Genomic DNA, 57,671 nt, shown 5'->3' with positions numbered 1-57,671 from the left:
TCTAAGATGATCTGTTTAGCTTGTTCATGAGTAAAGGCTGGCTTGTAGACTCGCTTCGAGATGAGCGCATCATAAACATCAGCTAATGCCATTAAACGGCCAGATAACGGGATATCTTCACCAGACAACTGATTAGGATAACCACTGCCATTCCATTTCTCGTGGTGAGTCAGAGATATCTCCTTTGCGACTCTTAAGAAAGAGCTACTTCCCAACTGCTTTTCTGCAATAGATAACGCTTCAGCCCCAATCGCGGGGTGACCTTTCATTATCTCAAACTCTTCGTCCGTCAATTTGCCCGGCTTCAATAACACACTATCAGGAACACCTACTTTGCCCACGTCGTGCAAAGGCGCAGATTTGTAGAGCAACTCGATGTAGTTTGGAGTTAACAAGCTTGAGTGGGTTTCTGATTTGCTGAGCTCTTGTGCGAGCACCTTGACGTACTCTTGAGTTCTTAGGATATGTGCGCCCGTTTCATTGTCTCGAGATTCAGCCAATGCCGATAAGCTCACAATGGCCACGTCACGTGTGGTTTTGACTTCGTTTTGCGCGGTTTCAAGGCTATCAAGCATGGTATTGGTCATAGATGCCATTGATCCAAGCTCGTTGTAGCCGAAAATAGGTAAGCGAACGCCTTGCTCGCCATTGGTGACTTTGTTTAATGCGTGCTCTTGGCTTAGGAGAATACGCTTAATTAGCTTACTCCAAAGCGTCATGATGGTTATCGCGTAGCCACCCAGTACCACAGCCAAATAAATAAACTCTTTGATCACGCTGATCTTGCCGGTGCCATCCAATAAGCGGTCAGGGTTGTGTTCTAGCCAGAAGATGTCTTTGACAGCAATCATCGTCAACATAGTCGTCAGTGTTACCAGAAGCACGATAACCAAGCCTATCATCTGCTTGACCAGTGAACTTCTTTCACCAACCAGTTGGAAGTCGAATTGTCCAGTCGTCTCCATTTTATCCATTTGGCTGAGCTTGGCATTCAATTGAAGAATGGTTCCGGTAAAGAAGCCGAATAGACTCATGCCAAACAGCACCTTCAAATTACTATCTATGGTGAATTCATAGCTTAAGTTGTAGTAGAGCGCGAAAGGCACACTTGCAGCAAAAAATAGCAGGGTATCGAGTTGCGCGAATCGGCCTTGCTTGACCAAGGTATGTTGCGCCAATGGGTAACGACGTGCGAGCCATAATAAGATAAACACAATACTGACTTGTGTGAAAATCTCTAACGTCGTTAAGCTATCGAGCATAGGGCACACCCGACTGCCATAGGTGCCAAACAGCACGCCAGCAATGACGTATAACTTAGTCGTTAGCGATTGATTGTAATTTGAAGTATCCATCGGTAAGCCTTTGTTCTCATTCTTATTAGATTTACGCATTCATTGATTCACGACTTTAGAATTGCGAATGATTAGCATAACTGACGTGAATAAGACCGGAAATTCTATCGATAGCTTTCGTGGATTGATACAAGAAACTGGTTTGTGTTAGAGATTTGTTAGCTAGGTGGGGGTTATTGCAGCATTTTTATGAAGATACTTGAATAGCCCCGGTCGAGGGTCGAGGCTATTCAGTCTGTGTATTGGGTTAGAATCGCGCGTGATTGAGTTCGCTATCTACTTTAACCCGTTACTTTTTGAGATTGATTTCAGCTTCGATTGAGCCGGTTTCAATCTCAGGGTGAGACGCTAGTTTGTCTGCAGCCCATTGGTTGATGTGTTTCAGAATAGCAGACACCGCGTGTTTTTCCGTTGGTGCTTGGTCTTGTTCGACATCGATCTTTTGCTTTGGATGTGAGCCTGTCGCATCTTCAGCAATATGGAGCCAATCTGGGTGCCAGTAATATGGCTGACCGCTCGGTGTTGTCCAACTGTGAACACCGTTTGACTCTCCTTTATAACTTAATTGGTCTGCTTCTATTCTTTTCATTGTTATCTCGCATGTTTTTGGGTTACATCAAATTATTGAGGTAGAAAGCCAACTTAGCTCCTACCTTGGGTACAAACTTAGCAAAGCTTACAAAGTTATCTGTGAACCAATTCACACTATTGTGGAAATTAGGTGCGATCATATGGATAGCAGCAATAGTTGTTGGCGTAAGTGATAAAATCACCGGCTCACAGAATTTCTCTAGGTAGTACAATTAGATGGCGCGTTATGAAGAGCTTGCAAAGGATATTCGAACTCAGATAGCCAACAATACGTGGCGATCCGGAGAGAAGATCCCTTCGGTACGCATGAGTTGTCGAAATTACAACGTCAGCAATAGTACTGTCTTACAAGCCTACCAGTTGCTAGAAAGCGAAGGGTGGATCATCGCTAAACCTCAGTCGGGCTACTTTGTAGCGCCAAGGCTGGACGGCGTTGACTACGCACAGCCACTCGTTAGTGAAAAGAAAGCCATTAATGACCGCTTATTTGATTTCTTGAAGTCGAGTTCAGCCGAAGGTGTGATTCCTTTCGGCTCTGCATTCCCAGATCCTGACCTGTTCCCGTTACCTACCTTGACTCGAAACCTTGCCAGCGCGGGTAGGAAGATGACTGGCGCGAGTGTGATAAATAATTTGCCACCGGGCAGTGAGTCCTTGAGAAGGCAAATCGCACAGCGTTATCTGCAGCAAGGGATTACGGTTAATCATCAAGACATCGTGATTACGTCGGGTGCTATGGAGGCGCTCAACTTGAGCCTGCAAACGGTCACCAAGTCGGGTGATAACGTCGTGATTGAGTCTCCCGCATTCTATGGTGCTCTGCAGGCTGTCGAGAGGCTCGGGCTTAACCCGATCGAAGTGGACGTTTGCCCAATCAATGGGTTGAATATAGAGCAGTTTGAAAACGCGCTACAAAACCAAGATGTTAAAGCGTGTTGGCTGATGACGACTTTTCAAAACCCAACGGGAACCAGTTTGTCGGAACAGGCAAAGCGCCGTGTGGTAGAGATTGCAGAACAGCATGGAACCTACATTATTGAAGATGACGTGTATGGCGATCTTTATTACGAAGGGCATAAGCCGAAGCCACTAAAGGCCTTCGATAAGACCGATTCCGTCTTGCTTTGTGGGTCGTATTCAAAAAGTTTGTGTCCTGGTTATCGAGTAGGGTGGGTTGTGAACACGCGTTTTAACGACGCGATTCAAAAGTTACAGCTTCTTTCTACGTTATCGAGTAGCGCTCCTGTTCAACTTGGTGTCGCTCATTTCTTAACGCATGAAAGCTACGACAATCACCTTCGTAAACTGCGTAAAAACCTTGTCGTCAGGAAAGAGCGATTTATCGATGTCATTAAGCAGTACTTTCCGCATTCAATAGAGATTGAAGAGCCGGCTGGTGGTTACTTGATATGGATTCGCTTTTCTGAAAAATTCGACAGCCAACAGTTTCATCAACTGGCTATCGAGCAAGGCATTAGCGTTGCATCTGGCGATCTGTTTAGTGAGCATGGCAGAGTGGATAACGCGATACGATTGAACTTCTCTTATGAACTGACAGAAGAGAAAGAACAGGCGCTCATCTGGCTTGGCAAACTGGCACATCAACTTACGCACTCGTAAAACCTTAAGTCCCTCATAAAAAAGACAATCATTCCAACTGTACGGGTTGTTTGTGGGGTAACTGTACGCCTAATTGACCAAAGAGTTGTGATTCAATAACGGTAGACCAAATATTGGAGATACCGTTATGTTGAAAATGACTATGGGAAATGAAGTTAAGCTGATTATTGTCGCTATTGTGTGTGCGCTTCTGCTTATTCTCGGCCACGTACTGCTGGCAAAAGCATTCGCTGATATGGCGTGGGCGGAATACACCACTGCCGCGATCCCATTCGTTATGATGGCAATTTGCGGTCTTGCAATAAAATACGCTATCGACCAAGATGTGGATTAGCTTTTGAAATAATGAGTCTCAGATAGTGGCACGCAGAAGCATCTGGACTCGTTTTATTCCGAACATAAAAAAACCTCCGCAAGTGCGGAGGTTTTTGTTTGTTCTTAACTTTTAATATCGAATAGGTTTCGAATTAGAAGTTTGCAGAGCGTGGTGTACGTGGGAATGGAATCACGTCACGAACGTTACCCATACCTGTTACGTAAGATACTAGACGCTCGAAACCAAGACCGAAACCAGCGTGTGGCACTGTACCGTATTTACGTAGGTCGCGGTACCAGCTCATGTGCTCAGGGTCGATACCCATAGCAATCATACGCTCGTCTAGAATGTCTAGACGCTCTTCACGTTGTGCACCACCGATGATTTCACCGATGCCTGGTGCAAGTACGTCCATTGCTGCAACTGTTTTGCCGTCGTCGTTTAAGCGCATGTAGAAAGCTTTGATGTCTTTCGGGTAGTTCTTAACGATAACAGGTGCTTTGAAGTGCTCTTCAGCTAGGTAACGCTCATGCTCAGAAGACATGTCGATGCCCCACTCAACGTCAAACTCAAATTTCTTACCAGAGTCTAGTAGGATTTGGATTGCGTCAGTGTAGTCAACTTGTGCGAAGTCAGCGTCAACGAATTGCTCTAGACGAGTAATTGCTTGCTTGTCGATGCGAGAAGCGAAGAATTCAAGGTCGTCGCGGCGCTCTTCAAGAACAGCAGCGAAAACGTACTTAAGCATGTCTTCAGCCAGTTTCGCTACATCGTTAAGGTCTGCAAACGCAACTTCAGGCTCAACCATCCAGAACTCAGCTAGGTGGCGGCTTGTGTTTGAGTTTTCAGCACGGAACGTAGGACCGAACGTGTAAACCTTGCTTAGTGCACAAGCATAAGCTTCAGCATTAAGTTGGCCAGATACTGTTAGGAACGTCTCTTTACCGAAAAAATCTTCGTTGAAGTCTACGTCGCCTTTTTCAGTGCGTGGTAGGTTTTCCATGTCTAGCGTAGAAACACGGAACATTTCACCAGCGCCTTCTGCATCAGATGCAGTAATAAGCGGAGCAGAAGTCCAGAAGAAACCTTGCTCGTGGTAGAAACGGTGAATCGCTTGAGATAGACAGTTACGTACACGTGCTACTGCGCCAATCACGTTTGTACGTGGACGTAGGTGAGCAACTTCACGAAGGTACTCGATAGAGTGACGCGTCTTAGCCATTGGGTAAGTGTCAGCGTCTTCAACCCAGCCTACAACTTTAACGTCAGTTGCTGCTAGTTCGAAGTCTTGACCTTTCGCAGGAGACTCAACAATCTTACCCGTTACTTCAACAGAGCAGCCAGTTGTTAGCTTTAATACTTCGTTTTCGTAATTATTAAGATTATTAGGAACCACGGCCTGAATCGGGTCGAAACAAGAGCCGTCATAAATGGCAAGGAAAGAGATTCCAGCTTTGGAATCACGACGTGAACGGATCCAGCCGCGAACAGTTACTTCACTGTCTACCGCTAGCTTGCCGCCAAGTACGTCTGTTACAGGCGCGTAAGTCATGTTGATTTCATTCTCCATTGAGGGACAAATTCAACTCAAAGTCTCTGGCATTGCTGCAAATAAATATACATTTGCACAATAATTAGCCGAAACATTAAGTTGTATAAACTTTTTAAATCGATTGAACATATTACCTGTCATACCGACAGCTTCAACCTTTATTCTTGCTTGGTGAAAGAAATATTGTGTCTACTGACGATAAATAGGTTTGAGGGTGTGTTTTTTGTTCGATCTTAGCGTCAGCCTTACCTTTCACCCTATGTGAGCTGCTGAACGAGCATGGCGTAATCGAAACCTTTGTTTTCAATAATGGGAGTGTGATTGTGTTGAGACTCACTCTATATTGGCGCGGATTCAGTCACTTTGGACTTGATCACCTTCTTAATTTCCCACTAAAGTACAAGAGGAGTTTAATATCTACGTGTTAATTACGCCGCCTTAACCCCTGCATTCTCTCTACACCCGCACTTTTCGAGCGCTCGCTCATTCAAGAAAAACAGTCGATCAAATTATGTCTCAACAAGGCAGGACTGGCTGTACAAGTAAAAGAGAATTACATGCTTAATTATTTAAAAAAACACTGGTTATCAAACGTTAAAGGAGATTCATTATCTGGGATTGTGGTTGCACTCGCATTGATCCCTGAAGCCATCGCATTTTCAATTATTGCAGGCGTTGACCCTAAAGTAGGGCTCTATGCCTCGTTCTGTATTTGTGTCGTCACTGCTTTGGTTGGCAGTCGTCCGGGAATGATTTCCGGTGCAACAGGCGCTATGGCGCTACTAATGGTCACTTTAGTGAGAGAGCACGGACTAGAATATCTACTCGCCGCTTCATTTCTAGCTGGCGTCATTCAGATCGCAGCTGGTTATCTCAAGCTTGGTAACCTGATGAATTTCGTTTCCAAATCGGTGATTACTGGATTTGTTAACGCGCTCGCCATTCTAATTTTCATGGCCCAACTTCCTGAATTAATCAACGTCTCTTCAAGCGTTTACGTGTTAGTCGCTTTGGGTTTGGCGATCATTTATCTGCTTCCTTATTTCCCCAAGTTTGGTCGCGCAATACCTTCTCCACTGGTCGCGATTGTTACCCTGACAATCATTAGTTTGCTCTTCGGCTTAGATGTGAGAACAATTGGCGATATGGGCAAGCTTCCCGATTCACTGCCTGTGTTCTTGATTCCTAATATTCCATTCACGTTTGATACACTAGCAAACATCCTGCCATATTCGATTGCTCTATCTCTGGTTGGCTTGTTGGAATCCTTGATGACAGCGACCATAGTCGATGACCTGACTGATACTGAAAGCAATAAAAACAATGAGTGTAAAGGGCAGGGCGTTGCGAACATCGTTGCTTCATTATTTGGTGGAATGGCGGGCTGCGCAATGATCGGTCAGTCGATCATCAACATCAAATCAGGCGGCTTAACCCGATTATCCAGCATGATCGCAGGGGTTGTTTTGTTGCTAATGGTGGTGTTTGTTTCTGATTGGTTGAAGCTGATACCGATGGCGGCTTTAGTGTCTGTGATGATCATGGTTTCAATCGGTACGTTCTCGTGGCGCTCTATTGTTGAACTTAAAGACCATACACTTCCAACTAACGTAACCATGTTAGCGACCGTGGCGGTTGTGGTGTTTACTCATAACTTAGCGATTGGGGTTGCGGTTGGCGTGGTTTTATCGGCTCTGTTTTACGCACATGCCAGCAAATCCATGGTGTTTATATCTGATGAAGTCGTGACCAACGAAATGCACACTATTCACAGAGTAAAAGGCCATGTCTTTTTTGCTTCGTCAGATGCGTTTGTCGACTTATTTGATTATGACAACGCGACCTCTTTAGTGACCATCGACATATCTGATGCGTCATTCTTAGATAATACCTCGGTCGAGGCGCTTGATAAGGTTGTGTTCAAGTTCCGTAAAAAAGGGGCTTACGTTGAAGTGTCAGGAATGGATAGCGTGAGTGCGAATCTGATAGTCAAACACGCGATGTATCACAAGCATAAAGACTTAACCGCGGTTTCCATTACGCACTAATCTTGGTTTACGGTTCTTTTAAAGCCTGAATTAGACGTTGCTATGAAGATAAAGCGCTCATTGTTGAGCGCTTTTTTGTTGGCGATCTATGACTTCTTCTTTGTACTCGACAAAGTAAACTGATTAATCAGTGACTCAAGGTGATCAGACAGCTCTTCTAAGTCATTGCTGATGTTGCGAGTTTCAGCCGCGGATTGCGACGTGTTGTTGGCGTGAGAGGTGATGGTTTCAACCTTTTGTTGAACATCTTGAGTCGCTTGTGTGGTGGATTGTGTTTGCTGCTGAATATTCTGTGCGTGAGCCAGCACCTGTTTCATCTCTTCGACCACACCATTCATTTCAATTGAAAGTGCGTCGATATCGGTTGAGCTTTGATGGGCTTGTTCGCAAACGCGATCGGCAGAAGTTAGCGACTCTTCACTGCCTTGCTGGAATTGATGAATGATTGACTCAATGCTGCCTGTTGCTTCTGCGGTTCGCGATGCAAGGTGGCGAACTTCATCTGCCACTACCGCAAACCCACGACCTTGTTCTCCCGCACGAGCTGCTTCAATCGCTGCATTCAAGGCCAGAAGATTGGTTTGGTCAGCAATGCCACGAATCACACTCAATATTGAAGAGACCTCTCCGGTTTGCTCATTGAGTGTCAGTATTTTGTGTTTCACTTCTTCTATGCTGCTAACGAGGTTTTTTATCTCACTGCTTGCGTCGTGTGCTTGGTTGGCACTCTTACATGCCACATCGGCGGTGTGATTAATAAGCTCTGAAGCTGTTAAAGTCGCTTGTTCTACATTGACTTGCTGTGCCTGTATTCCTTCGACATTGTGTTGCACTTCTGCGGTTTCGCTTTGCTGGTCGCTGGCGGCTTGCTCGGTAATTTGCGCGACACTAGTCAGTTGGTTGGCAGACGCATTTAACTTGTGCGAGGTGCTTTGTACCTTTTCTAAGCTGTCAGATACGGTTCCCATGAACGAGTTGATGGAGTTAGCCAGCGTGCCAATCTCATCCTTGCTTTGTTCCGGCAGGCGAGTGGATAGGTTTTTATCGTTGCTGACTTGGGTCATAAAGCGAGAAGTCTGTTGCAGCGGGCGCACGATAATCTTACGAATTAATCCCATCGTAAGGACAAATCCGGCAAACGAGATCACTGCCATAATGCCAATAGCAGCCATGGTTTGAGTGTTAATCAGCGAGTTAACATGGTTAAGGTTATATTCGAGACGAATCGCACCCAAGACTTCACCTTCTGGTGCCATATGACAGGCGACACAATTGGTTCCTCGGTAATCTTCACTCGACTTCATTGGCAGAGCAATAACCAAGCCTTTGCCCCAATCAGCAGAAAAAGGTTCGATAACGGTTTCGCCCGCTAGCGCTCGTTTATCAATATCGTCAACCGGTGTTTGGTTGTCATTACCTGGGCCATATAACTTGCTGACAGCGTCGGCGCGTAAAACACGAACGTCTTCAATGCCTTCTTGAGCCAGTGCTTTCTGACGAAGGGTCTCTTTTTGTGCCATGGTGCCGGTGAGCATCATCATATTGAGGCTATCGAAGTAGTTACTTGCTTTGTCGTGAAGCTGCTCACTTAACACTGAGTTTACAAGTTGCTTTTGTTGCGAATATTGGAAATAGGTCGATATTGCCAGCAAAAAGGTGAACACGATGGCGAGGGCCACTAGGATTTTAAAGGTGATTGTTGAGCGCATAAGGTGTTTGTTTTTATTAATTATAATGACGCAAATACTGTACTAGTAAGAATTCCTACCACCTATGGGGTATAACGAATTGTGTGACCACACTCCGGTTATGTTTCTGTGATGTAGCGAGTTTGTGTCGTGTCTGATGTTGAAATGGAACGCGCGTCAAGCTCCTCGCTGTTCTTAAAACAGACTGTTGTTTTGGGAAAGTTGAAGTGCAGCATCGAGTTTTGATTGTGCTGATAATTAGAAAAGCCTAGGTTGTTAATTAGCTCGATGTATTTGTCCGCTTGTCTTTTATCAATAAAGACTATTGTTTTAGACGACTTAGTGGTCAATTTATATCCAAATGGTTGTTTTGTTCAATTTAATAGCAAAAATTGTGGTCATAGCGTTGTGTTTCGAGGCTCATTCGATAAGATGAAAATACCTCTATGATAGAGGTAGGGCAGCAACGGATACGCTGCTTCAAATACTATGGAATGTGACTTATTGGACACATACATGAAATTCAAGATTACATCACCGATTATTGAACCTACGGAAGGTTCACCACATCAGTTAATGCTTACTCACGCTTCTCGTTTTACCTCTTTTAAGACAAGCTCCCCTTTGAACGCCCTGTTCGACAACGTCTCTGCACGCTTCTTTACCGCTTATCGCTCCTATTGTTATTCGTTTTATAACTTTATTTCTATCTGAACTCCTTTGTCATCCGCTCGATGAACGAAGACTCACATCTATAAAAACTAAACAAATAAGTTAAAAACAATGAATATTAAAATGATGGGTAGCTCCCTAATTATCGCTGGTACCGCTCTCGGTGCTGGTATGCTTGCGATCCCAATGGTATTAGCTCAATTCGGATTGCTTTACGGCACACTGCTTATGGTACTGATCTGCTTCGGTACGACTTACGCAGCATTACTACTTCTAGAAGCGACCATCAAAGCGGGTGGCGGTCTAGGATTAAACTCTATTGCCCGAAAAACCTTGGGTAAACAAGGTCAGTTGCTTACCAACGGCTTGCTATACGCGTTGTTGATTTGCCTATTAATGGCTTACATTCTGGGCGCAGGTGACTTGCTGAGTAAGTTACTGTCTAACTTTGGCGTCGAAATTACCGCGACTACCAGCCAAACCGTGTTTACCTTGCTTGCTGGCGCAGTAGTCGCAAGTGGTACTGGTGTGATTGATAAGCTCAATCGAGCATTGTTCTTCGTGATGCTTGCTAGTTTGTTTGCAACCATGGCCTTCTTAGCGCCGAGCATGACTCAAGAAAACTTGATGCAGGTAACCAGCCATGACCACGTTGACCTAATCAAAACCAGTGCCATCCTGTTTACGAGCTTTGGCTTTATGGTGGTGATTCCAACCTTGGTTTCTTACAACCACGAAGCGACAGACAAACAGCTGCGTAACATGGTGATCATCGGTTCTCTGATCCCATTAGTGTGTTACTTGTGTTGGTTGTTTGCGGTAGTGGGTAACTTGAGTGAAGAGCAATTCCGTAGCTTTGAGAACGTATCAGATTTGATGGCGGCGTTTGAGGCTCAGTCTCCTTGGGTGGGTAACGTCTTGTCTACCTTCACTGGCTTGGCGTTGTTGACTTCTTTCTTTGGCGTAGCAATGGCGTTGTTCAACCAGAACAAAGACATGTTCAACCAAAATACAGCGGTAACGTACTGCATTAGCTTTATCTTGCCGTTGGCGGGCTCATTGCTTGCTGCAGACAAGTTCCTACAAGTGCTGAATTACGCAGGCATCATCTTGGTGTTCCTAGCGGTGTTTGTTCCTCTGGTTATGGTCCACAAACAGCGTTTCATGAAAGTTGCTGATGACCGATACCGAGCAGAAGGTGGCAGCGCAATGATGTTGTTCTCACTGCTGTTTGGTTGCTTCCTGCTTATCTCACAAGTGATCTAGTTCTTTGGTCCATTATCTAAGATGCGAATCGAGCATCTTAGATATAAGTGGCCGGAATTCAGATACAAAAAAGGAACGCATCGGCGTTCCTTTTTATTATCTGCTGATTAAAAACAGATTGATTCAAAGGCTATCAACAAACAACCTTAACAGCCAAACCACCTTGAGAAGTCTCACGGTATTTAGCGTTCATGTCTTTACCTGTTTCTAGCATTGTTTCGATAACTTTATCTAGAGAAACAGTAGGAGCAGAAGAACGACGAAGTGCCATACGAGTCGAGTTGATTGCTTTAACTGCAGCAATACCGTTACGCTCGATACATGGTACTTGTACTTGGCCAGCAACTGGGTCACATGTTAGACCTAGGTTGTGCTCCATGCCGATTTCTGCAGCCATACATACTTGCTCAGGGCTACCACCCATAAGCTCAGCAAGACCAGCAGCAGCCATAGAGCATGCCACACCAACTTCACCCTGACAGCCAACTTCAGCACCAGAGATTGAAGCGTTACGCTTGTAAAGACCACCGATCGCGCCAGAAGCTGCGAAGTAACGGATGTAATCTTTCTCTGTCACTGTTTGGATGAATTTATCGTAGTAAGCCAATACAGCAGGGATGATGCCACATGCGCCGTTTGTTGGTGCCGTTACTACACGACCGCCAGCTGCATTTTCTTCGTTTACTGCGAAAGCAAACATGTTTACCCAGTCAACAACCGACATTGGATCATTGGTTGTTTTTTCTGAAGTCATTAGCTGTTGGCGAAGTGCTGCTGCACGACGAGGTACACGTAGTGGACCAGGCAGGATACCTTCAGTATTCATACCGCGATCCATACACTCACGCATAGTTTTCCAGATGTTAGCGAAGTAAGTGCGAGACTCTTCGTCTGAGTGGAACGCTGCTTGGTTTTTCATAACCAGTGTACTGATAGAAAGACCGCTTTCTTTGCACTGATTAACCAGCTCTTCAGCTGTTGTGAATTCGTAAGGTGCTTTGATTGGGTTTTCTTCTTCTTTGCCGAAGTTCTCTTCGTCAACGATGAAACCGCCACCAATTGAGTAGTACGTTTTTGAGTACGCAACTTCGTCACCAACCCATGCATGAATGCTCATGCCGTTCTCGTGTAGAGAAAGGTTGCTAGTGTGGAAGTTCATACCGCCATCGCGTGGGAACGATACTGTATGACAGTGCATGCCAACAGGAAGGCGCTCAGTTTCTTCTACGCGAGCAATGAAGCCAGCAATAGAATCGATATCAACACGCTCAGGAGTATTGCCAGCAAGTCCCATGATGATTGCGATATCTGTGTGGTGACCTTTCCCTGTCAGTGATAGTGATCCATATACGTCCACGGTGATTTTAGTGATGTCGCGCAATTTTCCCATTGAACGTAGGTCATCAATAAATTCTTTACCCGCTTTCATTGGTCCAACTGTGTGTGAGCTCGATGGACCAACACCGATTTTATAGATATCAAATACACTAATCATAGCGATTACCTCAAAAAGAGAGCCTCCCAAGGGGAGTAGGGAGGCTCATTTATTATCATTATATTTTTTGTCTAATCTCGCGATATAAGATGGATGCCATCTTATAAAAAGGGCTTGAGATTAAAGAGCGCCGTAGATTACAGAACTAATAGCCGCTAGACCACATAAAGCTGTAAAGATTTGCACAGGTGCTGAAGTTTTGTACTTAGCCATAGCTGGTACTTTCTGCATCGCGAACACAGGCATTAGGAACAGGATAGCTGCAATCATTGGAGCACCCATTGTTTCAATCATACCTAGGATACTTGGGTTAACTACCGCAACAATCCAAGTTGTAACAACGATGAACGCTAGAGATGCTTTTTCAATCTTAGAGATTGAAGAACCAGAGCGAGACTTGATTAGACCAACAAGACCTTCGTGAGCACCTAGGAAGTGACCGAAGTAGCTAGAAGTAATCGCTGCGAACGCTACTAGAGGACCCATGTAAGAGATAAGTGGAGACTCATGTACGTTTGCTAGGTAAGAAAGAACAGAGATGTTCTGTGCTTGTGCTGTTGCTAGTTGCTCTGGAGATAGAGAAAGAACTACAGAGAATACGAAGAACATTACAAAACCCATCAGCATCATTGCTGCGCCGCCAGTGATCGCGTCAGTTTTCTTAACTGCGTTTTCACCGTATACACGACGTTGCTCTTTAGAGAACTGTGAAATGATTGGGCTGTGGTTGAAAGAGAACACGATGATTGGAATTGCAAGCCAGATAACAGAAGGCATTGTTGACCATTCAGGTGTTACTTCCATCATTGAAGTGTTCCAATCCGGAACTAGGTAGAAAGACAGTGCTAGTAGGATGAATACTAGTGGGTAAACCATTGCTGAAGTCGCTTTCAGCATCAGATCTTTACCGAATACAACACCTGTAGTCATAGCAAGGATAAGTGCACCAGAAAGAAGAGGACGAGGAATAGATTCCATACCCATTTGGTTTACTAGGAAAGAATCAACAGTGTTTGTGATACCAACACCGTAAATCAGAACGATTGGGTAGATAGCGAAAAAGTAAGCGAAAGTAATAAGGTTTGCGCCAGTCTTACCGAAGTGTTCTTCTACTGTATCTGTAATGTCAGCTTCAGGGTTTTTAGCAGACAGTACGAAACGAGCTAGAGATTTGTGTGCGAACCAAGTCATTGGTGCCGCAATTAGAGCTAGGATAACTAATGGCCAAAAACCACCCGCACCAGCTTTGATTGGAAGGAATAGTACGCCAGCACCAACTGCTGTACCGAATAGTGATAAACACCAGGTAAAATCTTTATAGTTAAACTTGCTTGAATCTTTAACGGCATTTGCCGAAGAAGTTGTTGTGTTCATGTTAAATTACTCATTTTTTGGGAACAGGAAATAAGTCGGGGCTAATTCTGCAGAATTTTCTTCTGCAAAAAATAGATCTAAATCATGTAATGAAACGGCGTGTCACATGATATGCGAAAAACGAATTTTTGATCACGAAAATAGCGTGCCACAGGTGATTTATGTTTATGCTTGGTATTACTTTTATTTATGCGAAAGGCGGGGTTGTATAGATTTATACCAGGGAAACGTTTGCGTAAAATTGCATTAATAAATCTGTTCCATAGAAAGTCTGGATTTTGTTAACAGAGATTAAACAAAACGTAGTTGCTATGTGATTCGTTGCAGTACGTGTTGCTGCAGCGATTGGATAATTTGCGCCGTAACGCCCCAAATTAGGTGCTCTTGGAAAGGCATCGCAAAAACCCGATGCTTGATTTGTTTAAAGTTAACAGTGTGGCTGTGTAACTTGGTTTGGTCTAAAACATAGGTAGCGGGTACCTCAAAAATTGAGGCAACTTCGTTCTCATCAATGATGGCTTCATAGTCAGGATCGACCATGGCAATAATCGGCGTCACAGAAAATTTACTAATAGTACTCAATGCTGGTAATTGCCCAATAATTTTAACTTGATCCGATCGAATTCCCACCTCCTCATGGAGCTCTCTGAGTGCAGTGAATTGCATAGAAGGGTCAGAAAGTTCGTGTTTACCACCAGGAAAGCTGACTTGGCCGGGGTGATGCTTTAAATGAGCCGCTCTTTTAGTAAAAATGACATGTAAACCATCTTCTCTTTCAACTAAACCTACCACCACTGCCGCTTTACGTAATTGCTCGCCACTGATGTGCGAAACACGCTCTACTGACTCAGGATGATAGCCAACGGTAGGGTTAAGTTGGAATTGCTGAAGGAAGTTTTCTTTATTCATATCAAGCCAATATATTGATTATTATGATTTTAAGTATAGACATAACCGTGGGTTGATTACCAATATCGAGTTTTTCTTCATTCACTTTCCCTCTTTTAGTTATCAATTGGGCGTCATGAGAGGCTGTTTACCGATGAATCTCCTCAAAATGACGATTTTTGCTATATTCAATATGTGCATACAGGCGAGTAAGCGTTACCCATGTCATAAAATTGGGTGACGAAACGTAGATTTTTTGTTTAAGAATTTGATAACAATAACTTAGTGGACCATTCTAAAAAGAAATAGAAGAAAAGGTATGAGATGAAAGGAATCATATTCACCGAATTTTTAGAGCTTGTTGAAGACAAGTTTGGGCTAGAGCTTTTGGAAGAAGTTCTAGAAATGTCAGAAGATGAAGGGATCTATACGTCGGTCGGCAGTTACGACCACAAAGACCTTGTCAGGTTGATTATCAACTTGAGTAAGAAAACCGATATTGATGCGGCAAGCTTGCAACGCGTGTTTGGGCAGTCTGTATTTAAGAACTTACTGGCCTCATTCCCGAATAAAGCGAGCCTTGCTCACAGCAATACCACCTTTCAATTTATTCAGCACGTAGAGCGTTACATTCATGTTGAAGTGAAGAAGCTCTATCCGGATGCTGAGCCACCTGAATTCAGTTTTATCACCACGACCGAAGCACAACTTGTTTTTGACTACAAAAGCGCAAGGTGTATGTCTCATGTTTGCTTAGGGCTTATTGAAGGATGTGCTGAATACCACGGTGAATCTATCGCGGTGGAGATGACGCCACAAAATGATGACCAAAGCGTGGTTAGGTTTAATCTCAAAGTAGAAAAGTAATATGGATCTGGCATCTGCCCTAGAGAAGAAGCTTAAGCGTCAAATCGCGGCAAGAAAAGCGGCTGAAGGATTGTTGGAACAGAAGAGCCTCGAACTGTTCGAGGCTAACCAACAACTTGAGCTTGCTTTGCGTCAGTTAGAAAAGCGCTCCAACGCGAATATACGCCGCATTGAATTCCAAGAACAAATCGACAACCTGTTGATTGATTTTGGGCGCGCGTTTCTAAGAAATGATCTCGATGATGTCATGCTATCTGAACTAACGACCAACGTGACTAACAGTTACTTAATCGAAGCCAGTCGTTTGATTCTACCTCCCAAGCTCATCCCTCAGTTACAGACCTATGATTATGGCGATGAGACTGTCGAGGTGTTAGAGCAAGACATTCAAGAACCTCATTGGCAAGACAACCTACTGACCGTGCCCTTAGAGGTTGAAAAAGTCATAGTTGGTGCGTTAATCGTCAGAGTCAGGTTGTTAGACCAAGACTACGAGTTTATCCAAAGCCAACTGTTGTTGGTCACGGACCTTATCTGCAGTGCCTTAACCCATCAACTAGCAATCAACCGAAATATTGAATCACGTAAACGAGCGGAAGAGTCCGAAAGGGCAACGCGTGACTTTGTGGCCATGATTAATCATGAGTTAAGAACTCCACTTAATGGCTTACTAGGCAGTGCCGAGTTGATCAGTGATACCGAACTGAATAGCTCTCAGCGTGAGATAGTGAACAACCTGAGCCAATCTGGAGAGTTTCTCCGAACCATCATTAATGATCTATTGGATTACAGCAAAATTAACGCAGGGATGTTAGAGCTTATTCCAAAGAAATTTGCCCTACGTGATTTGAGAAACACGATTGATAGTATTTTCGTCAATCGAGCAATCGAGAAGCAGCTTGAATTTAATATCAGTGTTGCGTCAAATGTTCCCTCCCATTTCCAAGGTGATTTAGAGCGCATCACTCAGCTGTTTGTGAACTTAATCGGTAATGCGATTAAATTTACAGAAGAAGGACATGTGAATGTCGATATCGAATGGGACAAAAACCAATTTGTTTTCTCTGTAGAAGATACTGGAGTCGGAATTGCTGAATCAGCACATAAGACGCTATTTGAACCTTTTACACAGGCAGATAACTCAAGTAGCCGAAACTATGAGGGCACCGGGCTTGGCTTAGCGATTTGTCGCAAACTGGTGGCTCTGATGAATGGCGATATTGGGGTGACCAGTGTTGTTGGCTCAGGCACGACCTTTACCATCTCGATTCCTCTTCAAGTTGTCGATGTTCCGGCAGAGAGTGATAGTGTCGCCAAGGGCTTTGAGTCTGAAGCGGAATTGTCACTACTTAAAGTGCTGGTGGTTGATGATATTAAGATGAACCAGATCATCATCCAGCAAATGCTTCGTAAACATGAGATTGAACCTGCTATCGCAAGCAATGGTGTCGAAGGGTTTGAACTCGCGTCAGACAATGAATACGATATTGTATTCATGGATTGCAGAATGCCTGTTATGGACGGGTTTGAAGCAACAGAGAAGCTAAGAGAGAAGGGTTACGTTAAATCTATTGTGGCACTGACCGCCGGAACGACATTGGAAGAACGCGAACGTTGTATTCAGTGTGGAATGGATGACATTTTGAGTAAGCCTTACACCGCCAACGATCTGAAAGAGATGCTCAAGAAGTGGGGTGTCTCAGCGGTGAAGGTCGCTTAAACACGCGAATAAAGCGTTGTGAGTTATGTACTCTAACTTACAGACTAAAAAACCGAAGTGATCTTACGATCCTTCGGTTTCTTTTTATATCGAACTTTTGCTAGCCGTTAAGCTACGGAACTCGTCATTAAGTCGCGGAACTCGCAGTTAATGACACTAGGTTTAGCAATCTTCAAGTACCGGTAGAATTCGACTCAGCTTATCCAGTGTTTCTTGGTATTCAGAAGCACAATCACTATCAAATACCACACCACCGCCAGCCCAAGCATAAAGCGTGTTGTTCTCGGCGACTAATGTACGAATGGTAATACTGGTATCCATTCTGCCATTTCGGCTGATGTAGCCAATACTGCCGCAGTACGCTGAACGTCGATGCGGTTCTAACTCTTCAATGATCTGCATCGCGCGAACTTTTGGTGCGCCAGTAATCGATCCTCCAGGGAAACAGGCTCTCAGAAGGTCAGTTGCAGAGTATTGGTCATCAAGGTCCGCTCGTATCGTGCTCACTAAGTGGTGCACGGCAGGGAAGCTTTCAATATCGAAGAGCTTTGGTACATGCACTGTGCCCGGTTTTGCTACTCGGCCAATGTCATTACGAAGTAGGTCGACGATCATCAAGTTTTCCGCCTGATCTTTATCGGCGCTTGCTAGGTCTTGCGCGTTGGCATTATCAATCATCGGGTCCTCAGAACGAGGTCGTGTGCCTTTGATTGGCTTGGTTTCAATGACGTTGTCTTTGAGTTCTAAGAAACGCTCTGGCGAAACACTGATGATTGCGCAGTCGGCCAAACGGATAAAGCCCGAAAAGGGCGCTGAGTTGTACTGTTCTAACTTGTCATAAGCCAGCCATTCACTACCTTGGTATTGGGCATTGAAGCGCTGAGCTAAGTTAATCTGATAGCAGTCCCCGGATAACAGGTACTCTTGAACACTATCGAACTTAGTGGCGTAGCTCTCTTCGCTCATATTGGATTGCCACGGTGTGGTTAACCCAAAGGGCGCATGTGATAGGTGTGATTGAGCCATCTGCTGCATTAGCCAATCATGATGTTCATCGATATTGCTACCGACAATACACGCCGTTTTCAATTGGTGGTCAACGATAACAGCCCATTCATACAAGCCAACTGCCATGTCAGGTGCTTCAATATCACGCTTTGCGAGTGATGGAAGTGTCTCGACTCTGCGCCCTAAATCATAGCTAAAATAGCCTAAAGCGCCGCCAACGAATGGCAACTGAGTGTGCTCTTTAGTCGCAGGCAATAATTGTTGCTGATATTGGTCGAGTAGTTCGAAAGGATCAGAGTCTGAAACCTCGCACGTCTCATTAACATTAACGGTCGTTTCTGCACCGATTGTCTCGAAGGTGGCGATGGGTTGAGCAACTAAAATATCGTATCGACTATCAACGTGGCTTTCTGAAGCGGAGCGTAATAGCATTGCCCACGGCAGGTTTTCAATATGGGAAAACAGCTGTTTAGCTAAAGTTGATTGATATTCAAGCGGCTTGATTTGGATAGAGCGAAATTCGTTGTTATTCATTTGTTTAATTTGTGACAAAGAGTTCGATCACTGCATGGCGTGTGAGAGGAAGCAAGAGTATCATAAATTGAAAATAAAATGGGTTCTTGATTAGAACGGAGTAATCCAAGTGGTTTAGTTTAAAGCTATGCAAGCGATTGCTAAAGCAACTAAATACAGCTCAACACAATAAAAAGCTAAACCACCTAATTCGATTTGGCACATATAGTCAAACTGTGAACCCACATGGAACCAGAACAATAAAGAGGCATGCAATGACGGTTATTCGTAAGCAAGATGTGATCAGCAGTGTCGCTGACGCACTTCAGTACATTTCTTATTATCACCCTTTAGACTTTGTCCAAGCCCTAGAAAAAGCGTACGAGAAAGAAGAGAGCCAAGCAGCTAAAGATGCGATCGCTCAGATTCTTATCAACTCGCGCATGTCTGCGGAAGGCCATCGTCCAATTTGTCAGGATACGGGTATTGTTACTTGTTTCGTGAACATCGGTATGGATGTTAGGTGGGAAACGGATCAAACAGTACAACAGATGGTTGATGAAGGCGTTCGTCAAGCTTACAACAACCCAGATAACCCATTGCGTGCATCTGTCCTAATGGACCCTGCAGGTAAGCGTATTAATACCAAAGACAACACACCAGCGGTTGTCCACATTAATATGATTCCAGGCAACAAAGTTGAAATTCAAATCGCGGCTAAGGGCGGCGGTTCTGAGAACAAAACCAAGATGGTTATGTTGAACCCTTCTGATGATATTGCAGAATGGGTAGAGAAGACGCTGCCAACAATGGGTGCAGGCTGGTGTCCACCGGGTATGCTAGGTATAGGCATTGGCGGTACGGCTGAGAAAGCAGCGGTACTAGCGAAAGAATCTTTGATGGAACACATCGATATTCAAGAGCTTATCGAAAAAGGCCCTGAGAACGCAGAAGAAGAGCTTCGCCTAGACATCTTCAACCGTGTAAACAAGCTAGGTATTGGTGCACAAGGTCTTGGCGGTCTAACGACTGTGGTTGACGTAAAAATCAAAACAGCACCAACACACGCAGCATCTAAGCCAGTTTGCTTAATCCCGAACTGTGCAGCAACGCGTCACGTTCACTTCACGCTAGATGGCAGCGGCCCAGCAGAGCTAACGCCACCTAAGTTAGAAGAGTGGCCAGACATCACTTGGGAAGCGGGCGCAAATACACGCCGTGTTAACCTTGATGAAGTGACTAAAGAAGACGTACAAGAGTGGAAGACCGGAGAAACGGTTCTTCTGTCAGGTAAGATCTTAACCGGTCGTGATGCTGCTCATAAACGTATTCAAGGCATGCTAGAAAGCGGCGAAGGCTTACCAGCTGGCGTTGATTTCAAAGGTAAGTTCATTTACTACGTGGGTCCTGTTGATGCTGTAGGTGATGAAGCGGTAGGTCCTGCAGGCCCAACAACTTCAACACGTATGGATAAGTTCACTGACATGATGCTGAACGAAACTGGCATTATGGGCATGATCGGTAAAGCGGAACGTGGCCCTGCAACGGTTGAATCAATCAAAGAGCACAAAGCGGTTTACCTAATGGCGGTTGGCGGTGCAGCTTATTTAGTCGCGAAAGCAATTAAAAAAGCACGCGTTGTTGCGTTTGAAGATCTCGGTATGGAAGCGATTTACGAGTTTGAAGTTGAAGATATGCCAGTAACGGTAGCGGTTGACTCTAGCGGCGTGAACGCACACCAGATCGGACCTGACACGTGGAAAGTGAAGATTGCTGAAGCTGAGAAAGCGTAATTAATCGACGCCAAAAAATCGTAATTGTCGCTAACTTCAGCGTTTGAATTGCAATTTTTGACAGAAAGTTAAAGACAAAAGTGCAGCATTATCTGCACTTTTTTCTTATTATCAATGATATAGTGATAAACACATAGTTTGATATAAGAACATAGGAGAGAGGAATGCCTCGTTTTATTCAGATCCTACAGATTATCTTGGCAGTGGTGATTGGTGCTTTTGTTGGCTACGACCTGATCTTGAAAGGGATCAGTATCTTTGATAATAAATACGTGACGATTACATGTGCGCTTTGGCTAATTGCAGAGATTGCGCTGTTTGTTATCTACAAGTTGATTGAAGACGATTAAACGTCGGATATCGTGCAAAAATTCTAAAGCCCCTGATTATGAATGTAGTCAGGGGCTTTTATTCATCTAGCATTAAGAATGTGTATTGCATACTCATCAACATCAACATCAACATAAGCAAAAGCATACAAACTATCCCAACGGGGAAAGAACATAGGCTTGCCTTTCTATTATCATAACCAGCTAGCCTAACTATCACGGAGTCGTTCAAATGAAACACCTAACTCAAGAAATGAGTGACTTTATAAGCAGAGGAACGGATTCTCATATTCGAGTAGCGGTCACGGGGCTCTCTCGTGCGGGTAAGACAGCATTCATTACTTCGCTGGTTAATCAGCTTCTTCATACGTCTACCCACAAAAACTTGCCACTGCTTGCATCTGCGAGAGATGGAAGAATTATTGGCGCAAAGCGCATCCCGCAACACAACATGATGATTCCACGCTTCTCTTATGATGAAGCGATGGAGTCGTTGAATGCACAGCCACCAGAATGGCCGGTACCAACGCGTGATGTCAGTGAGATTCGTTTAGCCATCAAATATAAGCCTGCGAAGGGCGCAAAGAAGCTACTGAGTAAAAACAGCACCCTTTATCTCGATATTGTCGATTATCCAGGTGAATGGTTGCTTGATTTGCCGTTACTGGATATGGACTTCGATACCTGGAGCCAATCTCAGTTTGCCGCATTGAAAGGCGACAGAGAAACTTACTCGCAACAGTGGAACGTAATGCGTGGTGATATCGATTTGCTAGCAGAAGCGGACGAAAAGAAACTGGTCGCGATTGCCGATAGCTACACTCAGTACCTTCATACTTGTAAAAGTAACGGACTGCATTGGGTACAACCGGGTCGATTCGTATTACCGGGTGAGCTTGAAGGCGCGCCTGTGTTGCAATTCTTCCCGTGTCTCGCACCTGAGGGTAAGTTCTCAAAAACAAGTAACTATGCAGTACTGAAAGCGCGTTATGAAGAGTATCAACAGAAGGTCGTCAAAGCGTTCTACAAGAATCACTTCGCGACGTTCGACAGACAAATCGTGCTAGTGGATTGCTTACAGCCACTTAATGCGGGCTATGACTCTTTCATGGACATGCGTGGCGCATTAGAACAGTTACTTAAGAGTTTTAAGTACGGTCGAAGCAATATCTTAAGACGTTTATTCGCGCCGAAGATCGACAAGATCTTGTTTGCAGCCACAAAAGCTGACCACGTGACACCGGATCAACATCCGAACTTGGTGTCACTGTTACAACAGATGGTGCATCCAGCTTGGCAGCAGGCGGCGTTTGAACACATCGACATGAGTTGTATGAGTATCGCGTCTATTCAAGCGACCAGCGCGGGTTATATCTCGTCTGGCTCAGACAATGTTCCGGCGTTGCAAGGTGTGACTTTGGATAATGTCCCTCAAACCATGTATCCGGGAGAGGTGCCGCGTAAGTTGCCCAACAAACAGTATTGGGAAACCAACCAGTTTGATTTCACGAGCTTTAGACCGATGGAGCAACATTCCGATGAGCCTTGCCAACATCTAAGAGTCGACAAGGTTTTAGAGTATCTCATTGGCGACAAGTTGAAGTAATTGAGGCAATCAAAATGAGTGAATTAAAAACAAAGCAGGTCTTTAATGAACCGTTGAAGACCTCTTTTGATGAGCAAGACAAGAGTGACGTTGGCCCGGATTTAGGCGCTCAACAACTGTTCACAGAGCAAGAGAAATTTGTCCCTGTCGCACCGCAAGTGAAAGCTGATCTTGATGGTGAAGCTGAGCAGCAATTGGAACAAGTGATTCGACCGAGCAAAAAGAAGAAGTGGTTTGGAACGGGTTTATTGGTCGCTTTTTCTGGCCTAGTTGGATGGCAAGCAATTGAATCGGTCATTACCGCAATTCAAACTGCTGATTGGCTTGCGTTAGGTTGGGCAGGCTTTATTGCTGCCATTGCTTCATTGGGTTTAGGCGCAATAGGCAAAGAGCTGTGGAAACTGCGTTCACTTAAAGATCACTTTAGTGTGCAAGAGCAGAGTGAAGAGCTACTCCAAAGTCAAAGTGTCGGCAAGGGCAAAGCGTTCTGTGAAAACATCGCCAAGCAAGGTGGCATTATCGCTGAGTCTCCTTCGTACGATAAGTGGCGAAACAGCATTAACCCAGCACACAGTGATGCAGAAGTGTTGGATATGTACGATGCGTTAGTCGTGAGTCAACAAGACAAAGTAGCGACTCAAATCGTCACTAAGTTTTCGACCGAATCGGCGGCTTTGGTTGCAGTGAGTCCATTGGCGGCGGCTGATATGTTGCTGGTGGCTTGGCGAAATTTCACCATGATCGACAAGCTTGCTGATGTGTATGGCATTGAGCTTGGCTACTGGTCTAGGATTAAGCTATTTAAATTGGTGTTAATCAACATGGCAGCAGCGGGAGCCAGTGAACTCGCAATTGATGCAAGTATGGATCTCGTCTCGATGGATCTTGCAGGCAAAGTCTCAGCTCGAGCAGGGCAGGGGCTAGGTGTTGGTATTCTTACTGCAAGACTGGGTCTAAAAGCCATGACATTGCTTCGACCTATGCCTTGGCATAACGAGAGAAAAGTAAAACTGGCAGACCTCCGCAAAGCCGTCCTTTCAGAAATAAAGCGTATCACTCTCAAATAAAGCATTTAAAGCTCAATAGTTTGAGAAGAAGAGTAAACATATGTTTACTCTTCTTCTTGACTGAACTCAGAGCTTAATCCACACTACTGTCAACTTATCCTGACACCTATAATAGGACTATTTGTGCGTCTTGAAGTATTGTGTGAAGACAGACTCGGCTTAACACGTGAGTTGCTCGATATCTTGGCCTCAAAAAGCATTGATTTAAGAGGAATCGAAATTGATGTTAAAGGTATTATTTACCTAAACTTCCCTGATATCGATTTTGATGCTTTTAGTGAACTTATGGCTGAAATTCGCCGAATTTCAGGTGTGAAGGATGTACGTAAAATCCAATTTATGCCAAGCGAAAGGCATAACACAGAGCTGATTGCTCTGCTGGCAAACCTACCTGATCCTGTGATTGCGATTGACCTTAAAGGCTCAGTCGATATGGCTAACCACGCTGCATTGAACCTTTTTAATAAGCAAGAAGACGCAGTCATCGGTGAACCGCTAGCGACGTTTGTTCCTAGCTTTAACTTTGCTCGCTGGATCGAAGGCGATGTAACGCGTCATCGTGAAGTTGTCGTGTTAGATGGTTTAGATTTCTCTATTGAGATCCTGCCGATTTACCTTGGTGGTGATGTCAACGAAGCGGTACTGGCAAGCGCAGTAATGACGATTCGCTCTTGTAATCAAGAGATGAACTCGCCAGATTCAATCCCAGAACAGAACAACCTAGGTTTCGAACACTTTGTTGGTGTCTCTAATCGCCATAAAGCCTTGATCAGCCAAGCTAAGAAATTGGCTATGCTGGATCAGCCTCTATTAATTGAAGGCGATACAGGGACAGGCAAAGAGATGTTGGCAAAAGCGTGTCATAACCGTTCAAATCGATCGTCTTTCCCATTCTTGATTCTAAGCTGTGCATCGATGCCTGATGACGTAGCGGAAACGGAATTGTTTGGTCATGCGCCGGGTTCATTCAACCATGAGCAAGGTCATAAAGGTATTTTCGAACAAGCGAATGGCGGTACCGTATTTTTAGATGAAATTGGCGAGATGAGCCCGCATCTACAAATCAAATTGCTGCGTTTCCTACAAGATGGTTCATTCCGTCGTGTTGGTGAAGAAGAAGAGATGCACGCTGATGTTCGTATTATTGCATCAACGCGCCACCGTCTTTCTGAATTAGCCGACTCGGGTTCGTTCCGTGAAGATTTGTTTTACCGCTTGAATGTACTGACTCTGTCTATCCCTGCATTGCGTGAACGCTCAAACGACGTAGCACCGCTATTGGAACTGTTCGTTGCAAAGTACGCGCAGCAGTTAGGTATGTTAAAACCAAAATTGACTCAAGAGTTAGTCGACCAGCTTGGTAATTACCAATGGCCGGGCAACATTCGTCAGTTAGACAACATGGTTCTACGCGCACTGACAGAGTTGGATTCAGACACGCTAACGGTTGAGCAATTCCACTTGCCACAGCTTGAAACAATGACGGCAGGAATGGCGAACCTGAGCTTAGATGGTTCGCTCGATGAAATCATGAAAGACTATGAATCTCAGATTCTAGAGAAGCTTTATCAGTCTTTCCCATCAAGCCGTAAGCTAGCAAAACGTTTGAATGTATCTCATACCTCAATTGCGAATAAGCTTCGTGATTACGGTATCAGAAAGAACTGATCGAATAAGAACAAGATTATGGAAGATTTGAGTACACCAGAGCGCATTTATAAGCATGATGGTAGTCTGATTTTACGCACGGCTGAAATCGATGACGCTGGCATGATCAGCGAGTACTTTCAGGTTAACAGAGAGTATCTGAAACCTTGGGAACCGATTCGCGAAGACGCGTTCTTTGATAGAGCGAGTTGGGCGCAGCGACTGATCAAGTTAAACGAGCTTCATAAAATGGGGCTAGGCTATTACTGTTTACTGATTAACGCTGACTCTAATGAAATGTTAGGCACCATATCGTTCAGTAATTTGTCGCGTTTCCCGTTCTACGCTTGTAATGTCGGTTACTCATTGGCGCAAAATGCACAGGGCCACGGTTACATGCGCAGAGGCTTGAGCATGGCCAAAGACTACATGTTTGATGTGCAGAACATACATCGCTTAATGGCGGGTTACATGCCTCACAACGAACGTAGCGCTGGTGTATTAGAACATCTTGGTTTTGTTCGAGAAGGTTTTGCTAAAGATTACCTACAGATTAACGGTAAATGGGAAGACCATATACTAACGGCATTAGTTAACCCAAATTGGGAAGATAGACGCGCTGTATAGAGATCAATAGTCATTAGGCGTAAATACAGATTTAGAGGCAGTGACGACATAGATAAAATGAAACCGTCACTGCATCAAAAAGAACAGATAGGCATGGTAAATCCATCAGCCTGAGAAGATATTTGAGGAATTTTGATGTCATACACAACTTTGGACGAATACCAAAGAAAATGGATTTTCACACACCAGTCAATGCCGCTGCCGGCAGAGGACTTGGAAAAGATTAAGCCAATGACACAGGCGAGAGCTTCTCAGTTCTGGAAAGAGAACGTGAGCCCTCAAAGCCCAGACGCAGAACGACTGAGCTCGCAAGACTGGCCAAGCAAAGCATCGAACTGGAATGAAGAGATCAGCTGGATGGCGCATTGGGAAGCGGATGAGCCTGAAATGCCAGAAGAGATTCTTAACTTTATTGATTGGCAAGATGACGTAACTGTTTATTTTTGTTACGAAAAGTACAATGTTCTTGAAACCAAATGGGCGATTTTCAAGAAGCATTGGAAGAACTTCTTGTTCTACGATGATGGCCCGATTTTAATCGGTCGTCGTCGTTCAGAAGCCCTTTGGTTTGCTACCAATGGCAAGGTGAAAATCGGTAACCGTGCTTAATCTCGGTGTGATTTAATCGAGTGAGTGTTGGTGTTTCGATCAACAGATAGAAAAACAAAAAGCGAGCATCGAGCTCGCTTTTTTTGTGCCTAATGATCTTCGAAGATCATGGGGAAAGACCCACTATTTGAGCCCAACTAAAGGTGACCATATCCACTCATTTAAAGCGAGTGAATTACGAAATTGAGATCGCTATCTCATTGGGTTAGTTGAAGTTTTATGGGGTTGAGCTATCTTTATATTACTGCCTTAGTGGAGGTGAAGTATTATGATTTGGGATACTCTCGAACGTGTAAATAAACTTCGCAAGGAAGCAATGGAGGATCCAGAGTTTTTGGATTCAGCAAAAATGCATGAGGAATGGCTTTTAAGCGAAACTCATAATCAATCGAACAAAGGAGCAAAAGAGAAGAAACCGAAAAAACTATCTGACATTTATGAAAATACGGATTTTCCTATCAACCCAACTGGAACCAAACATTAACAATGATGAACTGCAACACGGCTAAGGCTCTTAACCAAAAAGCTATAAGTCGATTACACATACCAGCCTTAAGCCACCAATAAAAAAGCCACTTTCAACGAATCGAAAGTGGCTTTTTCTTTTCTTGCTAGCTTCTTTACCATTAGCAACGAAAGCTAATCGTTTTCAAACCTAGTTATTGATTAGGCTTAATCCGCTTGGTAACGCATCACCAAACACACGCTTAGATTCACTCTCAGAAAGCTCAGTCACTTCACTCACTAGTGTTAACCATGAGTCAGGTACCTTGCTTTGCTTAAGCTTCTCAATCACTTGATTGCGATAGTCGTCAGAGATATCAAACTGACGGTCACCGGTTTTTCGACAAATCATCACCGCTGCGAAGGCGATCATCTGCTCTTTCTGCCAGTTCTGTTCAAGCAGTTTTGGTAACCACTGTTCAGCTTGCTCTCTAGGAATTACGCTGTGTTGGCTGCCATACAAAGGCGTTCTTGATGCTAATCGTCCTAGCGCCCACCAGTGAGCCTGTTCAAATTGGTTATGGTTGATCGCTTTGCTTAAGAACCAACTTGCCAGCAGCACTTTGTCTTCAACCTCAAGTTGCTCAAGTGACGCCGCTAAACGGACCATGGCTTCATAACCATTATCTTGCGCATCTTTGGCTGTCTTAGGGTTCTTCATTGCACCTGGGTGAAGGTATTTAGCGATGTCAGCCAAGATACTCTCTTGCTGCTCTTGGTTTAGCCCACCAGCGACACGACGCCAGAATACCCACCAGTCTGTCCAGCCTTGGTGGTTCTTGAACTGAATGTTCTGTTGGTAAAGGCTCCAAATCTGTTCGATACGCCATGAGTCAGTCGGATCGCCAAAGCCAGGACGTAGCGAGTATCCCGCCAAACGTAGCCAGTTCTTCTCGTGTGCTTCTGAGCGGCGACGACGTTTACGACCTAATGAGAAGGTATCAAATAGATGACGAAGGGTCGTGAAGTCCCATTCATCGCGTTTACCTAGTCGCTTCTCAAGATCTTTCGATAGTGTTTTGATCTCGTTCGATTCAGCACTCTTCTTGTTGCCGCTGTACAGGCGAGAAATCAACTCCTTACACTCTTCCAATCTTGGGTGAAGCGCGGAGGTATCAGATTCATCGCCTTGCTTGTTTCTGACTTCAAACTCAAGCAACCAGCGCTTAGAGTCATCTTCTATACTCACACACTCCATTTTCAATGTGCCGACTTCGGTTAACTGACAAGCGAGCAGTACTTCAACACGCTCTTTTTGGTTGGCTTGAAGTTCTGCAGTACCTGAGCCTTCCAGCGTAGAAATATACGGTGGGAGAGGGGAGAACAAGTCGGCATCCACATTGACCATCACACCGTTTTGAATGGCGGTGTCATGAGCAATTTGATCGTGTGTTGAAGTCAGAAGATTAAATCGTACTGGCTCACCTAAAGTCAGCGAGAAACGACGGCTGTTCAAGCGTATCTCTTGGCCTTCTTCGGTTCCTTTGGCAAGGAGACAAAGCGCTTTACCCATCTTGTTTTTCTCTTGCAGATGCAAGAAGTAAGAACGGGCAGCACCGCCACCGATTTTCAGCTGTGCACCGCGGCGTGCTTTACCAAAGGCAACCGCGCCAAGGGCAACAGACCAATCTGGATGAGGGTTATCAAGCACTGTGATAGGAGAACCGTTCCAGTTGCCCAGTAGCTGAGTAATTCGCTCTGTTACCAGTTCACTGTTAAACACACCACCATTGAGCAGCACGCCAACTGGAATTGCAGGTTTGGTGTCATCGAACTCAATAGAGTCTGAGTTTTCCAATGCGGCTTTAGACACTTGTTGGTGCGTTGCTAGGAATTCTGCAACGTGCTTACTCACCGCAGGGTCAGCCACGTAAGGCAGACCAAACTCAACCACAGCACTGCGGCGTTTGTCGGGTGTTTCAGTAAACTCAGAAAGCGGGAAGAAACCTTCCAATGCGATTTGATGGACTTCTTGTTTAGTTAAACCAATACTCTTAGTACCGCCAAGCAGTTTTGAACCGCTGCCCAGCATGGTGATCTTTACATCATCGGGCGCATTGGCAGAAAGCAGGCTCTCTTTTGCGGCGCGAGTCTGTTGAATCAGTTTGGTTAGGCTAGAGGCATTGAGCTTTTTGTTTTGATTGAAGCGTTGCTCAGCGAGGTGAGCAAGCGCTAAATCGAGGTTGTCACCACCGAGCATCAAGTGTTCACCAACACCAATACGGTCGAGTGCGAGCTCGTTATTACCGTCGCTGTTCGCATCGAATTTGGCTTCAATTAAGCTTAAATCGGTGGTACCACCTCCAACATCACACACTAGAATCAGTGGGATTTGTTGAAGTTCATCTGCTGCGGTTTGTTGGTGACGGGCATACCAGTCATAACAAACGGCTTGCGGCTCTTCGAGTAATAGAATCTTACCTAAGCCCGCCAGTTCTGCGGCTTCGAGTGTTAGCTTACGTGCTGTCTCATCGAAGGAAGCAGGAACGGTAACCACAACATCTTGGTTTTCCAGCTTGTTGCTCGGGTTACGGTAGTTCCATGCTTGGCGAATGTGGTTGAGGTAGCTTGCACTCGCCACAACTGGCGAGACTTTATCGACATCAGCTGCGCCAGCCCAAGGCAGAATATCGGAGTTACGATCAACCGCTTGGTGTGATAGCCAACTCTTAGCACTCGATACTTGGCGGCCTTCAACCTTAGCGCCTAATTCACGTGCCCATTCACCGACGATAACGTTCTTAATATCGCCTTCAACGGGGCTTGGTTCCCATGGCATTGTCAGGTCAGAAGGGGAGATTTGACCTTGTGCTGGGTGGTAACGAAAGGATGGTAGTAAGGGCTTGCGAACCACTTCACCGGGGCCGATGAGTTGGTCAATATCGAAAAGAGAAACGGGAGCATGTTGTAGGTCGTCGTTGATTTCACAGTAAGCGACAACCGTATTGGTTGTACCTAAGTCAATGCCGACTAAAAAACGAGGAGTTGCCATACAAAACCTTATTCTTCCAGAGTGATGACCAGTTTTTTGATAGCTTTGGTCTTATTGTTGTTATTCGTAAACGTCATTCCTGAGAAACAGGCAGGACTAGATTGAGAAATGCATTGATAAAGTAACGGCACCCGCTAAGGTGCCGTTGATTCATTATGCTTGTTCGTTTGAGTCGTTATTCGAGTCTTCACGAACATCGAACTCAACGTGCCACTTCTGACCGTTGTCAGTAGCAATCGCTTCTAGGTGTAAGGTGCCTAGCTCAGTAACGCGAGAAGCCAAAGTCACTGGAACCACTTCACCTTCGCGACGGCCTTCAGAAACCGGCAATGTCACTTGGATTTCAGGAAGCTCATCGAGCTCTTCTGGCGCCCAGTGATCAAGGTGAGTACCGGCTTGATCTTCACGGCGAGTTGTTGAGCCAAAGAACTGGAAGTGAACTGGCTGACCAATCACTAGACCAAATTCTTGGCTAGGCACTTGAACGCTTGAGCCCTCTCCCATACCAAACGGTGCAACACACAGAGCTTCCATAGGAGGAGCCATACCTGGGATTGCAGGCATCGCGCTTTCAATACCTACGTAGTAAGCAGAAGCGATACCACCGCGGATACGAACGCCTTGACCACGACGTACTGCGCCGTAGTAAGAAGCACCACTTGCAACCGCAAGGTCTAGGTCTAGGCCTGAAAGTTGTTTAGCAAATTCAGCGTCAGCATTGATCAACCACTCGTTGATTGTGTCTGAAAGACGATCAGCAAGTAGGTTAGATTTTAGAACACCACCGTTGAACAGGATTGCTGTTGGTTTGATGAAGTCAGCAGCAGGCACTTCAGCACCTGGCATGCCCGGCATATTTGCAAACGGATTGAAATCTTGTTGAGCCGTTTCGCCATTTCCAGAAAGCGCGTTCGCTTGCTTAGAAAGGAATGCGGCAATGTGACGAGTGATACCTGCATCTTGTGCGTAAGGCAGACCCATTTGAGTCAGTGCACCACGCGTTTTTTGTACCGGGTGATCAGTCACAGCAACTTTAGGGAAGAAGCCATCAACCAATGTTTGTTGTACTTCTTGCTGAGTCAGTTCTGTTTTTAGCGTCGCGCCAAGTAGCTTAGAGCCACGGCTAGGAACCACGATTGGCACAGCTTGAATCTCTGCATCGTTCAGTAGCGCTTCTTTTGCGTCACGACATGCGTGAGTCATCGCTTGAACTTGCCAAGGTGCCAGCTCTTTGCCTTCTTGTGCTAGCTTCATCTTCAAGCGGTAAGCCAGAGCTAAGTCCATGTTGTCGCCGCCAAGTAGGATATGTTCACCTACAGCGATACGGTTCAGGCTCAGGTTGCCATCGTCTTGAGTCACTTCAACTAAAGAAAGGTCGGTTGTACCACCACCGATATCGACAACAAGAACGATGTCACCAACGTTTACTTCATCACGCCATGTGTCGTTGCTGTTATCAATCCAGCTGTACAGAGCCGCTTGTGGCTCTTCAAGAAGCGTTAGGTGAGTGAAACCAACATTACGTGCAGCTTCTGCTGTTAGGTCACGAGCCGCAGGATCAAACGAAGCTGGAACCGTGATCGTTACATCTTGGTCTGCCAGTTTGTGTTCTGGGTTTGCGTGGTTCCATGCGTCTTTAAGATGCTCAAGGTACAATTCAGTTGTCTTAAGCGGAGATACTTTTTCAACTTCTTCAGGGCTGCCTGCAGGAAGGAAAGCATCGCGACGGTTAACACCACCGTGGCATAACCAAGATTTTGCACTTGCTACCAAACGGATAGGGGTTTTAGAACCAAGGTTACGAGCAATTGCACCCACTAGCGCTTTTGGCTCTGAAGACCAAGGAAGAACGCGAGAGCCCGCATTCATTTCATGTTCGTGCGGTTGGTATAGGAACGAGCCAAGTTGGCTGCGAGTTTCTACTGTACCTGGCGCCGTCAGTTGAGGGATTTGCATCACCTCAACGCGAGCGTCTTCATTGCTTGTGTCTATGTAAGACAAAACGCAATGTGTAGTACCTAAATCGATACCAACACTGAACTTGGGTACCTGGTTTTGCTCTTGAGAAGATGGCTCTTGAGCTGAATGACTTTGGTGTTCCATTATAGCTCCACCTCTGCCGGTGCAATTACAGATGCATCGTAGTTTTCAGCAAGCTTAGGCAGGTTCATGTCAGTTGCTTTCCAACCTTTGTGAACCAGTGTGCCGTTGAATGGTGCATTGCCCGTTACGTTGCCAGTTAGGCGAATTTCTTGAGGGTTGAAACCTTCAGCGATAGTGATACGTGTTTCTTCATCTTCAGTGCGGATGTGAGACAGCGTTACGTAATCAGCCAATACTTTTTGACCGCCAGTGTGAATAACGCGAGCTGCTGCGCCAACTTCTTCATCAGAGAATGACGTTAGGTCTTCTTTTAAGAAGTCGATAAGGCGCGCTTCTTGCTGCATGATAGACAGTAGCTGCATTGCAGAGTCTGTTGGTGCTGTAGCAAGCTTAGATTCAACTTCTACTACTTTTTCGATCACACGTTCAACTTCAACTACTTTCTCTACTTCGACAATTTTCTCAACTGGCTTTTCAACTTCAACGACCTTTTCTACTGGTTTTTCTACGACTTTCTCAACCACTTTGGTTTTACGAGAAACGGCAATTAACAGTAGTAAAACGCTTGATGCAGTTAGGCCTGCGTGAAGCATATCAAACGTTTGTGGGATTAGGTTCAAATCAACGATCATAGTGATTTCTCTTTAAAATTGATTTAACGGTATATTCGTCGGTTCAAAGGAATATACAGGTTGGAAAGAAACTCATTGGCACTAAGCCGAAACGGTCACTTTCAAGCTATAAATATGGATGGATACTAGCATATTCAAGGCTTAAGAGTGGTATTTAATGTTTTTAATCAAGTGGGTTTTTGGTGTGTTAGCTTGAAATTTAGTCGAGATTCGGTCGAATATTGGTCGTCGATGTGAGGGCAAGGTAAACAATGCCCGTTTTATGTCAGTTTTAAGACTAAACAGAAATGGAGCATGATTCCCTTCCGTTATATACTTTTAACTCATTAGAGACTATTTGGAAGCCACATGCCGCACACTACCGACCCACTTACAGGGTTGAAGAGACGAACTCTCCCATTGGTCGTATTTTTGGTCAGTTTTTTGATTACTGTGTTGTGTTTTATATTAGTCGCGTTAAACCAAAACCGCGCGTTAAATATGAATTTGGATAGCTTTACTACTCACCAGACACTGAGTTTGGAAGCGTTTATCGCTAATGACGTGGCTTACATTGGTTCTGGTGCTAATTTTTTCTACGCAAATGATCCTGAAAACTGGGATAAGTTTGATCGTTTTGCACAACAAACGATTAATGTTTCAAAAAGTCTAATTGGCTTGCAGTGGATGCAAAAAGTGGCAGCAGACGAGATTGCCGAGCATACCGCTAAGATGAAAGAAAAATACCCGTCTTACGAGCTGTTCACTATTCCAAAACACGAAGCCAAAGTCTTTGGTTACATCTTAGATGGTGAGCCGGCGTTCATTGCTAGTGACCTGTATCCCAACACACAAGCAAACGACAATGTACTTGGCTTTTATTTTTCTCGTGAGCGCTTCAAGCTGGTTTTAGATAATATTAAACAGACACGTAAAGCGAATATTTCAGACAAAGTTCGCTTGCTTCAAGACGGCTTAGATCAAAATACACCAAAGACCGGCATGTTGGTTTATTACCCTGTGTTTGAAGGCGAAAGCGATAATCTACTTGGCGTTGTGATTGGTGTGGTTCGAACGACTTACTACTTTGAAAATCTAATGGCTTCGGCAGTGGGAGACATGGATGTCTATATTCGTGTTACCGATACGGGTTTCGAAGCAGAAAACTCCCCAATATTGTTTGAAACCGAGGGTTATGAAGCGGTATCTGGGCACCACATTACCAAAACAATCTCACTGACCAATCGAGATTGGAAGGTCGATTACAAAATAGATTCATGCATCTCTTTCTATGGTTATCTGGTGTTAACCGGAATCGCGTTAGTCGGAACAACTATCTCATTGCTGTTGGCGTATATCGTTAATATGCAAATCCGAGAGAAAGAGCGCTTGTATCAAATGCTTGATAAAAGAACAGAAGAGCTTCGTTTTCTAGCCAACCACGACAGCCTGACCGAGGTTTATAACCGACGTGCTTTCAATAAGATGTTAGATAAAGCGATACAGCGAAATGAACCCTTTAGTCTCATCGGATTTGATGTCGACAAGTTCAAAGGCATTAACGACCAATTCGGTCACCCTGCAGGGGATGCTTTACTCATTCATGTAATTAAATTGATTTCAGTGAGCTTGAAAGAGGGGGATAACCTGTTTCGTATAGGTGGAGATGAGTTCTGTATCATTTCTAGTATTACAAACCATGAAGCCCTAGAACGATACTTACAATGTATTCTAAGAACAGTGAGCCAGTCTCATTGTGAGCACAAAGGTCGACAGCTCAGTTGTACTTTGAGTATTGGTGCTGCTATTTACGCTAATGAAAACACGGAAGAGATTCTGCAAAAAACAGACAGTATGCTCTATCAAAGTAAGTCGAATGGCCGAAATCGAGTGACAATTGCAGGCTAAATGAGCACTTGATACAACTAGGGTCGAGTTCTGTATTGGGCTCATGTACAATTTCATAAAATTTTTGACGAGAGAATTAGGCGACGTATGAATCACAATCGAGTTGTGTGTTTCGATTTGGAAATGTGCTGTTGGAGCGAAGACGGTGTGGGAACAACAGGAGAGATCATTGAAGTTGGTCTTGCTGAGATTGATCTAGCATCCGGTACTATCGTGAAGCGAGCACAATACTACGTTAAGCCAGAGAAAGACGAAGTCTCTCTATTCTGTGCCGAGTTAACGGGCATTACACCTCGTAAAATCGAAAAGCAGGGTCGCCCATTAGAGTCTGTCATCAAGTCGATGATTAAGAACTTTGGTGGTCCCAAAAAAATCTACGCAGCGTGGGGACGTGACGACCTTATCTTACACAAAGAGTGTATTGAAAAAGGCATCGAGCCTCCGTTTAGCGAGTTCTTAAACATCGCAACGCTTTACCGTGTTCAGAATCGCTTGAAAGACAAACGCATTGGTCACCGCGCTGCTCAAGAAGCCAAAAATATTGAGTGGGAAGGTCGTCAGCACTCGGGTTATGTCGATGCTTATAATCTTGCGAAACTCACATTAACTATGTTGTAGCTAAATTTTTAGCTCCTCTCAGCCCTGTTTAGTCAGCTTTCAGTTTACCGATTCAAAAAAGCGACCGGTTTCTTAACCCGTCGCTTTTATTTATTTCAGTTTCCAATTCATTATTTCAGGCACTAATTTTCGCCTAAAACACTTAACTTACTCTTGATGAAGTCACAGTGGTCGACGTAGAGCAGTTCTGCTGTTTTACGGATCACAGAATCTTCGATAGGGTCAATTTCCCCGTCGGCCTGCGCTACTTCCCACATCGCTTTGATTAAGTCGATTCGCACTGGCTGAGATAGGTCTCTGAGTTGCGATGTAAAGTCATACAGCGATACTGATTGCTCTACTTTCGGCTCTGCTTGCGCGAGCAGTACCTTTGCTTGTTCTTCATCTAAATCCAGCAAACGCTGCAGAAGCTGTAGCTTAGCGACTCTTTCTGATTCATTGATCTGATGGTCGGCACCCGCGACTTCACACAACAAACTCGCGATGGCGATATTAGGTGATGTGCCTTGGTTTTTGCTTAGGTCCTGGCCTTCAATCAATTGTTTAAACATTGATGTGAGAGAATTGAACATAACGAGCTCCAGTTAAAATTTGTATCGAGTTCCGTAACGCTGATAGCTATCAACTATAACCATAAGCATAACTATTGGGTCTACAGAGTGTGATCGCAAGCGTCTTTACTAAAAACTGACATTACGGATACGCGAGCGATAAGGAGCATTTTATCAATCGGGCTCTGGGAAACGGGTAATTTTACCGTCGCCACTGAGTGTCGTGATCGATTGCGGTTTCCCATCAGTGTCTAGCCTCAATTCTCCAATCGCACTGCGGTTTGAAAGGCGATAGAAGGTCTGATTGTCAGGGCTTCGCTTTTCGATCTTCAAGCGTTTACGCTTAGTGAAGTAGTTCAAAACTGAGCGAGGGCTGTATAACAGGCGGTCCCATACATCGCAGAATTTAAGCAGCGGAGCAGGGAACTGATTTTTAATACCACTGCAGGTGATTTGATAGATGTTCGGGCTGTTGCGACGATACCTAAGCTTGATGTCATAAGCGAAGGAGTAGTGAACATCGCCAGAAAGTACCACGAAGTTGGTCGGTGTTTTGGTATGGGTAAAGATGCTAATCAGCGTATTAGCACTGCCCGGATGTGCCATCCAGTTTTCAGCGTCAATCACTAATGGCTTGCCGATTGTGGTCGCCATCTTTTGCAGTGTTTCAATAAACTTCACGCCAAACATCGGTGCAGCAGAAACGATCACCACTTTATCTTGATTCATTAACTGATGTTGAAACTCAATCAAGGCTTCCCAGTCCATTAAACCTGAAGGCTTGTTCATGCGTGACTCTGAACGCCAACGACGCGTACGAGTATCCAACACAATGACTTTGGGTGAGGTATCTATTGTGTAATGCCACTCTTCAAAGCGACTCAGCATCTCAATAAAGGCTTGATGCTTGTCTGGCTCGATGTTGCCAATAGAGTGAGTAGTCGCTGCATTGCCGGCTTCATTATGAGTTTGTTTACTAATGCGCGGTTGTTTAGTAATGAGCGGTTGAGCGACAAAAAGCTGTTTTGCTTGCTCGATAAACGTTTCATCGAAGCTCTCCGGTTTGTTACCCCAACCTTGACACATCCAGTAAGCCGCAAGGCCGTTACCAATGACTTGGGTCGCGAACTGGTTTTGGTCGACGGCATGCTCCCAACCCACAGTAAGGTTCCAATCATCGGTAACATCGTGATCATCGAAGATCATGTAAGTTGGAATATGCGCGAACAGACGTTGTACTTGCGGTAAGCCAGCAATGAAATCATCCATGATGACGCTTTCATCACGCCATTGTTGCTGCTCAGTCGGTGTTAATTGGCGTCCACCTTGAGTGAAGTTATTCTCAATTAAACGCTCTCGATTGACGCATTGCCACAGTGTCGGAGACCAAACCAATAAGTACATCGCGATAAACTCAGACAGCGTGACCAAGTGGTTTTCACAATCGGTAGAGCTAAAAATCGGCACGCCACGGTTCGGGAATAACTTATCGATCATCGATTCTGAAGCTGTGTGGTGCGGCAAATAGTGATGACGCTGGTATAAGTGGTATTCACTGTTATACAGAGCGTCACTGTTGTTGATTTGTTTAATTTGCGAGTCAGTCGGTAAGCTTTCGCCTACAAGGCCAAGCAGGTGAATCACTTGTTGAATAGCATCAAGTGTTGGGCCTGCCACATGGTCGGCGTAGATCTGATCGCCGCTCATCATCAGCATGTCGGGTCTTTCAGCGACGGTTTGATCGGCCATCTTGTTATCGGCTGCAACTAGGCTGTCTTTGCTTGGATGATGCGGGTTGCGGCAAGAGCCATGAAGAATGTAATCAGCTGAGGTCGATATCTTAAACTCAACGCGAGATTTACCGTTGTAAACAAGGTGAGGGGCGAGCTCTTTTAGTGAACCTGACTCTGTGTGAATGTCATATTCAAGCAGCGTATTAGTCGGAAACTCACCTTGTAAGCGAATTAGCGTTATCCACGCATGTGTACCGATTTGAATCGAATCATGTTCTTCAAGCGATGAGGTATAAAACGGCTGGTCTTGTGCTGCTTCAGAATCGTCTATTTCTTGAGTATGAAGCTCGGCTCTGCCTGTAAGAGGCGAGCTGGTGGCTAACCAAAGTACCACTTCAGTCGCGGTGGTTTTTCTTAAAATGGGTCCGGCGAGTAACAGGGGAAGAGATGATGTCGTAGAGGGTTTCAATACGGTACCTAAAATCGTTGGTGGCTAGTCGTCGTGGTGTTCTTTTGTTTCGATCTTATTTGTGTCTGGCTTTGTGGTTTCAAGCGTTGATGCTTCAAGTTCTACTGAGTCAGATTCTGTTGTTTTAAACTCTGCAATCTCAGGCTCTGTCGTTTCAGATTCTGTTGATTCAAGAACTTCGATAACTTCTGAGCTAGAAAGTTCATGGCCCATTAGAAATATTGCCAATAGGGCATCGGCTTTGGTCTTGGTATCGGAAGGCTCGTCTAATAACAGTTCGAGCTTTTCTCGAATCATAGCAATCTCGTGCTCAACAAAGCCACGGCCTTCTTCATCCCCTTGATTGTCTTCAGGGGCATTATCGAATTCAAGAAATAGCATGTCACCGTCTAGGTTGGTATCCACCAAACGCTCAGGCAACCACGCCTCACCCATAACAATATCTGGATCGGAATCTTTGGGTAAGTGATCTATAATGTTTTGTAATTCGGAGACTTTCACAATACTTTCATTTAACCGAGAATATTCTACATTGTAACGGTCAATGCCGAGCAAACCTAAAAATAGTTAGCCGTCATGGTTAATAAATGTCTAATCAGTAACACAATATTTTTTCAAAGAGTAATTACACAAGAATGAAGCTCAAATATTTACCGACTCTTCCTTCATCTGGATTGGTTTTACTAGGTAGCGCTTTCCTAAGTGGCATTTTCGTAAGTGCTAATGCGTGGGCCGCTGAAGAGCAAGAGTGGGGCATCGCTGCAATGTTCCGTACAGCAAGCATCCCTTATGACACGTCTGGTGGCGACCAATCGGTTAGCTCATTCGTACCGATGCTGTTTTTCAAGAACGATTATGTGTTTATTGACGGTACTGAGATGGGGGCATACCTCTATCAAACTGACGATGAGAAGTGGTCTTTCAATGCTATCTCTCGCATGCGCTTTATTGATATTCCTGCATCTGAGCAGAACGCGATTGAAGGCGATACGGCGGACTTTGGTGCTCAACTGACCTACCAACTTGATGATTCTTGGTCTGTCGAGACGGAGTTAATGAGCGACAGTGAATACAACTTCCACGGTAACTTACGAGCTAAAGCCAAGTATGAAACTGGAGATTGGGAGTTTTACCCGAGCGCGACGCTGCGTTATAAAAGTGCTGATTTCAACAGTGAGTATTACTCCGCATCTAATGAAACCATTGGTGCTGGTGTTGACTTAAATGTTGGTGTTGAAACGCGTTACCATGTGGTTTCTAACTTGTACTTATTGGGTTCAACCAGTGTGACTCGATTGGACGATAACGCTTACGATTCTTCGATTGTTGAAGACCGTTATCAGGGGGAATTGTACCTTGGCTTTGGTTTCTTTAACGACAAAGAGAAAGCGCCAAAACCTAAACTGAGCAATGCGCCGTACTTACGTGTCGCACACGGCTGGGGAACGCCATCCAATATTGGCGACATCATGAAGTTCAATAGAGAAAAAGACGAATTCAACAACCAGTTGACCTCGTTCTTCTATGGACACCCATTAACTGATGAGATCTTCGGCTTGCCATTGGATATCTATTTGACCCCAGGTATTGCCCACCACTGGAGCTCAGACGTTCAATCAAGCAGCACCGAATACATTATCGCAATCAAAGCGTATTACACCTTTGATTGGCCAACTCAGTGGCGTTTTGGTGTGGCAGAAGGTATGTCTTACATCGATTCGATTACCTACATCGAAGGCTCTGAGATGGAGCGTAAAGGCTACACAGCCAGTCATCTGTTGAACTACTTAGACTTCTCATTCGATGTCAACGTTGGCGACTTGATTGGCAAGAATGACTTGAACAACTTATGGTTCGGTTATTCATTGCATCACCGTTCTGCAATCTTTGAAAAATCCTCTCAGTATGGTCGTATCAAAGGCGGTAGTAACTACAACACGGTTTACTTCCAATATGAGTTTTAAGCGCAGTTTTTAACGTTAGCTTTAAACCAGATTTGACTAAGTACGAATTACATTTGACCGCGCTTTCATAGCTCCTGCGAGTGTTAGCGAGATTAATCAGCCTGATAGCTAAAGGTTTTCCCTTTGCTGTCAGGCTTTTTTGTTTGAGACTTGTGATATAATCGCGCGAGTTTAATAAGTACAAGAATAGGACACGCTTTGACTTCGTCTCCGGAAAAAGCAGATAACAACAAGAATGCAGCACAGCCAAGTTCTTCACAGAGCAAAGCCAAGCCAAACCAAGCGGCATCGAAAAAGTCTGCTGAACAATCAAATACCAAAAAAGCTGATCAATCAGCGACAAACAACAAATCATCTCAGAATAGCCCAGCCTCTCTTCGTAAAGCGCTCAACGAATGTATGATACGCGATCGCTTCCGTTTGAGTAAGCGAATTGCTGGTGCGAGCAAAATTAAGAACGAACAAGCTAAGCACGCTGTCTTTGATGAGATTGCGTTAGACATTGCTAAGTCGATGATGACGGCAACTCAGCGTGCGGCACAGAAACCAACGATTGAATACCCAGAAATTCTCCCGGTTAGCCAAAAGCGCGAAGACATCGCGAAAGCCATCGCTGAAAACCAAGTGGTTATCGTGGCGGGTGAAACGGGTTCGGGTAAAACCACTCAGCTACCAAAAATCTGTTCTGAGCTTGGCCGCGGCCGCTTTGGCTTAATTGGTCACACTCAGCCCCGTCGTCTTGCGGCGCGTTCGGTTGCGAACCGTATTGCTGAAGAGATGGAAACACAGCTGGGTGAGTTCGTTGGTTATAAGGTTCGATTCAACGACCAGATTTCTGACAACACCCAAATCAAACTGATGACCGACGGTATTCTACTGGCGGAGATTCAACACGACCGTTTCTTAAATCAGTACGACACCATCATTATCGATGAAGCGCACGAACGTAGCCTGAACATCGATTTCATCATGGGTTACCTGAAAGAGTTACTGCCAAAGCGTCCTGATCTGAAAGTGATCATCACGTCGGCAACCATCGATCCAGAGCGTTTCTCTAAGCACTTTAACAATGCACCGATCATTGAAGTGTCTGGTCGTACTTACCCAGTTGATACGCGTTACCGCCCATTAGGTGGTGATGAAAGTGATTCAGACCGAGACCAAATCGAAGGCATCTTTGAAGCCGTTGATGAGCTGTGTGATGAAGGCCTTGGCGATATCTTGATCTTCATGAACGGTGAGCGAGAAATTCGTGATACCGCAGATGCATTAAGTAAACGCAACCTTCGTGATACCGAAATTGTCCCGCTTTACGCGCGTCTATCGGCGGGTGAGCAGAACCGTATCTTCCAGTCTCATACTGGTCGACGCATCGTTCTGGCAACCAACGTGGCAGAAACCTCGTTAACCGTTCCGGGCATCAAGTATGTTATCGACCCGGGTACGGCGCGTATTAGCCGCTACAGCTATCGTACTAAAGTACAACGTCTACCGATTGAGCCAGTGTCTCAAGCGAGTGCAAACCAGCGTAAAGGTCGTTGTGGTCGTGTTGCAGAAGGTATCTGTATTCGTTTGTACTCTGAGGAAGATTTCGAGTCACGCCCAGAGTTTACTGACCCAGAGATTCTTCGTACTAACCTAGCATCGGTTATCCTTCAGATGACAGCGCTAGGCCTAGGCGATATTCAAGCGTTCCCATTTGTTGAAGCGCCCGATAAGCGCAACATTCAAGACGGTGTAAGGCTGCTTGAAGAGCTTGGTGCGATCGCCACCGTTGAACCGTCAGCGAACAAAAACAAGAACCACGGCGACGACAAGAAGAAGCTAACCGCGATTGGTCGTAAGCTGGCAAAACTGCCTATCGATCCACGTTTAGCGCGTATGGTAATTGAAGCGCCACGTAACCGATGCCTACACGAAGTGATGGTGATCGCGTCTGCGTTGTCGATTCAAGATCCGCGTGAGCGTCCATCAGATAAGCAACAATCGTCTGATGACAAGCACAAGCGTTTCTTCGATAAAGAGTCTGACTTCATCACGTTTGTGAACTTATGGGATTACATCAAGCAGCAGCAAAAAGCATTGTCGAGTAACCAGTTCCGCAAACAGTGTAAGCAAGATTACCTCAACTATTTACGTATCCGTGAATGGCAAGATGTGTACTTCCAAATTCACCAAGCAATGCGTGAGCTAGATACTAAGTTGAATACAGAACCGGGCAGCTACGATGGCATTCACATGTCACTGCTATCAGGTCTGCTTTCGCACATTGGTATGAAAGACCAAGAGAAGAATGAGTATCAAGGTGCACGTAATGCACGCTTCCACATCTTCCCTGCGTCTGGCCTATTTAAGAAACAGCCTAAGTGGATCATGTCTGCGGAGCTGGTAGAAACCTCAAAACTTTGGGGCCGTGTTATCGCGAAGATTCAACCTGAATGGATTGAACCGCTAGCGAAACACCTGATTAAACGCAGTTACAGCGAACCACATTGGTCGAAGAAACAAGCAGCGGTAATGGCACACGAAAAAGTGATGCTTTACGGAATCCCAATCGTACCTAAGCGCCTTGTGAACTACGGCGCGATTGATGCCACCGTCAGCCGTGAGTTGTTTGTACGTAGTGCATTAGTAGAAGGTGAGTGGGAAACCAAACACGCTTTCTTCAAGCAGAACCGTAAGCTTCTACAAGAAGTCGAAGAGCTAGAGCATAAATCGCGTCGTCGTGACATCTTGATCGACGATGATGAACTGTTCGATTTCTATGACCAGCGTGTTGGTGAAGAGGCGGTTTCTGGCCGTCACTTTGATACATGGTGGAAGAAGACCAGTCAGAAAACCCCTGAGCTGCTTAACTTTGAAAAATCGATGCTGTTCCGCGGTGATGCTAGCCACGTTACCGATCTGGATTACCCGAACTTCTGGCACCAAAACGGTATCAAGCTCAAGCTGAGTTACCAATTTGAGCCGGGCGACGATAACGATGGTGTAACGGTACACATTCCGCTGCCTATCTTGAACCAGATCGACCAGAACGGTTTTGATTGGCAGATCCCGGGTCTACGTCAAGAGCTAGTAATTAGCTTGATTAAGTCGTTACCTAAAACGCTACGCCGTAACTTTGTACCTGCGCCAAACTACGCAGATGCATTCTTGGCACGTGTGACACCGCTTGAAGCACCGTTACTGGATTCTCTTGAGAAAGAGCTACGCCGCATGACGGGTGTGGAAGTGGTACGTGATGACTGGAAGTTAGACCAGATTCCAGAGCACTTAAAGGTAACATTCCGCGCTGTAGATCATCGCAAGCGTAAGCTGAAAGAACAGAAAGACCTGCATGAGCTAAAAGAAAGTCTGAAAGACAAGGTTCAAGAAACGCTTTCTAAGGTTGCTGACGACGATATTGAACAACAGAACCTGCATACCTGGAGCTTTGGTGAGTTACCAAAAGTGTATCAGCAGAAACGCGGCGGCTACGATGTTAAAGCCTTCCCAGCGCTGGTGGATTCTAAAGACAGCGTAGAGATCAAACTGTTCGAAACCGAGCAAGAGCAAATCTCGGCAATGAAATCGGGTCAGCGTCGTTTAATCTTGTTGAACGTGCCATCACCGATCAAATATTTGCACTCGAACCTGCCGAACAAATCGAAACTTGGCTTGTACTTCAACCCATACGGACAGGTACTCGATCTTATCGATGACTGTATCGCTTGTGGTATTGATAAGCTGATTGAAGAGAAGGGCGGTTTGGTTTGGGAACCAGAGCAGTTTGAAGCTCTGAAAGAACACGTACGTGCAGAGCTGGGTGATACCGTAGTAGAGATTGCTCAACAGGTTGAAACCATCCTAACCACGGCATTCAGCATCAGTAAAAAGCTGAAAGGACGCGTGGATCTTTCTATGGCATTCGCACTTTCTGACATTAAAGCTCAGGTAGAAGGCTTGATTTTTAAGGGGTTTGCCACAGAATGCGGGTGGAAACGCTTGCCGGATATTCTACGCTATATGAAAGCTATTGAGCGTCGAATGGAAAAACTGCCAATTGACCCGAACAAAGATCGTCTTCACATGATCAAAGTTGAGTCAGTAATGAATGATTACAAAGAACTGCTGAATAAAATTCCAAAAGGGATCGCGGTTCCAGAAAATGTAAAAGAGGTGCGTTGGATGATAGAAGAGCTTCGTGTAAGCTTCTTCGCACAGCAGCTCGGTACGCCTTACCCAGTATCAGATAAGCGTGTTAAAAACGCGATTGATGCTTGCTAAAGGAATAAAGCTAGACGCAATGGCAAGGTTTGGGTATAAATCTTGCTTATTGCATTACTAATTGAATAGTTATTACATACAGGGCGACTTGGTGGCAATTTATTACCACTCAAGGCCTGCCACTAGGACGAAAAGGTCGAATATGAAAAAAACGTTATTGGCACTAGCACTACTAGGTGCATCTTCAACAGCAATGGCTGATTCTTGGTTGTACGGCGGTGTAATGGGTGGTCAAAACTCATTCGCTGGTGAAGATGAAAACGCGGTGGGCATCCACGTAGGTACAGGTATCCTTCCACTAATCGGTGTTGAAGCGGGTTACTGGGATCTAGGTTCTTTCGACAACGTTAGCTACGGCAACCGTGCTAAACAAGGTGTTGACGTAAGCACTGCTTACCTAGCGATCAAACCAAGCATCGACTTCGGTCCTCTTCACGTATACGCGAAGGGTGGTCTTCACTCATACGAAGTGAAAGGCGATAACTTCAAGCAAGACGATGTAGACGTAATGTACGCTGTAGGCGCTGAATACTTTATCTTTGGTCCACTATCTGTAGGCGCTAGCTACCAAAACTTCAAAATGAAAGATGACGACTCTGGCGTTTTCTCTCTAAACGCAACTATTCACCTACTGTGATCAATCAGTAAAACGATCGTAAATAACGGTCGGATAGTCGTTAAAGAGTTCGTTAGAATTCATAAAAAATGCCAGCTTGATAGCTGGCATTTTTGTATCTGTTAACCGGGTAATTGCAACTCTGTTTTCTTATAACAGATAGCAAGCGGATGGTTATTTTTTACTGTTCAGAATACGCTGAATTCTTGGGTTAATCGATTTACCGTGTTTACTTTCGTACTCTTCACGTTTTAAATCGTTCAGGTTCTTTACAGAGTTAGCGGCAAGAAGGAATTCTGGTAACTCAGTTTCAAGCATGCCTTTCTCATCTAAACGTTTCGCTTCCAAGTAATACTTCTTGAACAGGCCATCGAGTTTGTTTTCAGCCGTGCGCTTTAAATCGTACAGTTTATTCTGGATTAACCATTGCTCAATCTTATTATCTGCAGAGCGTGACAACACTCGAATACGGCTATCCAACAACTCTTCTTCAGTCAAAGAATCTTTCAGGATCCAAAGCTCACCCATTTGCGGCGGCCAACTGTTGCCAAGTTGAATACGTTCATGACAGTGCATTAGCACGCGGTTAAGGCCGTCTGAATCGACTGAGTTGGCAAACTCAATGAACTTACCGCTTGGCTCACTACCGTACTGATATTCCCACTGCGTTTCGTACACGCTCAAGAAAGAGCCGAACACGTGAATACACCAATCGGTTAGTTCCAGCTCTGCAGGATCTTGATCAACAACAGGTACTTGTTGAGACGCACCAGAATCCGCAGCTTGTGCAGCCGCTACTTTCACTTCGGTACTTTGCGCTTCAATCACTTCAGGTACTAATGGACCTGTAGCGTCAGGTACAACAGGTTGAGCTGGCTCAGAAGGTTGGCTTTTTGCCTTTTTGAATGAGCTGCTGCCTGAAGCGTTCAGATGGGCTAAGCTTTTGTCTATACCCATTTCCTTGAGCTTGTCCTGCATTTCCTGAATATTGAGAGGTCTTCTGCTGTTGTTGTCTTTCATTTTGCTTCTCGTTAACTAGCCAGTACTGCAGCTTGGATTCAATCCGAGATAATGGCATTAATTCATTGGCTTTGGCTTTATACCAGAGGACAAATTTCTTCCATACTAAACTATGGTCACCGGTCAAACCGGAGAATTTAAACGCACGTTCTGCCCATGATGGTATCTCTTCTTCGTTGAGATCATGAGTAGAGACGGTGTTGCTGTTCATTGAGCCTCGACCTTGTGGGCGAGGGGCCTGCTGCATATGTTGCATTGGTGCCGGAGCAGGCTGAAACTTAGGTGCAGGTGCAGGTGCAGGTGCAGGTGCAGGTGCCGTAGAGTAGACCGGAATACTATTGGTCGGTTGAACCTCAACGTGCGCCGCAGTTTGCTCTTGCTCAATGAGCATTTTGAAAACGTGAATCTCTTTTTTATCCCGATAATCTACTTTTACCTTATCGAGAAAACCTTGGTCGACTAAACACTTAAGACAGTCGGCTAAACCAAACGTAGAGAGAGCACAAAGTTGACCTGCTGTTTGTAGGCACACATTGGTGTAGCCGAATTCGTCAGCACCGTCTGCAAGCATCAATAAAACCAGCTTTTCTGCAGGGCTAGAAGTATTCACTTGCCAAGCTAAATAAGAATATTTGGCGCTCAATATCGTGTTCTCAAAAAAGGTAAGTCGTTGTCACTATTGTAAGTCACCCCTTACCGAATTTATAGCAACTTAACAGAAAACGGCATTAGTAAGCCAAATATTGACCATAAGGAGACGTCTGCCCCATAAAGTAAGCCTACAGTCATTCATTCTTGTGGTTTAAGCTAGGAATCATTGGGCATGAATACGCATAGCAGCTTAAAGTGCCGACATTCTTTGTTAGGTTAAGAATGCCCAATTCGCGTCCACATTCTGTTGGTCACAATACAGGTCTTCTTTTAAAGTCTTCTCTTTAGGTCAACTATTGATGATTTTCTTAGCTATATCCCATTTATTCTCTTTCCATTCACAAAATGTATTTAATTTATAAAACCCCTTAATATGATCAATATTTGCGCTATTATGACGATAAGTCAGAAATGACGAAGCGTCACAAAATGGTTAACTACATGAATTTACTATTCGTGTTAATATATTGGATAGGAGTGTTTTAAATACTGGCGAAGCTTAGATAACGGCTAAGCTCATATACGGACTAAAAAATTATGTTTGGCTTTGGTTGTAAAGGCGATAAACAAGGTATCTTTGGTTGCAAAGGCGTGTTGTCTAAAAAGCAGCAGTCTATTGCAGACCGAGAAGTAGAGTTGATGTTGTTAGCAAAAGATCTGGTTCGAGAACAAGGGTTCGGAAACCTCACGATGGACAAGCTAACGGCAGCGAGCTCTTATTCTAAAGGTACGATATACAATCACTTTTGCAGCAAAGAAGACGTCGTTTTAGCGTTATGTATTCACTCTCTCAAGACAGAAGCAATGATGTTTGCTCGCTCTGGAGAGTTTGAAGGCAACACACGTGAAAAGATCGTCGCATTGCACGTTGCTTACCGAATCTATGCTCGCATGGAACCGGTACTATCAACCTGTGCGATCATGGCTAAAAGCCCGTGGGTACTAGAGAAAGCGTCTAGTGCACGCGTCGCCGAGATGAATGAACTGGAAGAGTTGGTGATTGATCAATGCGACTCTATGGTTAACCAAGCGGTAGAAGCGGGTGACCTAAAGTTCTCTTCTGGCGTTGGCTCAGATGCCATCGTTTTTGCTAACTGGTCAATCGCATTTGGTTCAAATGCCTTGTCACAGAACGCATCAAACAGTCATTGTATTAAGCGGTTACAAGACCCGTATTCAGTATTACACAACGCGAACATGATTCTAGACGGCCTAAATTGGCAGCCCCTTTCTAGTGACTGGGATTACCGCAAAACTTGGCGTCGTGTAGAACAAGAACTGTTCAGTGAAGAGATCGCTTACTTAGAGTCTGTAGGTCGATAGCTTCCGTTAAGCCCACACATGTGGGTTTATTAATAACCATTTTTGACGATTCGTCACAAACTTGAGACTGACCGACTGTGGTTGCTGTTTTCTTGAGTGTTTGACTAAGCATTGTGTCTTTTGTCAGCTTCGGCTGGCTTTTTATGACACAAATATGACGAATCGTCACAAATGGAGACTGTGATGAAACATGACAGCCAGAAGCCCACGTTCGATCAGCAAAACCGAGATAACCCTAATGCCGATAGCGCAAACACAGATCTAAACAGTTGGCACTCAATACCTACCAAGCGTTCGTTTATCGTTCTGCTGGTGGTGTTTTCAATCATCATTCTCTCTGCATTAGGGGCTAAGAACCTCTACTTTAGAGGGGACTACAACATCTTCTTCGAAGGCACCAACAAGCAGTTGATGGCGTTCGATGAAATCCAAACCACCTTTGCAAAAACCGACAACCTTGCGATTGTTGTCGCACCTGAAGATGGCAATGTCTTCACCCCTGAAACTCTCACCCTGATTCAAAATCTCACGGTTGATGCGTGGCAGATCCCGTATTCAAGCCGTGTCGATTCCCTTGCTAATTATCAGCACACCGAAGCCATTGAAGATGATCTTTTGGTAGAAGACTTGCTGTATGAAGAGTACGAACACACACCAGAACGCATCGCCAAAGTAAAACAGATCGCCCTTAACGAGCCGTTGCTCAAGAATGCCTTGGTGTCGGCCTCTGGCGATGTGACGATTGTGAACGTCACCGTGCAACTGCCAGAAGTGGACAAAACCGCAGAAGTGCAAGAGGTGATTGCAGCAATCAATACCATGATCGGCAAGTACCAAGCTCAGTATCCTAATGTCGAATTCCATAAAGCGGGCATCATAGCCATGAACAACGCGTTTATGACTTCGGCTCAAGAAGACAGCTCAACGCTCGTTCCCTTAATGCTGTTGGTGGTACTGGTGTTCCTGACCTTTATGCTGCGCTCGTTCTTTAGTGTGGTGGCGACGCTCATTGTGATCATCTCTTCGATTGTTGCCACCATGGGATTGTCTGGTTGGGCAGGGATGTTCTTGAGTACCGCAACCGTGAATGTGCCAACCTTGGTTTTAACTTTGGCGGTGGCTGATTGTGTTCACGTGATTGTGACCATGAGACAAGCGATGCAGCGCGGTATGGAGAAAGCACAAGCCATTCAATACAGCATCAAGCTCAATGCGATGCCGATTCTGATCACCTCGGTGACCACTGCGATTGGTTTCCTGATGATGAACATGTCGGACTCACCAGTGCTGCGTGATTTCGGTAACTTGTCGGCACTGGGTGTACTTATTGCGTGCTTCTTGTCTGTGACTATGTTGCCAGCGTTGCTAAAACTGCTGCCAGTCAAACGTCTACCTGCCAACCCTAAGGCGGCAGACAAAGTCACCTTCATGGATAAGCTGGGCGATTTTGTCGTAACTAACCGTAAAGCACTGCTGCCGATTTCTACGCTAGTGATTGTTGGCGCTGCCGCGTTAATTCCGCTCAACAAAGTCAACGATGAATCGGTGAAGTATTTCGATACCTCAAGTGAATTCAGACAAGCGGCTGACTTCATGGAAGAGACCGTAAGCGGCATGACAACCCTCAGTATCGCAGTGAAAACTAACGAGTCTCAAGCGATTGCTGATCCTGTGTTCTTGCAAGCAATTGGTGACTTTACTAAGTGGCTACGCGTTCAACCAGAAACTGACCATGTGGCAACGCTTTCTGATGTTTATATGCGTTTGAACAAGAATATGCATGCCGACGACGACAGCTACTACAAGCTACCGCTGAACCGTGAACTTGCCGCGCAATATCTGCTGCTTTACGAAATGTCTCTGCCGTACGGCTTGGACTTGAACAACCAGATCAACGTCGATAAATCATCGATCAAAATGGTACTCACCGTCGATAACCTTGGCAGCGTTGAGCTAGTCGAACTCGAAGAGCGCATTTACTCATGGTTTGCAGCCAATGCACCGCAATATGAAGTGGTGGCTTCGAGCCCATCACTGATGTTTGCCCACATTGGCGAAACCAACATGGCGAGCATGATATCAACTTTGCCTATCACCCTAGTGCTTATCTCTGGCTTGATGATCTTTGCATTGCGCTCGGTTCGCTTAGGCATGATCAGCCTAGTGCCCAACATTGCGCCTGCGATCATTGGCTTTGGTTTATGGGCGCTTATCTCAGGTGAAATCAACCTCGGTTTGTCAGTCGTGGTCACGCTCACGTTGGGTATCGTGGTTGATGATGCGGTGCACTTCTTGAGTAAATACCAGCGCGCAAGAATCGAAGGGAAATCAGCAGAAGAAGCGGTTCGATACGCTTTCCACACCGTAGGTCGCGCTTTGTGGATCACCACTGTTGTGCTAGTGGCCGGTTTCTCTGTACTGGCGATGTCGAGCTTCAGACTCAACTCCGACATGGGCTTACTCAGCGCGATTGTGATTTTCATTGCGCTGGTGGTCGATTTCATCTTGCTACCAAGCTTACTGATGATCTTCGACAAACAGACCCACTATTCAGCTAAAACTCAGCACGAATCAAAGCCAGATACCAAGTCGCAGCCCAGATCGACAGCCGAACTGACTACTTCGACCAAATAAGGAAACGTCGACCTGCTGCGGTGGGCTGACTCAAGGAGATATTTATGAAAAGCGTTAAACAAACATTCGCTACTACATTACTTACTGTTAGCTCGTTGGCACTGAGCACATTCGCCGCTTTCCCAGCGTTAGCAGACCCTGCGAAAGGCTTAGAAATTGCCGAGCAACGTAAAGCGGTCGATGTCGGGTGGGGCGATTCTGTCGCAACCATGGAAATGCTACTTCGCAACAAGCAGGGCGAAAGCAGTACACGTCTGATGCGATTGAAATCTTTGGAAGTCGATGACGATGGCGACAAAGGCTTAACCATTTTTGATGAACCACGCGACGTAAAAGGCACGGCTTTCCTAAACCATTCGCACATCACCAAATCCGATGACCAGTGGTTGTATCTTCCTGCACTCAAGCGTGTAAAACGCATCTCTTCACGCAACAAATCTGGCCCGTTTATGGGCAGTGAATTTGCGTATGAGGACTTAAGCTCGTTTGAACTTGAAAAGTACACCTTCAACTACATTGAAGACGCGAAACTGGAAGGCGTAGACACCTTTGTTTTAGAGCAAGTACCGACCGATAAAAACTCAGGCTACACCATGCAAAAGGTATGGCTAGACCAACAGCACTACCGCCCAATGAAAGTCGAGTTTTACGACCGCAAAGGCGCACTGCTTAAAACTCTATCGTTCCAAGATTACAAACAGTACCTAAACCAATACTGGCGCGCACACACCATGGCGATGCAAAACCATCAAACAGGCAAAAGCACCGTATTAACCACGACAGATTTAGTGTTCCAGACCGGTCTTAAAGACAAGGATTTCCAAAAGAACACACTAAAACGTGCGAAATAAGGCAGGAATATGAAAAGGATTGTGGCAACAGGAACCCAATTATCCTTAACCTTGGCGGCGACCGTCGGGCTTATGCAGGTGTCGTTGCCTTGTGTGGCGGCAGGCTTTAGTCCTGATATCGCAGGGCAGGTTAACCTTGAACATAGGCAGTTCTTTAGCGACGGCTTACAAGGGCAAGACAAAGGACAAAGCTCACTGGTGTTGCAGCCAGAGTTTTACTGGGAGCAACAAGAGGGCAACGGCAGCATTACCTTCACCCCGTTTTATCGCCTAGACAGTGAAGACGATGAACGAACTCATGGTGATATTCGCGAAGCCTTGTATTTAACCTATTGGGATGATTACGAACTGCGAGCGGGTGTTGGAAAGGTATTTTGGGGCGTAACCGAATCGGCGCATTTAGTGGATGTGGTAAACCAGACCGATGCCATTGAATCGGTCGATGGCGAATCCAAGTTAGGTCAGCCTATGGTGCACTTCACCTCGATAAAAGAGTGGGGCACCATAGACGCCATGTTACTGCCGTATTTTCGTGAGCGTACATTCGCAGGCGAAGACGGTCGATTAAGGCCAACCGTGCCAGTATCGGACGATGCGCTTTACGAATCTTCACGAGAAGAAAAACACGTTGATGTGGCATTGCGTTACAGCCAAATGTACGGTGATTGGGATGTCGGTTTAAGCTACTTAGGCGGCACAAACCGCGACCCTTATTACCGTGTGGAAGGCAATCAACTCAAGCCATACTACGCCCAAATGCAACACTTCGGATTGGATGTTCAAGGCATTATCGGTGACTGGTTATGGAAGCTGGAAAGCATTTATCGCGACAGCTACGACAACCATACCGGCGTGGCGACAGGCTTTGAATACACTTGGGTAGGGGCGCTTGAATCGTACTGGGACATCGGCTTCATCGCTGAATACCTGTATGACAGCCGAGGCAACAATGCCCAAACCATCGGCCAAAGTGATGTGTTCCTTGGGGCACGTTTCGCTTTGAACGATGAAGACGGCACCGAAGTGCTTACTGGTATCACTCAAGACTTAGATAACAGTGATGTCTACAGTGCCAAGCTAGAGGCATCGAGCCGTATTAACAACAATCTCAAGTGGCGACTGAATGCTTGGTTGTTTGAGAACGAAACCCCAGAGGACTTGTTGTTCTTCGCACGCAAGGATGACTTTGTTGAGATGGCGTTGGAATATTATTTCTAATGTTAGCTTCGTGGGGCGTTCCTGTTGGGGGGGGACGTCTCAAATTTAAGATGAGCCATATTTAGAATGTTCAAAGTCGTCTTTTTATAAAGTGGATCAAACAATCGAATAAACCTACATGTAAAATGGTTATATTTTTTCAGTATCTATAACCTCCGAATATGCATGTAAATCGTGCTGGTGGTATCGGCCTTAAGGGATTTATGAATTCATTTAATTGGGATAAAAACTTTGAAACAGGCATTGGTGTTGTAGATGAACAGCATCAATATCTTGTTGGTATTATCAACCACTACGGAAATCTGTTGTCAGAGAACACTATCTCTATCGACGACATAAACGTCGCTTTACTCGATCTCACATGCTATGCCGAATTTCACTTTAAAGAAGAAGAATCTTTGATGAGAGATTGCGGTGTGTATGAGCGACACATTGAAGAGCATATCAAAGTGCATCGTGTATTTATGCAAGATATCTACAGTATGCAAGCTTTCATCATGGAAGAAGATCAGTCGTCAGCACGGCAGTTACTTGATTTATTGATCCACTGGCTTGCTTACCACATCCTCGGCATCGACCAAAACATGGCGCGACAAATGACCGCGATAGAAGAGGGCGCGACACCTCTGCAAGCCTTTGAAGCGGAAGAAAAGCAGCAAGATTCTGCGACTGTCCCGCTGTTGGCTGCGCTTAACGGCCTGTTTGAACAAGTCTCTGAACGAAACAAACAGTTGTTACGCTTCAACCAGTTACTCGAAGATAAAGTTGAGGAACGTACGGCAGAATTAAAACGAGCGAATAAGAGACTTGAAGAACTGTCATTAACCGACTCTCTTACTAATTTGCATAACCGTCGTAGTGCTTTTAAACAGTTAGCGCTGCATTGGCAAGACTCCAAAGAACTGGGTATGCCTTTAGTGTGTATTATGATTGATGCCGACCACTTCAAGCGCATTAATGACACCAGCGGCCATGATGCAGGCGACTTGGTGCTACAAACCCTCTCGCGTGAACTGAAAAACACGTTCCGTAATGATGATATTGTTTGCCGGTTAGGTGGCGATGAGTTCTTGGTTATTTGCCCAAACACCGACCTTAAAGGTGGGATGTACATCGCGGAAACCGCTCGACAGAAAGTGTCTGAATTAGAGGTTGAAACCAGTCATCAAGTTTGGATTGGCAGTATTAGTGTCGGTGTCGCTGAAATGACCCAAGAATTCGAAACCATGAACGAATTGATTAAAGCGGCGGATGAGTCCGTCTATTTAGCAAAAAACGCAGGGAAGAACAGCGTTTGTTCTATTCAGATCTAGCCTTCAGGTCATTTCCAAATTAAGAAGTAGAACCTGTAATTGTTCCACTTCTTCCTACTCCTCATTAATATCCTGTTAAATTTGCCGTGTTTTTAGGCAATAACTTGTTCTTTTAGCGATTCAATTTGGCATTGGTTGCGTGTTTGATTACTATGTGTAGCTATCTAAAAAAACTAATCATCCGATACGGACACTACCAACTGGTAGATGAGGAAATGATGCAACATCTAGAAGAGATCATTGCTAATGCAACGACTGCTATTGATACAGCAGATTCGTTAGTCGCACTTGATGAAGTGCGAGTTCAGTATTTAGGTAAGAAGGGTGAACTAACTCTTCAACTACAAAGCCTAGGTAAACTTCCACCTGAAGAGCGTCGCACTGCTGGTCAAGAGATCAACAAAGCGAAAGGTGCTGTTCAACAAGCGATCGCAGCTCGCAAAGACGCACTACAACGTGCAGAGCTTGAAGCGAAACTAGCTGAAGAAACTATCGATGTGAGCCTACCAGGTCGTCGCATTGAGAACGGTGGTCTTCACCCAGTTACTCGCACTGTTGAGCGTATCGAACAGTTCTTTGGTGAGCTTGGCTTTAGCACTGAGTCTGGCCCTGAGATCGAAGATGCATTCCACAACTTTGATGCACTAAACATCGCAGACGATCACCCAGCTCGTACTGATCACGATACTTTCTTCTTCAACCCTGATCTCATGCTACGTACGCACACTTCTGGTGTTCAAATCCGTACGATGGAAAACGGCAAACCGCCATTCCGCTTCATTGCTCCGGGTCGTGTTTACCGTAACGACTACGATCAAACTCACACGCCAATGTTCCACCAAGTGGAAGGTATGTTAGTTGATGAGAACGTAAACTTCGCACAACTTAAAGGCATTCTTAACGATTTCCTTTGTAACTTCTTTGAAGAAGAAGTTGAAGTGCGTTTCCGTCCTTCATTCTTCCCGTTCACAGAGCCTTCAGCTGAAGTTGACGTGAAACGTAAAGATGGCAAATGGCTAGAAGTTCTAGGCTGTGGCATGGTTCACCCTAACGTACTTCGCTCTGTTGGCATCGACCCTGAGAAATACTCTGGTTTTGCATTCGGTATGGGTGTAGAGCGTCTAACGATGCTTCGTTACGGCGTAAATGACCTTCGTGCGTTCTTCGAGAACGACCTTCGTTTCCTTAAACAATTCAAGTAATCCGGGGCAGTCGAAACTATGAAATTCAGTGAATCTTGGCTACGCGAGTGGGTTAAACCTGCAATTAACAGCGAAGAGCTAGCTCACCAAATCACTATGGCTGGTTTGGAAGTTGACGATGTAGAACCTGTTGCTGGTGAATTCACCGGCGTTAAAGTAGGTAAAGTGGTTGAGTGCGGTCAGCACCCAGACGCAGACAAACTACAAGTTACAAAAATTGATATCGGCGAAGAAGAGCTTTTAGACATCGTATGTGGTGCATCTAACTGTCGTCTTGGCCTAATTGTAGCAGTAGCAACAGTTGGCGCAGTACTGCCTGGTAACTTCAAAATCAAGAAAGCAAAACTACGTGGCGTTCCATCGCACGGCATGCTTTGTTCTTTCTCTGAGCTAGGTATCGACGTAGAGTCTGACGGCATCCTTGAGCTACCAGAAGGCACAACGCTAGGCATGGACGTACGTGAGCTTCTTGAGCTTAACGACGTAACTATCGACGTAGACCTAACAGCAAACCGCGCAGACTGCTTCAGCATCCGTGGCCTTGCTCGTGAAGTTGGCGTACTAAACCGCGCAGACGTTACAGAGCCAACAGTTGACGCTGTTGCAACAAGCATTGAAGACACAGTATCTGTTGAAATCAAAGCAACTGATGCTTGTCCACGTTACCTTGGCCGTGTGGTTAAGAACGTAAACGTGAAAGCGGAATCTCCAATCTGGATGCAAGAAAAACTGCGTCGTTGTGGTATCCGTTCAATCGACCCAGTGGTAGACATCACAAACTACGTGATGCTAGAGCAAGGCCAACCTATGCACGCATTTGATCTCGCTAAGATCGAAGGCGGTATCGTGGTTCGTCTAGCAGAGCAGGGCGAAAAGCTAACACTTCTAGATGGCAACGAAGCTGAACTAAACAGCAACACGCTTGTTATCGCTGACCACAACAAAGCACTAGCAATCGCTGGTATCTTTGGCGGTCAAGATTCAGGTGTTACTACTGAAACAACAGACGTACTTCTTGAAGCAGCATTCTTCGCACCGGATCACATCCGTGGTCGCGCGCGTGCTTACGGCCTTCACACTGATTCTTCTCTACGTTTCGAACGTGGTGTTGATTCAACACTACAAGCAGCAGCAATGGAGCGTGCAACACAGCTTCTAGTTGAAATCTGCGGTGGTGAAGTTGCGCCAGTAAACGGCAGCGAATCTGAAGCTGATCTTCCTAAAGCAAACGTAGTTGCTCTACGTCGCGCTAAGCTAGACAGCCTACTAGGTCACGAAATCCCATCTACAGACGTAGTGGAAATTCTTACTCGCCTAGGTTGTAACGTTGAAACGACTGACGCTGGTTGGACGGCAACGTCTCCATCTTGGCGTTTTGATATCGCAATCGAGCAAGACCTAATTGAAGAAGTAGGTCGTATCTACGGTTACGATAACATTCCAAACCAAGCGCCTAAAGCGGCACTTAAAATGAATGACCACAAAGAAGCTAACCAACCGCTTAAGCGCGTTCGTGACCTTCTTGTAGACCGTGGCTACCACGAAGCAATCACATACAGCTTCGTAGAACCAGAGCAGCAAAAGCTTGTTGTACCTGGTGTTGAGCCGCTAATCCTGCCATTCCCAATCTCTGCGGACATGTCAGCAATGCGTCTTGGCCTAATTCAAGGTCTACTAAACACAGTTGTTCACAACCAGAAGCGTCAACAGTCTCGCGTTCGTCTATTCGAATCAGGCCTACGTTTCATCCCTGAAGCAACGGCTGAAAACGGCATGCGCCAAGAAATGATGCTTGCGGGCGTTATCTCTGGTACTCGTGGCGAAGAGCACTGGGACATGGCAACGAACACTGTAGATTTCTTCGATCTTAAAGGTGACCTAGAAGCCGTTCTTGAGCTTTCAGCAAACGAAATCGCATACAGCTTCAAAGCAGCGAAGCACCCAGCACTTCACCCAGGTCAAACTGCGGCTATCGTAGTAGACGGTAAAGAAGTGGGTATCATTGGTACTGTTCACCCAGAACTAGAGCGTAAGTTTGGTCTTAACGGCCGCACTATCGTATTCGAAATCGAATGGGCAGCTATCAACACTCGCGTGCTTCCAGAAGCAGTAGCCGTATCTAAGTTCCCTGCAAACCGTCGTGATATCGCAGTAGTTGTTGACGAAGCCGTAGCTTCTGGCGACATCGTAGAAGCGTGTATCGCTGCTGGTGGCGAATTCCTAACAGGCGCTAAACTGTTCGACGTATACGTTGGTCAAGGCGTTGAAGAAGGTAAGAAGAGCCTAGCAATCGCACTTAGCCTACAGTCTGTAGAGCGCACACTTGAAGATGCAGACATCGCTGGTTCAGTAGATGCTATCGTAGCTTCAATCTCAGAGAAATTCGGCGCAGCACTTCGCGACTAATCTCTTCTGATAGATAAAAAACCAAAGGCCTCGCATTGCGAGGCCTTTTTTGTTGGTGCGCCGAGCA

General features: G+C 45.2%; 43 protein-coding genes (1 of these 43 running past the window's edge). 27 read left to right on the top strand and 16 right to left on the bottom strand.

Annotated features, from left to right (window positions below; all coding sequences use genetic code 11):
• Together AB4375_RS12670 and AB4375_RS12665 are read right to left on the bottom strand one after the other, a co-directional pair.
• Positions 1-1,394 carry the 5' portion of an HD-GYP domain-containing protein gene (locus AB4375_RS12670; protein ID WP_371725315.1) on the bottom strand. It extends 148 nt beyond the left edge of the window, so 1,394 of the gene's 1,542 nt are visible here — the first part of the coding sequence; its start codon is at positions 1,392-1,394; the stop codon falls past the left edge of the window.
• A gap of 250 nt (positions 1,395-1,644) precedes the next feature.
• Positions 1,645-1,944: a hypothetical protein gene (locus AB4375_RS12665; protein ID WP_372051718.1), complete on the bottom strand. Its 300-nt coding sequence runs from the start codon at positions 1,942-1,944 to the stop codon at positions 1,645-1,647.
• 218 nt (positions 1,945-2,162) lie between these two features.
• Between AB4375_RS12665 and AB4375_RS12660 the strand changes: the two genes are divergently transcribed.
• Together AB4375_RS12660 and AB4375_RS12655 are read left to right on the top strand one after the other, a co-directional pair.
• Complete coding sequence (locus tag AB4375_RS12660; RefSeq protein WP_017065418.1) at positions 2,163-3,566, top strand: PLP-dependent aminotransferase family protein; 1,404 nt, start codon at positions 2,163-2,165, stop codon at positions 3,564-3,566.
• Between the two features lie 127 nt (positions 3,567-3,693).
• Positions 3,694-3,900 (top strand): hypothetical protein, encoded by a 207-nt coding sequence (locus tag AB4375_RS12655; protein ID WP_004734707.1) that lies wholly within the window; start codon positions 3,694-3,696, stop codon positions 3,898-3,900.
• Between the two features lie 133 nt (positions 3,901-4,033).
• On the opposite strand, the gene asnS is transcribed toward AB4375_RS12655, so the two are convergent.
• Positions 4,034-5,434, bottom strand: coding sequence for an asparagine--tRNA ligase (gene asnS, locus AB4375_RS12650; protein WP_017060416.1), 1,401 nt, complete (start codon positions 5,432-5,434; stop codon positions 4,034-4,036).
• Positions 5,435-5,991: 557 nt separating this feature from the next.
• Here asnS and AB4375_RS12645 point away from each other — a divergent pair.
• A complete protein-coding gene (locus AB4375_RS12645) occupies positions 5,992-7,482 on the top strand; it encodes a SulP family inorganic anion transporter (protein ID WP_372051717.1) in 1,491 nt (496 codons plus the stop codon).
• 86 nt (positions 7,483-7,568) lie between these two features.
• Here AB4375_RS12645 and AB4375_RS12640 read toward each other — a convergent pair whose 3' ends face one another.
• Positions 7,569-9,191, bottom strand: a complete 1,623-nt coding sequence (locus tag AB4375_RS12640; RefSeq protein WP_050650146.1) for a methyl-accepting chemotaxis protein — start codon at positions 9,189-9,191, stop codon at positions 7,569-7,571.
• 495 nt (positions 9,192-9,686) lie between these two features.
• On the opposite strand from AB4375_RS12640, the gene AB4375_RS12635 reads away from it, so the two are divergent.
• On the top strand, positions 9,687-9,884 hold the full coding sequence (locus AB4375_RS12635; RefSeq protein WP_048611631.1) for a hypothetical protein: 198 nt from the start codon (positions 9,687-9,689) through the stop codon (positions 9,882-9,884).
• Between the two features lie 81 nt (positions 9,885-9,965).
• Positions 9,966-11,108: an amino acid permease gene (locus AB4375_RS12630; RefSeq protein ID WP_017060419.1), complete on the top strand. Its 1,143-nt coding sequence runs from the start codon at positions 9,966-9,968 to the stop codon at positions 11,106-11,108.
• A gap of 133 nt (positions 11,109-11,241) precedes the next feature.
• Here AB4375_RS12630 and AB4375_RS12625 read toward each other — a convergent pair whose 3' ends face one another.
• From AB4375_RS12625 to AB4375_RS12615, 3 genes are all read right to left on the bottom strand, one after another.
• The gene (locus AB4375_RS12625; protein WP_017060420.1) at positions 11,242-12,603 is read right to left on the bottom strand and encodes an L-serine ammonia-lyase; all 1,362 of its coding nucleotides are present in this window, start codon (positions 12,601-12,603) and stop codon (positions 11,242-11,244) included.
• Positions 12,604-12,723: 120 nt separating this feature from the next.
• On the bottom strand, positions 12,724-13,977 hold the full coding sequence (locus AB4375_RS12620; RefSeq protein ID WP_017065422.1) for an aromatic amino acid transport family protein: 1,254 nt from the start codon (positions 13,975-13,977) through the stop codon (positions 12,724-12,726).
• 309 nt (positions 13,978-14,286) lie between these two features.
• A complete protein-coding gene (locus AB4375_RS12615) occupies positions 14,287-14,886 on the bottom strand; it encodes a CoA pyrophosphatase (RefSeq protein ID WP_372051716.1) in 600 nt (199 codons plus the stop codon).
• A gap of 303 nt (positions 14,887-15,189) precedes the next feature.
• On the opposite strand from AB4375_RS12615, the gene AB4375_RS12610 reads away from it, so the two are divergent.
• Positions 15,190-15,732, top strand: coding sequence for a heme NO-binding domain-containing protein (locus AB4375_RS12610; protein WP_372051715.1), 543 nt, complete (start codon positions 15,190-15,192; stop codon positions 15,730-15,732).
• A 1-nt stretch (position 15,733) separates the two neighbouring features.
• Entirely contained in the window at positions 15,734-17,452 is a 1,719-nt protein-coding gene (locus tag AB4375_RS12605) for an ATP-binding protein (protein ID WP_372051714.1), read from the top strand.
• A 162-nt stretch (positions 17,453-17,614) separates the two neighbouring features.
• Here the strand turns inward: AB4375_RS12605 and pabB are convergent, their stop codons facing one another.
• A complete protein-coding gene (gene pabB, locus AB4375_RS12600) occupies positions 17,615-18,994 on the bottom strand; it encodes an aminodeoxychorismate synthase component I (RefSeq protein WP_017065426.1) in 1,380 nt (459 codons plus the stop codon).
• A 254-nt stretch (positions 18,995-19,248) separates the two neighbouring features.
• Here pabB and AB4375_RS12595 point away from each other — a divergent pair, with 254 nt between their 5' ends.
• The 8 genes from AB4375_RS12595 (at position 19,249) to AB4375_RS12560 (ending at position 27,135) form a co-directional block, all read left to right on the top strand.
• Entirely contained in the window at positions 19,249-20,766 is a 1,518-nt protein-coding gene (locus AB4375_RS12595; protein WP_017065427.1) for a fumarate hydratase, read from the top strand.
• A gap of 164 nt (positions 20,767-20,930) precedes the next feature.
• Positions 20,931-21,116 carry a hypothetical protein gene (locus tag AB4375_RS12590; protein ID WP_004734731.1) on the top strand — a complete coding sequence of 62 codons (186 nt, stop codon included), beginning with the start codon at positions 20,931-20,933 and terminating at the stop codon, positions 21,114-21,116.
• Positions 21,117-21,327: 211 nt separating this feature from the next.
• A complete protein-coding gene (locus AB4375_RS12585; protein WP_372051713.1) occupies positions 21,328-22,701 on the top strand; it encodes a YcjX family protein in 1,374 nt (457 codons plus the stop codon).
• Positions 22,702-22,715: 14 nt separating this feature from the next.
• Positions 22,716-23,768, top strand: coding sequence for a YcjF family protein (locus AB4375_RS12580; RefSeq protein ID WP_017067719.1), 1,053 nt, complete (start codon positions 22,716-22,718; stop codon positions 23,766-23,768).
• A 123-nt stretch (positions 23,769-23,891) separates the two neighbouring features.
• Positions 23,892-25,436, top strand: a complete 1,545-nt coding sequence (gene tyrR / locus AB4375_RS12575; RefSeq protein ID WP_372051712.1) for a transcriptional regulator TyrR — start codon at positions 23,892-23,894, stop codon at positions 25,434-25,436.
• A gap of 18 nt (positions 25,437-25,454) precedes the next feature.
• Positions 25,455-26,042, top strand: coding sequence for a ribosomal protein S5-alanine N-acetyltransferase (gene rimJ / locus AB4375_RS12570; protein ID WP_372051711.1), 588 nt, complete (start codon positions 25,455-25,457; stop codon positions 26,040-26,042).
• A 135-nt stretch (positions 26,043-26,177) separates the two neighbouring features.
• Complete coding sequence (locus AB4375_RS12565) at positions 26,178-26,651, top strand: DUF2947 domain-containing protein (RefSeq protein WP_017060433.1); 474 nt, start codon at positions 26,178-26,180, stop codon at positions 26,649-26,651.
• Between the two features lie 268 nt (positions 26,652-26,919).
• Entirely contained in the window at positions 26,920-27,135 is a 216-nt protein-coding gene (locus tag AB4375_RS12560; protein ID WP_012604204.1) for a hypothetical protein, read from the top strand.
• 171 nt (positions 27,136-27,306) lie between these two features.
• Here the strand turns inward: AB4375_RS12560 and AB4375_RS12555 are convergent, their stop codons facing one another.
• From AB4375_RS12555 to AB4375_RS12545, 3 genes are all read right to left on the bottom strand, one after another.
• Positions 27,307-30,147 carry an Hsp70 family protein gene (locus AB4375_RS12555; RefSeq protein WP_372051710.1) on the bottom strand — a complete coding sequence of 947 codons (2,841 nt, stop codon included), beginning with the start codon at positions 30,145-30,147 and terminating at the stop codon, positions 27,307-27,309.
• Positions 30,148-30,300: 153 nt separating this feature from the next.
• Positions 30,301-32,250 (bottom strand): Hsp70 family protein, encoded by a 1,950-nt coding sequence (locus AB4375_RS12550; RefSeq protein ID WP_372051709.1) that lies wholly within the window; start codon positions 32,248-32,250, stop codon positions 30,301-30,303.
• The gene (locus tag AB4375_RS12545) at positions 32,250-32,882 is read right to left on the bottom strand and encodes a DUF2760 domain-containing protein (protein ID WP_017060436.1); all 633 of its coding nucleotides are present in this window, start codon (positions 32,880-32,882) and stop codon (positions 32,250-32,252) included. The genes AB4375_RS12550 and AB4375_RS12545 overlap by 1 nt, the downstream gene beginning before the upstream one ends.
• A 348-nt stretch (positions 32,883-33,230) precedes the next feature.
• Here AB4375_RS12545 and AB4375_RS12540 point away from each other — a divergent pair, with 348 nt between their 5' ends.
• Positions 33,231-34,769: a diguanylate cyclase domain-containing protein gene (locus AB4375_RS12540; RefSeq protein ID WP_372051708.1), complete on the top strand. Its 1,539-nt coding sequence runs from the start codon at positions 33,231-33,233 to the stop codon at positions 34,767-34,769.
• 87 nt (positions 34,770-34,856) lie between these two features.
• Complete coding sequence (locus AB4375_RS12535) at positions 34,857-35,387, top strand: 3'-5' exonuclease (RefSeq protein ID WP_017068784.1); 531 nt, start codon at positions 34,857-34,859, stop codon at positions 35,385-35,387.
• A 122-nt stretch (positions 35,388-35,509) separates the two neighbouring features.
• Here AB4375_RS12535 and AB4375_RS12530 read toward each other — a convergent pair whose 3' ends face one another.
• The 3 genes from AB4375_RS12530 to AB4375_RS12520 form a co-directional block, all read right to left on the bottom strand.
• Positions 35,510-35,959 (bottom strand): TerB family tellurite resistance protein, encoded by a 450-nt coding sequence (locus AB4375_RS12530; RefSeq protein ID WP_372051707.1) that lies wholly within the window; start codon positions 35,957-35,959, stop codon positions 35,510-35,512.
• Between the two features lie 153 nt (positions 35,960-36,112).
• Positions 36,113-38,140, bottom strand: coding sequence for an alkaline phosphatase family protein (locus tag AB4375_RS12525; protein WP_372051705.1), 2,028 nt, complete (start codon positions 38,138-38,140; stop codon positions 36,113-36,115).
• A gap of 24 nt (positions 38,141-38,164) precedes the next feature.
• Complete coding sequence (locus AB4375_RS12520; protein WP_136974816.1) at positions 38,165-38,695, bottom strand: hypothetical protein; 531 nt, start codon at positions 38,693-38,695, stop codon at positions 38,165-38,167.
• Between the two features lie 80 nt (positions 38,696-38,775).
• Between AB4375_RS12520 and AB4375_RS12515 the strand changes: the two genes are divergently transcribed.
• From AB4375_RS12515 to AB4375_RS12505, 3 genes are all read left to right on the top strand, one after another.
• Positions 38,776-40,104: a MipA/OmpV family protein gene (locus tag AB4375_RS12515; RefSeq protein WP_372051704.1), complete on the top strand. Its 1,329-nt coding sequence runs from the start codon at positions 38,776-38,778 to the stop codon at positions 40,102-40,104.
• Positions 40,105-40,302: 198 nt separating this feature from the next.
• Entirely contained in the window at positions 40,303-44,370 is a 4,068-nt protein-coding gene (gene hrpA / locus AB4375_RS12510; protein WP_372051702.1) for an ATP-dependent RNA helicase HrpA, read from the top strand.
• Positions 44,371-44,512: 142 nt separating this feature from the next.
• Positions 44,513-45,007 carry an outer membrane beta-barrel protein gene (locus AB4375_RS12505; RefSeq protein WP_017060444.1) on the top strand — a complete coding sequence of 165 codons (495 nt, stop codon included), beginning with the start codon at positions 44,513-44,515 and terminating at the stop codon, positions 45,005-45,007.
• 153 nt (positions 45,008-45,160) lie between these two features.
• On the opposite strand, the gene AB4375_RS12500 is transcribed toward AB4375_RS12505, so the two are convergent.
• Entirely contained in the window at positions 45,161-45,943 is a 783-nt protein-coding gene (locus AB4375_RS12500; RefSeq protein WP_102428592.1) for a hypothetical protein, read from the bottom strand.
• Positions 45,864-46,649: a hypothetical protein gene (locus tag AB4375_RS12495; RefSeq protein ID WP_136982501.1), complete on the bottom strand. Its 786-nt coding sequence runs from the start codon at positions 46,647-46,649 to the stop codon at positions 45,864-45,866. The genes AB4375_RS12500 and AB4375_RS12495 overlap by 80 nt, the downstream gene beginning before the upstream one ends.
• A gap of 545 nt (positions 46,650-47,194) precedes the next feature.
• Here AB4375_RS12495 and AB4375_RS12490 point away from each other — a divergent pair.
• The 7 genes from AB4375_RS12490 to pheT all read left to right on the top strand — a co-directional run bounded on the left by AB4375_RS12490 (position 47,195) and on the right by pheT (position 57,604).
• Positions 47,195-47,980 (top strand): TetR/AcrR family transcriptional regulator, encoded by a 786-nt coding sequence (locus tag AB4375_RS12490; RefSeq protein ID WP_372051701.1) that lies wholly within the window; start codon positions 47,195-47,197, stop codon positions 47,978-47,980.
• 171 nt (positions 47,981-48,151) lie between these two features.
• A complete protein-coding gene (locus AB4375_RS12485) occupies positions 48,152-50,614 on the top strand; it encodes an RND family transporter (protein WP_372051700.1) in 2,463 nt (820 codons plus the stop codon).
• A gap of 44 nt (positions 50,615-50,658) precedes the next feature.
• The gene (locus AB4375_RS12480) at positions 50,659-51,465 is read left to right on the top strand and encodes an outer membrane lipoprotein-sorting protein (RefSeq protein ID WP_017060448.1); all 807 of its coding nucleotides are present in this window, start codon (positions 50,659-50,661) and stop codon (positions 51,463-51,465) included.
• A 9-nt stretch (positions 51,466-51,474) separates the two neighbouring features.
• The gene (locus AB4375_RS12475; protein WP_017068794.1) at positions 51,475-52,683 is read left to right on the top strand and encodes a hypothetical protein; all 1,209 of its coding nucleotides are present in this window, start codon (positions 51,475-51,477) and stop codon (positions 52,681-52,683) included.
• Between the two features lie 203 nt (positions 52,684-52,886).
• Entirely contained in the window at positions 52,887-53,996 is a 1,110-nt protein-coding gene (locus tag AB4375_RS12470) for a GGDEF domain-containing protein (protein WP_029235308.1), read from the top strand.
• A 218-nt stretch (positions 53,997-54,214) separates the two neighbouring features.
• On the top strand, positions 54,215-55,198 hold the full coding sequence (pheS, locus tag AB4375_RS12465; RefSeq protein ID WP_004734764.1) for a phenylalanine--tRNA ligase subunit alpha: 984 nt from the start codon (positions 54,215-54,217) through the stop codon (positions 55,196-55,198).
• 18 nt (positions 55,199-55,216) lie between these two features.
• Complete coding sequence (gene pheT, locus AB4375_RS12460; RefSeq protein WP_372051699.1) at positions 55,217-57,604, top strand: phenylalanine--tRNA ligase subunit beta; 2,388 nt, start codon at positions 55,217-55,219, stop codon at positions 57,602-57,604.
• Positions 57,605-57,671: the final 67 nt, after the last annotated feature.

Source organism: Vibrio sp. 10N.261.51.C6 (genome assembly GCF_041471785.1).
GTDB lineage: Bacteria > Pseudomonadota > Gammaproteobacteria > Enterobacterales > Vibrionaceae > Vibrio > Vibrio crassostreae_C.
This window is presented reverse-complemented; position numbering and strand designations above follow the sequence as displayed.

Bases quoted from the DNA above. Each gene is read 5' to 3' on its own strand.
- AB4375_RS12470 (WP_029235308.1), top strand. From the start codon at position 52,887: ATGAATTCATTTAATTGGGATAAAAACTTTGAAACAGGCATTGGTGTT.
- AB4375_RS12595 (WP_017065427.1), top strand. From the start codon at position 19,249: ATGACGGTTATTCGTAAGCAAGATGTGATCAGCAGTGTCGCTGACGCA.
- AB4375_RS12610 (WP_372051715.1), top strand. From the start codon at position 15,190: ATGAAAGGAATCATATTCACCGAATTTTTAGAGCTTGTTGAAGACAAG.
- pheS (WP_004734764.1), top strand. From the start codon at position 54,215: ATGCAACATCTAGAAGAGATCATTGCTAATGCAACGACTGCTATTGAT.
- AB4375_RS12605 (WP_372051714.1), top strand. From the start codon at position 15,734: ATGGATCTGGCATCTGCCCTAGAGAAGAAGCTTAAGCGTCAAATCGCG.
- AB4375_RS12665 (WP_372051718.1), bottom strand. From the start codon at position 1,944: ATGAAAAGAATAGAAGCAGACCAATTAAGTTATAAAGGAGAGTCAAAC.
- AB4375_RS12590 (WP_004734731.1), top strand. From the start codon at position 20,931: ATGCCTCGTTTTATTCAGATCCTACAGATTATCTTGGCAGTGGTGATT.
- AB4375_RS12475 (WP_017068794.1), top strand. From the start codon at position 51,475: ATGAAAAGGATTGTGGCAACAGGAACCCAATTATCCTTAACCTTGGCG.
- AB4375_RS12630 (WP_017060419.1), top strand. From the start codon at position 9,966: ATGATGGGTAGCTCCCTAATTATCGCTGGTACCGCTCTCGGTGCTGGT.
- AB4375_RS12560 (WP_012604204.1), top strand. From the start codon at position 26,920: ATGATTTGGGATACTCTCGAACGTGTAAATAAACTTCGCAAGGAAGCA.
- AB4375_RS12615 (WP_372051716.1), bottom strand. From the start codon at position 14,886: ATGAATAAAGAAAACTTCCTTCAGCAATTCCAACTTAACCCTACCGTT.
- pabB (WP_017065426.1), bottom strand. From the start codon at position 18,994: ATGAATAACAACGAATTTCGCTCTATCCAAATCAAGCCGCTTGAATAT.
- AB4375_RS12635 (WP_048611631.1), top strand. From the start codon at position 9,687: ATGAAATTCAAGATTACATCACCGATTATTGAACCTACGGAAGGTTCA.
- AB4375_RS12545 (WP_017060436.1), bottom strand. From the start codon at position 32,882: ATGATCGTTGATTTGAACCTAATCCCACAAACGTTTGATATGCTTCAC.
- AB4375_RS12620 (WP_017065422.1), bottom strand. From the start codon at position 13,977: ATGAACACAACAACTTCTTCGGCAAATGCCGTTAAAGATTCAAGCAAG.
- AB4375_RS12530 (WP_372051707.1), bottom strand. From the start codon at position 35,959: ATGTTCAATTCTCTCACATCAATGTTTAAACAATTGATTGAAGGCCAG.
- AB4375_RS12480 (WP_017060448.1), top strand. From the start codon at position 50,659: ATGAAAAGCGTTAAACAAACATTCGCTACTACATTACTTACTGTTAGC.
- AB4375_RS12655 (WP_004734707.1), top strand. From the start codon at position 3,694: ATGTTGAAAATGACTATGGGAAATGAAGTTAAGCTGATTATTGTCGCT.
- rimJ (WP_372051711.1), top strand. From the start codon at position 25,455: ATGGAAGATTTGAGTACACCAGAGCGCATTTATAAGCATGATGGTAGT.
- AB4375_RS12565 (WP_017060433.1), top strand. From the start codon at position 26,178: ATGTCATACACAACTTTGGACGAATACCAAAGAAAATGGATTTTCACA.
- AB4375_RS12580 (WP_017067719.1), top strand. From the start codon at position 22,716: ATGAGTGAATTAAAAACAAAGCAGGTCTTTAATGAACCGTTGAAGACC.
- pheT (WP_372051699.1), top strand. From the start codon at position 55,217: ATGAAATTCAGTGAATCTTGGCTACGCGAGTGGGTTAAACCTGCAATT.
- AB4375_RS12550 (WP_372051709.1), bottom strand. From the start codon at position 32,250: ATGGAACACCAAAGTCATTCAGCTCAAGAGCCATCTTCTCAAGAGCAA.
- AB4375_RS12660 (WP_017065418.1), top strand. From the start codon at position 2,163: ATGGCGCGTTATGAAGAGCTTGCAAAGGATATTCGAACTCAGATAGCC.
- AB4375_RS12540 (WP_372051708.1), top strand. From the start codon at position 33,231: ATGCCGCACACTACCGACCCACTTACAGGGTTGAAGAGACGAACTCTC.
- AB4375_RS12535 (WP_017068784.1), top strand. From the start codon at position 34,857: ATGAATCACAATCGAGTTGTGTGTTTCGATTTGGAAATGTGCTGTTGG.
- AB4375_RS12500 (WP_102428592.1), bottom strand. From the start codon at position 45,943: ATGGGTATAGACAAAAGCTTAGCCCATCTGAACGCTTCAGGCAGCAGC.
- asnS (WP_017060416.1), bottom strand. From the start codon at position 5,434: ATGACTTACGCGCCTGTAACAGACGTACTTGGCGGCAAGCTAGCGGTA.
- AB4375_RS12645 (WP_372051717.1), top strand. From the start codon at position 5,992: ATGCTTAATTATTTAAAAAAACACTGGTTATCAAACGTTAAAGGAGAT.
- AB4375_RS12625 (WP_017060420.1), bottom strand. From the start codon at position 12,603: ATGATTAGTGTATTTGATATCTATAAAATCGGTGTTGGTCCATCGAGC.
- AB4375_RS12505 (WP_017060444.1), top strand. From the start codon at position 44,513: ATGAAAAAAACGTTATTGGCACTAGCACTACTAGGTGCATCTTCAACA.
- AB4375_RS12555 (WP_372051710.1), bottom strand. From the start codon at position 30,147: ATGGCAACTCCTCGTTTTTTAGTCGGCATTGACTTAGGTACAACCAAT.
- AB4375_RS12640 (WP_050650146.1), bottom strand. From the start codon at position 9,191: ATGCGCTCAACAATCACCTTTAAAATCCTAGTGGCCCTCGCCATCGTG.
- AB4375_RS12515 (WP_372051704.1), top strand. From the start codon at position 38,776: ATGAAGCTCAAATATTTACCGACTCTTCCTTCATCTGGATTGGTTTTA.
- AB4375_RS12485 (WP_372051700.1), top strand. From the start codon at position 48,152: ATGGAGACTGTGATGAAACATGACAGCCAGAAGCCCACGTTCGATCAG.
- AB4375_RS12585 (WP_372051713.1), top strand. From the start codon at position 21,328: ATGAAACACCTAACTCAAGAAATGAGTGACTTTATAAGCAGAGGAACG.
- AB4375_RS12490 (WP_372051701.1), top strand. From the start codon at position 47,195: ATGTTTGGCTTTGGTTGTAAAGGCGATAAACAAGGTATCTTTGGTTGC.